This window comes from Campylobacteraceae bacterium (genome assembly GCA_013215945.1).
Taxonomy (GTDB): domain Bacteria; phylum Campylobacterota; class Campylobacteria; order Campylobacterales; family Arcobacteraceae; genus NORP36.
Genome location: JABSOM010000007.1, coordinates 1 through 57,671 on the forward strand (window position 1 = coordinate 1; position 57,671 = coordinate 57,671).

The 57,671-nt window shown below is 29.4% G+C and carries 60 protein-coding genes (1 of these 60 running past the window's edge); 48 read left to right on the plus strand and 12 right to left on the minus strand.

Features of this window, described 5'->3' with window-relative positions; all coding sequences use genetic code 11:
* From HRT41_08345 to HRT41_08445, 21 genes are all read left to right on the plus strand, one after another.
* The coding region (locus HRT41_08345; protein ID NQY24033.1) for a flavin reductase family protein at nucleotides 1-696 on the plus strand (696 nt) is incomplete at its 5' end.
* A 22-nt stretch (nucleotides 697-718) separates the two neighbouring features.
* Nucleotides 719-1,825 carry a histidinol-phosphate transaminase gene (locus HRT41_08350; protein NQY24034.1) on the plus strand — a complete coding sequence of 369 codons (1,107 nt, stop codon included), beginning with the start codon at nucleotides 719-721 and terminating at the stop codon, nucleotides 1,823-1,825.
* A 50-nt stretch (nucleotides 1,826-1,875) separates the two neighbouring features.
* Nucleotides 1,876-2,673, plus strand: a complete 798-nt coding sequence (locus HRT41_08355) for a phenylalanine 4-monooxygenase (GenBank protein ID NQY24035.1) — start codon at nucleotides 1,876-1,878, stop codon at nucleotides 2,671-2,673.
* A gap of 9 nt (nucleotides 2,674-2,682) precedes the next feature.
* Entirely contained in the window at nucleotides 2,683-3,024 is a 342-nt protein-coding gene (locus tag HRT41_08360) for a 4a-hydroxytetrahydrobiopterin dehydratase (protein ID NQY24036.1), read from the plus strand.
* 291 nt (nucleotides 3,025-3,315) lie between these two features.
* Complete coding sequence (locus tag HRT41_08365) at nucleotides 3,316-4,647, plus strand: sodium-dependent transporter (GenBank protein ID NQY24037.1); 1,332 nt, start codon at nucleotides 3,316-3,318, stop codon at nucleotides 4,645-4,647.
* 147 nt (nucleotides 4,648-4,794) lie between these two features.
* Nucleotides 4,795-6,054: a PepSY domain-containing protein gene (locus tag HRT41_08370; GenBank protein NQY24038.1), complete on the plus strand. Its 1,260-nt coding sequence runs from the start codon at nucleotides 4,795-4,797 to the stop codon at nucleotides 6,052-6,054.
* 418 nt (nucleotides 6,055-6,472) lie between these two features.
* Complete coding sequence (locus HRT41_08375; protein NQY24039.1) at nucleotides 6,473-6,676, plus strand: heavy-metal-associated domain-containing protein; 204 nt, start codon at nucleotides 6,473-6,475, stop codon at nucleotides 6,674-6,676.
* A gap of 1 nt (nucleotide 6,677) precedes the next feature.
* Nucleotides 6,678-7,040 (plus strand): winged helix-turn-helix transcriptional regulator, encoded by a 363-nt coding sequence (locus tag HRT41_08380; protein ID NQY24040.1) that lies wholly within the window; start codon nucleotides 6,678-6,680, stop codon nucleotides 7,038-7,040.
* 2 nt (nucleotides 7,041-7,042) lie between these two features.
* Nucleotides 7,043-9,211, plus strand: a complete 2,169-nt coding sequence (locus HRT41_08385) for a heavy metal translocating P-type ATPase (GenBank protein NQY24041.1) — start codon at nucleotides 7,043-7,045, stop codon at nucleotides 9,209-9,211.
* A gap of 109 nt (nucleotides 9,212-9,320) precedes the next feature.
* Nucleotides 9,321-9,785, plus strand: a complete 465-nt coding sequence (locus HRT41_08390) for a hypothetical protein (protein ID NQY24042.1) — start codon at nucleotides 9,321-9,323, stop codon at nucleotides 9,783-9,785.
* The gene (locus tag HRT41_08395) at nucleotides 9,763-10,437 is read left to right on the plus strand and encodes a response regulator transcription factor (protein NQY24043.1); all 675 of its coding nucleotides are present in this window, start codon (nucleotides 9,763-9,765) and stop codon (nucleotides 10,435-10,437) included. The genes HRT41_08390 and HRT41_08395 overlap by 23 nt, the downstream gene beginning before the upstream one ends.
* A complete protein-coding gene (locus HRT41_08400) occupies nucleotides 10,434-11,702 on the plus strand; it encodes a HAMP domain-containing histidine kinase (GenBank protein NQY24044.1) in 1,269 nt (422 codons plus the stop codon). The genes HRT41_08395 and HRT41_08400 overlap by 4 nt, the downstream gene beginning before the upstream one ends.
* A gap of 9 nt (nucleotides 11,703-11,711) precedes the next feature.
* Nucleotides 11,712-12,857 carry an aminoacetone oxidase family FAD-binding enzyme gene (locus HRT41_08405; protein ID NQY24045.1) on the plus strand — a complete coding sequence of 382 codons (1,146 nt, stop codon included), beginning with the start codon at nucleotides 11,712-11,714 and terminating at the stop codon, nucleotides 12,855-12,857.
* Between the two features lie 56 nt (nucleotides 12,858-12,913).
* Complete coding sequence (locus HRT41_08410; GenBank protein NQY24046.1) at nucleotides 12,914-13,726, plus strand: YmdB family metallophosphoesterase; 813 nt, start codon at nucleotides 12,914-12,916, stop codon at nucleotides 13,724-13,726.
* Complete coding sequence (locus tag HRT41_08415; protein NQY24047.1) at nucleotides 13,692-14,354, plus strand: 3-methyladenine DNA glycosylase; 663 nt, start codon at nucleotides 13,692-13,694, stop codon at nucleotides 14,352-14,354. The genes HRT41_08410 and HRT41_08415 overlap by 35 nt, the downstream gene beginning before the upstream one ends.
* Nucleotides 14,355-14,366: 12 nt before the next feature.
* On the plus strand, nucleotides 14,367-15,158 hold the full coding sequence (locus HRT41_08420) for a hypothetical protein (protein ID NQY24048.1): 792 nt from the start codon (nucleotides 14,367-14,369) through the stop codon (nucleotides 15,156-15,158).
* Nucleotides 15,155-15,403, plus strand: a complete 249-nt coding sequence (locus tag HRT41_08425; GenBank protein NQY24049.1) for a hypothetical protein — start codon at nucleotides 15,155-15,157, stop codon at nucleotides 15,401-15,403. Before HRT41_08420 ends, HRT41_08425 begins: the two co-directional genes overlap by 4 nt.
* A 36-nt stretch (nucleotides 15,404-15,439) precedes the next feature.
* On the plus strand, nucleotides 15,440-16,150 hold the full coding sequence (gene ubiE, locus HRT41_08430; GenBank protein ID NQY24050.1) for a bifunctional demethylmenaquinone methyltransferase/2-methoxy-6-polyprenyl-1,4-benzoquinol methylase UbiE: 711 nt from the start codon (nucleotides 15,440-15,442) through the stop codon (nucleotides 16,148-16,150).
* A gap of 184 nt (nucleotides 16,151-16,334) precedes the next feature.
* Nucleotides 16,335-17,519 carry an exodeoxyribonuclease VII large subunit gene (locus tag HRT41_08435; protein ID NQY24051.1) on the plus strand — a complete coding sequence of 395 codons (1,185 nt, stop codon included), beginning with the start codon at nucleotides 16,335-16,337 and terminating at the stop codon, nucleotides 17,517-17,519.
* A 51-nt stretch (nucleotides 17,520-17,570) separates the two neighbouring features.
* Nucleotides 17,571-18,047, plus strand: a complete 477-nt coding sequence (locus HRT41_08440; protein NQY24052.1) for a chemotaxis protein CheW — start codon at nucleotides 17,571-17,573, stop codon at nucleotides 18,045-18,047.
* Between the two features lie 62 nt (nucleotides 18,048-18,109).
* On the plus strand, nucleotides 18,110-19,477 hold the full coding sequence (locus HRT41_08445; GenBank protein ID NQY24053.1) for a response regulator: 1,368 nt from the start codon (nucleotides 18,110-18,112) through the stop codon (nucleotides 19,475-19,477).
* A gap of 32 nt (nucleotides 19,478-19,509) precedes the next feature.
* Here HRT41_08445 and HRT41_08450 read toward each other — a convergent pair whose 3' ends face one another.
* Nucleotides 19,510-20,028, minus strand: coding sequence for a peptidylprolyl isomerase (locus tag HRT41_08450; GenBank protein ID NQY24054.1), 519 nt, complete (start codon nucleotides 20,026-20,028; stop codon nucleotides 19,510-19,512).
* A gap of 301 nt (nucleotides 20,029-20,329) precedes the next feature.
* Between HRT41_08450 and HRT41_08455 the strand changes: the two genes are divergently transcribed.
* The 8 genes from HRT41_08455 to HRT41_08490 all read left to right on the plus strand — a co-directional run bounded on the left by HRT41_08455 (nucleotide 20,330) and on the right by HRT41_08490 (nucleotide 26,686).
* Nucleotides 20,330-20,713, plus strand: a complete 384-nt coding sequence (locus HRT41_08455) for an aspartate 1-decarboxylase (GenBank protein ID NQY24055.1) — start codon at nucleotides 20,330-20,332, stop codon at nucleotides 20,711-20,713.
* Nucleotides 20,706-21,023, plus strand: coding sequence for a YbaB/EbfC family nucleoid-associated protein (locus tag HRT41_08460; GenBank protein NQY24056.1), 318 nt, complete (start codon nucleotides 20,706-20,708; stop codon nucleotides 21,021-21,023). Before HRT41_08455 ends, HRT41_08460 begins: the two co-directional genes overlap by 8 nt.
* Nucleotides 21,024-21,026: 3 nt before the next feature.
* Nucleotides 21,027-21,905, plus strand: a complete 879-nt coding sequence (locus HRT41_08465) for a polyprenyl synthetase family protein (GenBank protein ID NQY24057.1) — start codon at nucleotides 21,027-21,029, stop codon at nucleotides 21,903-21,905.
* A 109-nt stretch (nucleotides 21,906-22,014) separates the two neighbouring features.
* Nucleotides 22,015-22,272, plus strand: coding sequence for a co-chaperone GroES (gene groES / locus HRT41_08470; GenBank protein NQY24058.1), 258 nt, complete (start codon nucleotides 22,015-22,017; stop codon nucleotides 22,270-22,272).
* A gap of 1 nt (nucleotide 22,273) precedes the next feature.
* Complete coding sequence (gene groL, locus HRT41_08475) at nucleotides 22,274-23,911, plus strand: chaperonin GroEL (GenBank protein NQY24059.1); 1,638 nt, start codon at nucleotides 22,274-22,276, stop codon at nucleotides 23,909-23,911.
* A gap of 358 nt (nucleotides 23,912-24,269) precedes the next feature.
* On the plus strand, nucleotides 24,270-24,746 hold the full coding sequence (locus HRT41_08480; GenBank protein NQY24060.1) for a hypothetical protein: 477 nt from the start codon (nucleotides 24,270-24,272) through the stop codon (nucleotides 24,744-24,746).
* Nucleotides 24,746-26,095: a HAMP domain-containing histidine kinase gene (locus HRT41_08485; GenBank protein NQY24061.1), complete on the plus strand. Its 1,350-nt coding sequence runs from the start codon at nucleotides 24,746-24,748 to the stop codon at nucleotides 26,093-26,095. Before HRT41_08480 ends, HRT41_08485 begins: the two co-directional genes overlap by 1 nt.
* A 351-nt stretch (nucleotides 26,096-26,446) precedes the next feature.
* Nucleotides 26,447-26,686: a hypothetical protein gene (locus tag HRT41_08490; GenBank protein ID NQY24062.1), complete on the plus strand. Its 240-nt coding sequence runs from the start codon at nucleotides 26,447-26,449 to the stop codon at nucleotides 26,684-26,686.
* Nucleotides 26,687-26,698: 12 nt separating this feature from the next.
* Here HRT41_08490 and HRT41_08495 read toward each other — a convergent pair whose 3' ends face one another.
* Nucleotides 26,699-27,007, minus strand: coding sequence for a hypothetical protein (locus HRT41_08495; protein ID NQY24063.1), 309 nt, complete (start codon nucleotides 27,005-27,007; stop codon nucleotides 26,699-26,701).
* Nucleotides 27,008-27,150: 143 nt separating this feature from the next.
* Between HRT41_08495 and HRT41_08500 the strand changes: the two genes are divergently transcribed.
* Nucleotides 27,151-27,999: an aminotransferase class IV gene (locus HRT41_08500; GenBank protein NQY24064.1), complete on the plus strand. Its 849-nt coding sequence runs from the start codon at nucleotides 27,151-27,153 to the stop codon at nucleotides 27,997-27,999.
* Between the two features lie 36 nt (nucleotides 28,000-28,035).
* On the opposite strand, the gene HRT41_08505 is transcribed toward HRT41_08500, so the two are convergent.
* Both HRT41_08505 and HRT41_08510 read right to left on the minus strand, forming a co-directional pair.
* A complete protein-coding gene (locus tag HRT41_08505) occupies nucleotides 28,036-29,376 on the minus strand; it encodes a dicarboxylate/amino acid:cation symporter (GenBank protein ID NQY24065.1) in 1,341 nt (446 codons plus the stop codon).
* A 186-nt stretch (nucleotides 29,377-29,562) separates the two neighbouring features.
* A complete protein-coding gene (locus tag HRT41_08510) occupies nucleotides 29,563-30,132 on the minus strand; it encodes a YkgJ family cysteine cluster protein (GenBank protein ID NQY24066.1) in 570 nt (189 codons plus the stop codon).
* Between the two features lie 136 nt (nucleotides 30,133-30,268).
* Here HRT41_08510 and glmS point away from each other — a divergent pair, with 136 nt between their 5' ends.
* The 16 genes from glmS to HRT41_08590 all read left to right on the plus strand — a co-directional run bounded on the left by glmS (nucleotide 30,269) and on the right by HRT41_08590 (nucleotide 48,916).
* Nucleotides 30,269-32,065, plus strand: coding sequence for a glutamine--fructose-6-phosphate transaminase (isomerizing) (gene glmS, locus HRT41_08515; protein NQY24067.1), 1,797 nt, complete (start codon nucleotides 30,269-30,271; stop codon nucleotides 32,063-32,065).
* 113 nt (nucleotides 32,066-32,178) lie between these two features.
* Nucleotides 32,179-33,390: a methionine adenosyltransferase gene (locus HRT41_08520; GenBank protein NQY24068.1), complete on the plus strand. Its 1,212-nt coding sequence runs from the start codon at nucleotides 32,179-32,181 to the stop codon at nucleotides 33,388-33,390.
* An 18-nt stretch (nucleotides 33,391-33,408) separates the two neighbouring features.
* Nucleotides 33,409-34,272, plus strand: a complete 864-nt coding sequence (locus HRT41_08525) for an acetyl-CoA carboxylase carboxyltransferase subunit beta (GenBank protein ID NQY24069.1) — start codon at nucleotides 33,409-33,411, stop codon at nucleotides 34,270-34,272.
* A complete protein-coding gene (locus tag HRT41_08530) occupies nucleotides 34,272-34,883 on the plus strand; it encodes a thiamine phosphate synthase (GenBank protein ID NQY24070.1) in 612 nt (203 codons plus the stop codon). The genes HRT41_08525 and HRT41_08530 overlap by 1 nt, the downstream gene beginning before the upstream one ends.
* A complete protein-coding gene (locus HRT41_08535) occupies nucleotides 34,876-35,337 on the plus strand; it encodes a 23S rRNA (pseudouridine(1915)-N(3))-methyltransferase RlmH (protein NQY24071.1) in 462 nt (153 codons plus the stop codon). The genes HRT41_08530 and HRT41_08535 overlap by 8 nt, the downstream gene beginning before the upstream one ends.
* A 49-nt stretch (nucleotides 35,338-35,386) precedes the next feature.
* The gene (gene dksA, locus HRT41_08540; protein NQY24072.1) at nucleotides 35,387-35,746 is read left to right on the plus strand and encodes an RNA polymerase-binding protein DksA; all 360 of its coding nucleotides are present in this window, start codon (nucleotides 35,387-35,389) and stop codon (nucleotides 35,744-35,746) included.
* A gap of 11 nt (nucleotides 35,747-35,757) precedes the next feature.
* Nucleotides 35,758-36,771: a hypothetical protein gene (locus HRT41_08545; protein ID NQY24073.1), complete on the plus strand. Its 1,014-nt coding sequence runs from the start codon at nucleotides 35,758-35,760 to the stop codon at nucleotides 36,769-36,771.
* Nucleotides 36,772-37,716 (plus strand): tRNA-dihydrouridine synthase, encoded by a 945-nt coding sequence (locus tag HRT41_08550; GenBank protein NQY24074.1) that lies wholly within the window; start codon nucleotides 36,772-36,774, stop codon nucleotides 37,714-37,716. It begins immediately after the preceding gene.
* An 8-nt stretch (nucleotides 37,717-37,724) separates the two neighbouring features.
* Nucleotides 37,725-38,534 carry a 50S ribosomal protein L11 methyltransferase gene (locus HRT41_08555; GenBank protein ID NQY24075.1) on the plus strand — a complete coding sequence of 270 codons (810 nt, stop codon included), beginning with the start codon at nucleotides 37,725-37,727 and terminating at the stop codon, nucleotides 38,532-38,534.
* The gene (gene hflB / locus HRT41_08560; GenBank protein ID NQY24076.1) at nucleotides 38,535-40,607 is read left to right on the plus strand and encodes an ATP-dependent zinc metalloprotease FtsH; all 2,073 of its coding nucleotides are present in this window, start codon (nucleotides 38,535-38,537) and stop codon (nucleotides 40,605-40,607) included.
* A gap of 9 nt (nucleotides 40,608-40,616) precedes the next feature.
* Nucleotides 40,617-41,201: a hypothetical protein gene (locus HRT41_08565; GenBank protein NQY24077.1), complete on the plus strand. Its 585-nt coding sequence runs from the start codon at nucleotides 40,617-40,619 to the stop codon at nucleotides 41,199-41,201.
* 235 nt (nucleotides 41,202-41,436) lie between these two features.
* Nucleotides 41,437-42,990, plus strand: a complete 1,554-nt coding sequence (locus tag HRT41_08570) for a 2-isopropylmalate synthase (protein NQY24078.1) — start codon at nucleotides 41,437-41,439, stop codon at nucleotides 42,988-42,990.
* A 219-nt stretch (nucleotides 42,991-43,209) separates the two neighbouring features.
* Nucleotides 43,210-45,192 (plus strand): DUF1538 family protein, encoded by a 1,983-nt coding sequence (locus HRT41_08575; GenBank protein NQY24079.1) that lies wholly within the window; start codon nucleotides 43,210-43,212, stop codon nucleotides 45,190-45,192.
* Nucleotides 45,179-45,505, plus strand: coding sequence for a thioredoxin family protein (locus HRT41_08580; GenBank protein NQY24080.1), 327 nt, complete (start codon nucleotides 45,179-45,181; stop codon nucleotides 45,503-45,505). Before HRT41_08575 ends, HRT41_08580 begins: the two co-directional genes overlap by 14 nt.
* 28 nt (nucleotides 45,506-45,533) lie before the next feature.
* Entirely contained in the window at nucleotides 45,534-45,953 is a 420-nt protein-coding gene (locus HRT41_08585) for a heme-binding domain-containing protein (protein ID NQY24081.1), read from the plus strand.
* A complete protein-coding gene (locus HRT41_08590) occupies nucleotides 45,953-48,916 on the plus strand; it encodes a DNA mismatch repair protein (GenBank protein ID NQY24082.1) in 2,964 nt (987 codons plus the stop codon). Before HRT41_08585 ends, HRT41_08590 begins: the two co-directional genes overlap by 1 nt.
* Before the next feature lie 50 nt (nucleotides 48,917-48,966).
* Here the strand turns inward: HRT41_08590 and hisA are convergent, their stop codons facing one another.
* The 3 genes from hisA to hisH are packed head-to-tail and all read right to left on the minus strand — an operon-like array spanning nucleotide 48,967 to nucleotide 51,167.
* The gene (gene hisA / locus HRT41_08595; GenBank protein NQY24083.1) at nucleotides 48,967-49,677 is read right to left on the minus strand and encodes a 1-(5-phosphoribosyl)-5-[(5-phosphoribosylamino)methylideneamino]imidazole-4-carboxamide isomerase; all 711 of its coding nucleotides are present in this window, start codon (nucleotides 49,675-49,677) and stop codon (nucleotides 48,967-48,969) included.
* 25 nt (nucleotides 49,678-49,702) lie between these two features.
* Nucleotides 49,703-50,557 carry a TIGR01777 family protein gene (locus tag HRT41_08600; protein ID NQY24084.1) on the minus strand — a complete coding sequence of 285 codons (855 nt, stop codon included), beginning with the start codon at nucleotides 50,555-50,557 and terminating at the stop codon, nucleotides 49,703-49,705.
* Between the two features lie 4 nt (nucleotides 50,558-50,561).
* Nucleotides 50,562-51,167, minus strand: a complete 606-nt coding sequence (gene hisH / locus HRT41_08605) for an imidazole glycerol phosphate synthase subunit HisH (protein NQY24085.1) — start codon at nucleotides 51,165-51,167, stop codon at nucleotides 50,562-50,564.
* 147 nt (nucleotides 51,168-51,314) lie between these two features.
* Here hisH and HRT41_08610 point away from each other — a divergent pair, with 147 nt between their 5' ends.
* Nucleotides 51,315-52,553, plus strand: a complete 1,239-nt coding sequence (locus HRT41_08610) for an outer membrane protein transport protein (GenBank protein ID NQY24086.1) — start codon at nucleotides 51,315-51,317, stop codon at nucleotides 52,551-52,553.
* Here HRT41_08610 and HRT41_08615 read toward each other — a convergent pair.
* Together HRT41_08615 and HRT41_08620 are read right to left on the minus strand one after the other, a co-directional pair.
* Nucleotides 52,550-53,125 carry a ComF family protein gene (locus HRT41_08615; protein ID NQY24087.1) on the minus strand — a complete coding sequence of 192 codons (576 nt, stop codon included), beginning with the start codon at nucleotides 53,123-53,125 and terminating at the stop codon, nucleotides 52,550-52,552. The two genes, HRT41_08610 and HRT41_08615, sit on opposite strands and share 4 nt — an antisense overlap.
* Nucleotides 53,126-53,149: 24 nt before the next feature.
* The gene (locus HRT41_08620) at nucleotides 53,150-53,731 is read right to left on the minus strand and encodes an NAD(P)H-dependent oxidoreductase (protein NQY24088.1); all 582 of its coding nucleotides are present in this window, start codon (nucleotides 53,729-53,731) and stop codon (nucleotides 53,150-53,152) included.
* A gap of 156 nt (nucleotides 53,732-53,887) precedes the next feature.
* Here HRT41_08620 and HRT41_08625 point away from each other — a divergent pair, with 156 nt between their 5' ends.
* Entirely contained in the window at nucleotides 53,888-54,232 is a 345-nt protein-coding gene (locus HRT41_08625) for a helix-turn-helix transcriptional regulator (protein NQY24089.1), read from the plus strand.
* A 192-nt stretch (nucleotides 54,233-54,424) separates the two neighbouring features.
* Here the strand turns inward: HRT41_08625 and lepA are convergent, their stop codons facing one another.
* From lepA to HRT41_08640, 3 genes are all read right to left on the minus strand, one after another.
* Nucleotides 54,425-56,212, minus strand: a complete 1,788-nt coding sequence (lepA, locus tag HRT41_08630; protein NQY24090.1) for an elongation factor 4 — start codon at nucleotides 56,210-56,212, stop codon at nucleotides 54,425-54,427.
* Nucleotides 56,213-56,358: 146 nt separating this feature from the next.
* Nucleotides 56,359-57,387, minus strand: coding sequence for an OmpA family protein (locus HRT41_08635; GenBank protein ID NQY24091.1), 1,029 nt, complete (start codon nucleotides 57,385-57,387; stop codon nucleotides 56,359-56,361).
* Nucleotides 57,388-57,566: 179 nt separating this feature from the next.
* Nucleotides 57,567-57,671: the end of a ribose-phosphate pyrophosphokinase gene (locus HRT41_08640; GenBank protein NQY24092.1), read on the minus strand. The gene runs 825 nt beyond the window's last position; the window shows 105 of its 930 coding nt (coding positions 826-930); its start codon lies off the right edge, out of view; the stop codon is at nucleotides 57,567-57,569.

The following is a 57,671-nucleotide window of genomic DNA, read 5'->3' on the forward strand; positions in this document are numbered from 1 at the left end:
GTCATTTCTGCCAATCCTCCTATGTTAATCTTTTCTCCTGTAAACAGAGGAAAAGATGCTTCTAAAAAAGATACTTTGCTTAATATAGAAGAAACAAAAGAAGTTGTAATTAATATAGTTAATTATGAGATGGTGCAACAAATGTCTTTAAGCAGTGCGGATTACCCAAGGGGCGTAAATGAGTTTGAAAAAGCAGGTTTTACTATGCTTGAATCAGAAAAAATAAAACCCTTTAGAGTAAAAGAAGCACCTGTTCAGTTTGAATGTATAGTAAAAGATATTATTCATATTGCTCCTAATGGAGGGGCTGGTAATCTTATTATTTGTGAAATAGTAAAAATGCACTTTAATAAAAATATATTAACGCCTAAAAACAGAATTGACCCTTATAAAATAGATTTAGTAGCACGTGCTGGGGGTAATTTTTACTCACGTGCACAAACAGGATACTTTGAAATAGCAAAACCCTTTGCAGCTTTAGGTATTGGTTTTGAGAATCTTCCAAAAGAAATATTAAACAGTGAAATTTTAAGTGGAAATGATTTAGGAAAACTAGCAAGTGTAGAAGTTTTACCAAAAGAAGAAGAAATAAAAGACTTTAAAAATAATATTAAAAGTGATATAAATAGCCATGAATTAGCAAAAGCCTATTTAGAAAAAGATGAAATAATGAAAGCTTGGCTGGTTTTATTATAAAAATTTAAACAAAGGAAAAACAGTGAATTTTAATAGTGTATTAGATAATTGTAAAACATATGAAGCTGGTAAACCCATTGAATTATTAGTAAGAGAATATGGAATAAATGCAAAAGATGTTATTAAATTAGCAAGCAATGAAAATCCTTATGGAACCTCTCCAAAGGTTGTTAAAAAACTACAAGAATTAAGTTCTAGTGTATTTATGTATCCTGATGATTCGATGTATGAGTTAAAAGAAGCCTTAGCTTCTAAGTATGAAGTAGAAAAAGATAATATTATCATAGGTTCAGGAAGTGATCAGTTATTAAACTTTTGCGTAAAAGCAAAATGTAATGAAAACTCAAAAATGTTAATGAGTAAAACAACTTTTGCTTTGTATGAAATATATGGAAAACAAGTAGGGTGTAAAATTCTTAAAACAAAAGACGATGAGCATAATTTGGCACAATTTTTAGAGGTGTATAAAAAAGAAGGGGCAGATATTATCTTTTTATGTTTACCTAATAATCCTTTAGGTGAGTGTTTGGATAAAAAAGATGTGTATAATTTTTTAAATGAAATAGATTCCAATACTTTGGTAATTGTTGATGGTGCTTATCAAGAATATGCATCTTATAAGGACAAGAATAAAAAAATTAATCCTCATGATTTAATATCTACCTATTCTAACTGTATTTATTTAGGAACATTTTCTAAAGCTTATTCTTTGGGTGGATTAAGAGTTGGTTATGGAATTGCAAGTAAAGAAATTATATCTTATTTACATAAATTAAGACCGCCTTTTAATATTACAAATTTATCTTTAGCAGGAGCAATTGAAGCTTTAAAAGATGAAGAATTTGTAAGTGCTTGTATTGTTAAAAACTTTGAAGAAATGAAACGATATGAAGATTATGCGAAAGAGAAAGGTTTTTCTTTTATTGAGTCTTATACTAATTTTATTACCTTAAAATTTGATGCTTTATATGTGGCTTCAAAAGTAGCAGATGCTTTATTGAAAAAAGGAATAATTATTAGAGACTTATCTCCTTATTCTTTAAATGCAATAAGAATAACAATAGGAAGAAAAGAACAAAATACAAGAGTATTTGAAGTCTTAGATGAGATTTTACCATCGTGTAAATAAATACTAGGTCTTTTTTGGCTAAAAAGACCCTACAATATTAAAGGAATGTTATGAAAGGGAATAGTAAATATACATCCAAATTAATGGATGAAAATGGTTATATAGAGTGGAGTAAAGAAGAAAATGAAACCTGGTCTTTATTAATAAAAAGACAAATGAAATGTATTAAGGGTAAAGCATGTGATGAATTCATTGAAGGCTTAGATAAGTTAAATTTGCCTATGGATAAAATACCTCAGTTAAAAGATGTAAGCGCTGTGATGTATGAAAATACGGGTTGGCTTTGTGAAGCAGTACCTGCACTTATTAGTTTTGATAAATTTTTTGATCTTTTGGCAAATAAGAAGTTTCCAGTGGCTACTTTTATTCGTACAAAAGAAGATTTCGATTATTTAACAGAACCCGATATCTTTCATGAAATTTTTGGACACTGTGGCATGCTTACAAATAAAGCATTTGCAGATTATACCCATAAATTTGGAGTTTTAGGACTTGCTGCATCAAAAGAAGACCGAGTTTATTTAGCAAGATTGTATTGGTTTACTATTGAGTTTGGTTTGATGAAAAAAAACGATGAAATAAAGATATATGGTGGAGGAATTTTATCAAGTCCTAAAGAAACCTTACATATTTATAATAAAGAATCTAAGATTTACGATCTAAACGTTTTAGATGTTTTTAGAACGCCGTATAGAATTGATATTATTCAACCTGTTTATCATGCTATAAATAGTATTGATGATTTGTTTGATATTTCAAATATGGATTTAATGTCTTTGGTAGAAAAAGCAAAAAAACTTGGTTTGTATAAAGCCACTTTTGCTCCCAAAAATAAAATAGCTAGTTAAAGGAAAAAAATGTCTGAATTAAGTATACAAAAATGTGAGGCTTGTAATGCCGACGCACCTAAAGTAAGTGATGAAGAATTGAAAAGTTTAATGAAAATGATTCCTGCTTGGACTCCTATTGTTGTTGATAATGTTATGCAATTACAACGAGTATATAGCTTTAAAAACTTTAAAGAAGCACTTGCTTTTACAAATAAAGTAGGGGTATTAGCTGAAAAAGAGTTCCATCATCCTGGTATTTTAACAGAATGGGGAAAAGTAACGGTTACTTATTGGACTCATGCTATAAAAGGCTTGCATAAAAATGATTTTATATGTGCCGCTAAAACAGAAGACTTACTAACACAATAAATATTATAACAAAACGCTTTATTTAAGTATAAGAGCGTTTTAGCTTAAAACATGGTTTTTTTCTTAGAAATAAGAGAATAAAATAATGCCAAAAAATAACTCAATATTATATTATTAAGTTATTAATACTAATTTATATATTAAAATAAATAATATATATTATATTATATTTTATTAGTAGATATTGTTATATAAGTATATATTATAATTTAAATAATTTATTCTTTGAATGTCATTAAAATGTCATTTAAAGAATTTATAATTAAATAATTAAAATTAAGGAGTGAAGAATTGAATAAGTTTACTAGAATTGGATTTATTCTTGCAGCTGCTGGCTCAGCTGTAGGATTAGGAAATATATGGAAATTCCCTTATGTGACAGGTGAATTTGGAGGAGGAGCATTTGTTATTGTTTATTTATTAGCAATTGTTTTTATTGGTTTGGGTGTATTTATTGCTGAATCACTAATGGGACAACATACAGAAGCTGACGTTTCTACAGCGTTTGTCAAAATGTCGAAATCAAACAATCCAAATTGGAAGTATGCTGGTTTTATGATACTTGCTGGTATGTTGATTCTGTCTTTTTATTCTGTTGTTTTGGGATGGATATTAAATTATGTGGTAACATCTTTTTCTTCTTTGCCTACTGAATCAGGTGCTGCGGGGGCTACTTTTGGTGCTTTAACAAAAGATGTTGGAACTCAAATTTTTTATCATACATTAATTGCAGGAACAGTTATTTTTATTGTATTAAGAGGAATTAAAGAGGGAATAGAAAAAGTAAATTTAATTTTGATGCCCTTATTAGCGGTAATTTTATTTGGATTATTACTTTATGCTATTTCTTTGGACTCTTTTTCAAAAGCAGTTTCTTTTATGTTTGTTGCAGATTGGAGCAAGATTGATGAACATGCACTCTTAGCAGCTCTTGGCCAAGCATTTTTTACTTTATCTTTAGCAACGGGTACTATGTTAACCTATTCTGCATCACTTCCTAAAGATGCAAACTTTGTAAAAACATCATTTACCGTTGCTTTTATTGATACTATGGTTGCTATTGTTTCAGGGCTTATAATTTTTACATTTTTGTTTGAAGCAGGAGCTCCTAGTGCTGCTGGTCCTGGTTTAGTATTTATTTCTTTACCTGTTATTTTCTCTGGTTGGGGAATGTTAGGACAAGTTATTGCGATTTCATTTTTTATTGCTTTGGTTTTTGCAGGAATTACCTCTGCTGTTTCTATGATAGAACCTGCACTACTATTCTTTACAGAACGCTTTAATATGACACGAAAAAAAGCTACTATTTTATGTGGAAGTATTTTTTATTCTCTTGGAATTATTGCTTTATTATCTATGTCAGATGCTTGGGGAGAAAGCTTGACTTTCTTTGGAAAGAATGCTTTTGATTGGATGGATTTCATTTCTTCTTCTATCTTGATGCCTTTAGGTGCAATTGTAACGTGTATCTTTATTGGTTTCTTTGTGGATAAAAATATCTTAGAAGAAAAGTTTGTTAAACATACTTCTATAGTAGTATTTAAGATTTGGTATACTTTAGTTAAATATATTATACCACTTGCAGTACTGTTTTTATTCGCTAATAAACTGGGAATAATTTAAGTTTAAAACAGAATAGTTTGACTAAAAAAGGAGCGCTTACGGTGCTCCTTTTTTTATGCCTAATTTTTATTTCTTAAGTATTTTTATTCCTAATTAACAATAAATTAACAGGCCTTTACTATCATTCTTCAAAAATATGGAGAAAAAATGCAAAGTAAAAATAATTATACAAAACACTTACATAAATGGATGTGGAAGTGGCACTTTATAGCAGGTATTATATTAATGCCTGTTATTTTATTTTTAATAATAACAGGTACACTTTATTTATTTAAAAAAATATACGAAGATTATAGTTTTGCTAGTATGCAAAAAGTACAGCCCTCAGCTATTGTTTTATCGTATGAAAAACAACGCGAAATAGTTGAAAAACATACAGGGATAAAAGTCTCTTTTTTAATAGTTTCAAAAGATAAAAATAAAGCGACTGCTTTTGAAATAGGAAAATGGAGCAAAAAAACGACTGTATATATTAATCAATATACAGGTGAAATCCAAGGAAGTATAAAAATAAAAGATACTTTGATGCATAAAATTAAAAAATTGCATGGAAATCTTCTTCTTGGTTATTATGGAGAAAAAGCAGTTGAACTCACTGCTTCTTGGATGGTGATTTTAATATTAACGGGTTTATATATATGGTGGCCACAAAAAGGCTGGAAATTAAAAGGTTTGTTTTTAATACGAAGAGATGCTGGTAAAAGAATTTTTTATAGGGACCTTCATGCAGTAAGTGCTTTTTGGATGAGTATTTTTATGCTTTTAACACTTGCGGGTGGGCTTCCTTGGACCAGCGTTTGGGGAGAAGGTTTTAAAACAGTACAAAAACTAACAAATTCTGGTTATCCCAAAGATTATTCTGGTAAAAAACTTTATTCACTGAAAGAAAATACACAAAAAATAAGTTTGGATGAGATGGTTATAACAGCTAATAAATTAGACTTAAAAGGAAGTGTATCTTTAAGTATTCCTCCTAATAAAAAAAGCGTGTATACGATTAAAAATAAAGCGCAAGATTTATATGAGCAAAAAGTATTTCATTATGATCAATACTCACAAAAACTTATCAAATCTTTTACCTGGAATGATGTAGGTTCTATGATGCAGAGCAGACAATGGTTAATGCGTTTTCATCAAGGTTTATTCGGACTTTGGAACTGGATTTTAATGTTAGTTGTTTCTTTATTATTCTTTTTATCTGGTATTGCTGGAATTGTTTCGTATTATTTACGAAAAACAAAAAATGACTTTTCTATTCCTGCTGTGCCTATACAATTTAAAGTAGGCAAGGGAATTATCGTAATTCTTCTATTCTTATGTGTATTTTTTCCATTATTTGGTGCGAGTGTTTTGTTAATTGTAATTTTTGAGTTTATAAAAAAATATTTATTTGAAAGAAAAAAGTAAATCATTTTAAATGATTTATTTTATATTCTATTTTATAAATCAATAAAAAATCTGTTTTTCTCTAAATATACTATGTCATCTTTTATCACAAGTACAAACAATAATAAGATGACAAATACAAATAATAAAAATGAAAAAAAAGAGATGATGATGTCTTTCATTATCTGACCTTTTGGTAAAAAATCCTTAGCTCTATTAAATAAGACGAAATATTTGCAAAAAACGGACATATAAATAAGATATCTTTTATAATTTGATATCCATAGAATTAAGGCTCTCAAAATTTATAAGTGAATAATAATCAATGATATATTTAAATTAAAAATATTAAAATAATTTCAAAATTTGAAAAACTTGACAAAAGAATAAACATATGTTAATATCTTCATATGTAAAAAATACCATATGAAGGAATATTATGAAAAAAACATTTAAAGCGGAGAACATTTCTTGTCAGAATTGTGCAAATTTAATTAAAGGTTCATTGCAAGATGATTTTGGAGAAATTAGTGTTAATTTGGAGACTAATCCTAAAGAAGTGAGTCTTGACATTGAAGCTTCAAAAGAAGAAGAATTTAAAAGTGAAATGGCCGATATTGGTTTTAAGATTATAGAAAACTAAGATGGGTGAAGATACAAAACTTCTTCGCTCTTGTTGTGAAGATGAATCTTATTTAGAAGAAATTCAAAACTCTTTACCAAAAGAAGAAGAACTTCCTTCTATTACCTGTGTGTTTAAAGCATTAAGTGATCCTGTAAGAGTAAAAATACTCTATGCTTTGCTTAATTATGAGATCTGTGTAGGTGAAATGGTAAGAGTGCTTGATTTACCTCAGTCACATGTCTCACATCAACTTAAGATTTTAAGAGAAAAAAACATTGTCACTTTTAGAAAACATAAAAAAATGTCTTTTTATAGCATATGCAATAACGACATCAAAAGTTTATTAGAGACTGTTTTAAAAAGTAGCGCTGACAAAGGATAAAAATGAAGAATGAAAACATTAAATTAAATATATCGGGTATGACTTGTGTTAATTGCAGTAATGGAATTAAAAAAGTAACTTCTAAAATGAAAGGTCTTATTAGCTCAGAAGTCAGTTTTGCGAATAATTCTGGCGAATTTGTAGTTGATACTGAATTTTTAGATAAATCCAAACTCATACAAAAGATAAAATCTCTTGGTTATGATGTAGTTGAAAATTTACATGCGCTGGAAGAGAATAAAGAAAAAGCCTATGTAAACTTACGAAATATGTTTATTTTCTCTTTTATTTTAACAGCCGCTATGTTTTATTTAATGTTTAGACCTTTAGGAGATAATACTCAAACAATCGTTTTTGTTTTAGCTACTTTTGTGCAGTTTATTGCAGGTGGGCGTTTTTATGTACTTTCTTATCAGGCATTAAGTCATAAGAACTATGATATGAATGTACTTGTGGCATTGGGAACTTCTGCTGCGTATTTTTATTCTGCTTTTGTGGTTTTATTTTCAGAGCTGATTCCAGAAAATATGCGTTTTGTTTATTTTGATGGGGCCAGTGTTATTATAACTTTTGTATTATTGGGACGTTTATTAGAAGAGCGTTCACGTGCACGTGCCAGTGATTTTTTAAAAAACCTTATGGATTTAAGTCCTGTAAATGCTAACTTAATACAAGAAGATGGAAGTATTAAAGAAATAGCTGCAAAAGACTTACAAATAAAAGACAGGGTTTTAATTAAACAAGGCGAAAAAATATCTACAGATGCTCTTATTATTGAAGGAAATGCGCAAATTGATGCTTCTATGATTACAGGGGAGTCTTTAGCTGTATATAAAGAAGAAGGCGATGAAATTATTGCAGGAACTATTAATATACAAGGGACATTAAAAGTAGAGGTTTTAAAACGCTCCACAGATACCCAACTTTCAAAAATTATTGAATTATTAGCCAAAGCACAAAGCAAACAAATGCCTATTGCTAGGTTTGCTGATAAAGTAGCTAATGTATTTGTGCCTATTGTTATTCTAATAGCTCTTGCCACTTTTATTTTGTGGTACTTTTTTGTAGGCGATACTTTGAGTGCAATACTTGCTAGTATTTCTGTACTTATTATTTCTTGTCCTTGTGCTCTTGGTCTTGCTACTCCAATTGCAATAGTAAGCTCTGTTGCAAAAGGGGCTAAAGAAGGAATCTTAATTAAAAACCCTGAGGTCTTAGAAATAATAAAAGACATACATTATGCGGTATTTGATAAAACAGGTACGTTAACCAAAGGTGAGATAAGTATAAAAGAGATTCTAATTGATAAGGGTCATATAGAAGATATTGCAAGTATTGAGCTTTTAAGTGAGCATCCTATTTCTAAAGCCATTGTTAAATATGCAAAAAACAATAATGTAGAAATGAATAAAGTTGTTGAAAACTTAAAAACAATTGCTGGTATGGGAATGGGTGCTAATATAGAAGGAAAAGAAATCTTTATTGGAAATATGCCTTTAATGAAAAAACATGATGTAATGATTCCCAAAGAGAAAGAAGACTTTTATAATGAAACCTTGACAAAAGGAAATGGAGTTATTCTTTTAAGTGTTGATAAAATATGTATAGGGGTTATAAGCTTAGAAGATAAATTAAAAGAGGGTGCAATAGAGTTAATAACTACTTTAAAGAAAAGAAATATTAAACCCGTACTATTAACAGGGGATAATGAAATAACGGCTAAAAGTGTAGCAGGTATTTTAGGAATAGAAGAAGTATATGCACAAGTATTACCCAATGAAAAATATGAAATCATTAAAAAACTGCAAAAGAAATCAAAAGTGATGTTTATAGGAGATGGATTAAATGACTCTATTTCTATTAAACAAGCTGATATTGGAGTAACTTTAAATTCTGGTTCTGATATTACTAAAGATGCAGGTGATATAATTTTAATGAACAATGATATAAAAATGGTAGAAAAAAGCATTGATTTGTCTTTTAAAACCATGAGAATTATAAAACAAAATCTTTTTTGGGCCTTTTTTTACAATGCTTTAGGTATTCCTTTAGCCGCTGGTGTTTTATATCCGTTTTTTGGAATTTTATTAAGTCCTATGTATGCAGGTATGGCTATGAGTTTTTCTTCTGTAATAGTTGTTTTAAATTCTTTACGATTAAAACTTTCATAAAAAAGTCTTGTTAAGACATGGTTAAGATAAAGTTCATATAGTATTAAAAGAAGCATGTAATAATTTTAAATCAAAAACATCTTAGGGTGTTTTAATTTAAGGACAAAATATGAAAAAAAGAATTATTACAGGAATGCTTATTTCTGCTGTTTTAGCTTCAGGTGTATTTGCAGGATCAATGCATAAAAAAGATGACAATCATAAGGGAAATTTTAAAAAATACCATATGATGAAACAAGGGAAAAAGATGCCCTTCTTTTCAAGCCTAAAAAAAGTATATTTAAGTGAACAACAAAAAACTGAGATTAAAAAGATTATGGGTGAACATAAACGAACATCATTTACCAGTGATGCTTTTACATCTACTTCTTTTGATAAAAGTAAGTATATCTCTCTTGTAAAAAACAAAAAAGAAAAGATGTTAGAATCAAAAGCCAATTTAATTGAAAAAGTATATGCAGTATTAAATACAAAACAAAAAGAAGAACTAAAAAAACGATTGGATGATAAAAAAGAAAGAATGTTATCACGACATAACAAAAGGTTTAATAATGACAAAGATATTAATGGTTGAAGACGATAGTGAGTTAGCAGAAATGTTAACTCAATATCTTTTAAAATTTAATATAGAAGTAACAAATTTTGAAGATCCTTTTTTAGGACTTAGTGCTTTAAAAATAAATAAATATGATTTGGTGATTTTGGATTTGACTCTTCCCGGAATGGATGGTTTGGATGTATGTAAAGCTATTTTAGAAAATCATGATATTCCTATTATTATTTCAAGTGCGAGAAGTGATATCAGTGATAAAGTTTCTGCTTTACAATTAGGGGCTGATGATTATTTGCCTAAACCTTATGATCCAAGAGAGTTAGAAATACGAATTAAAACCATTCTTAGGCGTTTTAATAAAAGTATTAAAATAAAAGAAGAGAAAAAAATCTTTGTTCTAGATGAAGAGAAAAAAACAATCAAAAAAAACAATCTTGTACTTAAATTAACAGCTGCTGAATATGAAGTACTGTCTTTGTTTTTGAAACGAGTGGATTTTATTATCTCAAGAGAAGACATATTTGAACATTCAAATTTATTAAATTCTGATTATGACAATGTTGGCTCATTATCTGTTATAATAAACAGAATAAGACATAAAATTGAAGAGAATACTAAAGATCCAAAATATCTTCATACAATCCGAGGAATGGGGTATAAATTCACACAATGAACAGACAATCAATATTTTTTACAATAACAATATCCTTTATTATTTCACTAATACTTGTTACGAGCTCTTTTGTAGTTCTTTTAATTAATGATTATAAAAATGAAAACCGCGAATTAAAGAAACGATATTTTCCAATAGCTCAAATGGTGTTAACAAGCCAAATGAAAAATAATAAACGTTATGCATCTTCATTTTCTAATAAAAAACATGCGAATTTTAAAGAAAACATAGAAGCAATGAATTTAGAGATTATTTCTAAACCAGGTGCTCAAAATGCAATCACGTATAATCCAATGACAAAAGTTTTGGTAAAAAAGAGTATTAAACATGGAGTAGTTCGTGTTATTTCCTTGAATAATTCTTTATACTTATATATAAAAGATAGAAAAAGAACTTTTTTATTAAAAGACAATAATGATGTTTTTGAGAATACAAGAATTTATTTAATCTTGGTTTTTGCTGTTATTTTTATTACCTTGATTGTTTCTTTTATCACAACCTTACGAAAACTCTATCCTTTAAAAATATTAAAAGATAAAGTAAAAATGCTGGGAGATGAACATTTTGATTTTAAATGTTGTGATACTAATAAACTCGATGAGGTATCTGTTTTAGCCAAAGAATTTAAAAATGCGGCCGATAAATTAAAACAAATAAAAGAGGCAAGAAATATTTTCATTAGAAATATTATGCATGAATTAAAAACACCTATTACAAAAGGAAAGTTTTTAAGTGAACTTGATAATAGTGAAAAAAATGATGAAAAATTGAAGAATGTTTTTAATCGTTTAGAATCCCTTATTAATGAATTTTCTTCTATTGAGGAACTTATTTCTTCTACCAGTAATATTGAAAAAAATGACTATTTTTTAGCCGATGTTATTGACAATGCTTCTGATATGCTTTTATTGGATGACGATGTAATTATTAATAAATACTCTAATAAAAAACTCAATATAAACTTCAAACTTTTCTCAGTTGCTGTTAAAAATTTATTGGACAATGCGATTAAATATTCAAATTCTTCAACGGTACGCATTGAGAGTAATGACGAAAATGAGATTTTATTTATTAATGATGGAAAAAAACTTTTGCACCCTTTAGAAGATTATTTTGAACCTTTTTTCATGAATGAAGATAAAAGTAAAGAAGGTTTTGGCTTGGGTTTATATATTGTAAATGCGATTTTAAAAGCCAATGAATATGAATTAAAATATATTTATGAAAATGAAGAAAATATATTTATTATAAAAGCTAAATCCTAAGGACACGATATATACGACATTGCAATTATTGGAGCAGGTGCTAGTGGTTTGATGCTAGGCTCATTATTAAAGAAAAATCAAAAAATATGTATTATAGATTCTAATGCCAAAATTGGCGCAAAAATTAGAGTAAGTGGTGGAGCTAAGTGTAATATCACGAATGAAGTAGTAACAAGTGATAATTATTTGGGTGAAAAAAACTTTGTTCAAAATATTCTTAATGCGTATTCTTCTGGAAAAATGTTAGATTTTTGTAAAAAGAATGCTTTAGAAACAATTTTTAATGAAAAAATTGTAAAAGGTACATACTTTTGTAGAAGCTCAAAAGATGTAAATGATATGTTTTCTAAACTAAATTCTCATGTAATATGGCATTTAAATACAACAGTTACTGAACTTTTATACAAAGATCATTATGAAATTAAAACATCAGCCAAAAGTATTTATGCCAAAAAAGTCATTATTGCCAGTGGGGGAATATCTTTTAAATCTTTAGGGGCCAGTTCTATTGCGTATGATATAGCTAAATCATACCAACATGAAGTCTCGCGATTAGATCCCGCGCTTGCTGGATTTACTGTACAAAAAGACCAGTTTTGGTTTAAAGAATTATCCGGCGTGTCTTTATATTGCCAAGCAAAAGTAGGACACAAAACCTTTAATGGAAATATTCTTTTTGCTCACAAAGGAATTACCGGGCCTATTATTTTAAATTCTTCTTTGTATTGGAATAAAGGGCTTATGTCTTTGGACTTTTTGCCCAATCAGGATTTAAAATCTTTTTTTAAATCCAATAAAAAGATTTCTTCGGCTCTTCCTTTGGTCAAACGTTTTGTTTTGGCTTTTTTAGCTTCAATTGATTTAGAAGATAAAGCTATTTCCTCTTTAAACAAAGAAGAAAAAGAAAAATTGTATAAACTAAAAAATTATGAATTCGCACCTGCTGGAAATTTTGGTTATACGAAAGCAGAAGTAACTAAAGGTGGGATTTTAACGTCACAAGTAGATGATAAAACCATGGAGAGTAAAATACAAAAAGATTTGTATTTTATTGGAGAGTGTTTAGATGTAACAGGGGAGCTTGGCGGTTTTAATTTTCAGTTTGCTTGGTCAAGTGCATACGTATGCGCTAAAGCTTTAAACTCTAATATATAAGAGCCTTGATATAATGGCAAAAAATAATTCATAATTATGAATACTTAGGACAGACATTGAGAGTTGCATTTATTGGAGATATAGTAGGGCGTCCAGGCCGAAGAATTATTGAAGCAAATTTGAAAAAAATAATTGAAGAACATAATATTGATTTTGTAATTGCAAATGGTGAAAATGCCTCTCATGGTTTTGGATTAACGGTTAAAAATGCCAATGAACTTTTTAAAGTGGGAATTGATTTAATTACGGGTGGAAATCATTCTTTTGATAAAAAACAAGATATGTTTGCTCTTTTAGAAAGTTACAATGTATTAAGACCTGATAATTATCCCGCTGGTTTAGTTGGAAGTGGAATTAAAATTTTTGAAGTGAAGGGTGAAAAATTGGCTGTTATTAATTTAATGGGACAATTTTCTATGCCTACATGCGAAAATCCATTTAACTGGGCTACAAGATTAGTTGAAGATTTAGAAAATCAAGGGGTTAAAAATATTTTTATTGATTTTCATGCTGAAGCTACGAGTGAAAAACGTGTAATGATGATGATGTTTGAAGGCAGAGTTTCTGGCATTTGTGGAACACATACCCACGTAAGTACGGATGATTTACAAATTGTACGTGGTACTACGTATTTAAGTGATATTGGTTTAACGGGATGCAGAGACAATGTTATTGGTATGGATAAAAAAGTTCCTATTCAAAAAGCAACTACAGGATTAGGTGGGCATTTTCAAGTTCCTACTTCTTGTAAACCTATTTTACAAATGTTAGTAATGGATTATGAAAATGGAAAAAGCATTGATGCGTTTAAAATTAAATACTTAGGCAATAAAAATGAAACAATCATCACTAAAGCCATGCTTGAATAAAATAGAAAACTCTTATGAGCTTTTTTTATTTTTAAAAAAACAAAATCTTTTAGAAGGTGCCTCTTTATATTGGTGGCCTTCTAAAAATGATTTTGAAGTGTTAATCGGTGCTATTTTAACCCAAAATACTAAATGGGAAAACGCAGAAAAATCTCTTAAAAACCTCTCAAGCTTGCATTATGATAATTTGGAAAGCCTCGCTAATGCAGACCTAGAAACACTTATTATTGCTATTACTCCCAGTGGTTTTAAAAATCAAAAATCCATACGTATAAAAAAATTGTGTTTAAATATTATTGAAACTTTTGGAAGCTTTGAAAACTTCCAAAAACAAGCCACTAGGTCTTGGTTATTAGAACAAAAAGGAATAGGACCTGAAACAGCTGATGCAGTAATGTGTTATTGTTTGCACAGAGATGAAATGGTAGTAGATGCTTATGCCAATAGATTATTGAAAAAATTTGATTATGATTTTGATTGTTATGAGGATTTGAAATATTGGTTAGAATATGGAATTAATGAAAATTTTGATAAAATATCCAAAATTTACCCCTATGAAATTGATTTAAATACGGTGTATTGTAGATTTCATGGAAAAATTGTTGAGTATATGAAAAAAAATAAGTAAAAAGGTATTTCTTTGATAATAATTCCTCAAACTAAAGGTGGCGTTGGAAAATCTACAGTAGCTATGCAAATAGTAGCTCCTTATTTATATAAAAAACATGGCAAAAAAATTACCTATATAGAAATCGATGATGAAAACAATGATTCTAATTCTTTTACAAGAACGAATATTGTAAATAAAAGAATGCTGGGAACGAACCGCATTACAGAACTTGATGAACTTATTTTAATGGATGATAATCATCACGTAATAGTAGATGTTGGTGGAAATAAAACATCTTCTTTGGTACTTGAAGAAATAAAAAAAGTAGGTTCTTTTGGTAATATTAAGTGGATTATTCCTTTAGGGGATGGAGAACTTGATGGTAAAAATGCCATAGCTACTATGAAAAAGATTAGAAAAATTGAAGACAATTCAGAAGACAACATTATTTTTGCTTTAAACAGAGCAATCTCGATGGAAGCTGATTATATAGAAGAACAATTTATAAACTTTTTTGGACATAAATATTTAGATTCAAAATCTGTTATTTGTGATTATGTAAAAAACCCTAATTATTTTGCAGTAAAAAATGATAAAGTAATTACCATGAGCAGATATTTAGGTTCAACTGTTTGGGAAATGGCATATAATAACACTGATTTTGCAAAAAAAGCGGTGGAAGCAAAAGAGTTAGGTGATATAGATATGGCTAGAAAGTATTTGTTTTTTAGACGTATTCAAACAGAATCAAAAGATTACGTATTAAATGTACTTAATCCAATTTTTTGTGAACTAGACAGATGGGTTGATATTAAAAAATGAGTGAAATGAGTTTTAAGCAGGCAAAAGAAATTGTCGAGCATTTAGAATTATCAGAAATTTCATTAAAAAAGACATTAACCTATGTCCATAAATCTACAAACAATCTAAATCTTTCTCTTGTTAAACAACAAGAATTATTAGATGCTGTGCCAAAAGCGCAAAAAAAAGTAAATACGTTAAAACTAGTACTTGTTTTAAATGTGGGCTTTATTTTGGGACTAATAGCTGGAAAATTCTTATTCTAAAAAATTAAAAAATTAATATATATTCAAGGAAGACAAATGGGTAAACAAGAAAAAATCGTATCAATGTTTGATGATATTGCAAAAACTTATGACATAACCAATCGTGTATTAAGTATGGGAATTGATAAAACATGGCGACATAAAGCTTGTAATTTAGCATATTCTTTTTACGATAAAGAAAATATTCCAAAAATTATTGATGTAGCTTGTGGTACAGGGGATATGATTGTTGAATGGAAAAAAACAGCAGCGAAAAATGGAATTTCTTTAAATGATATTGTAGGAATTGATCCAAGTGTTGGAATGATGGATGTTGCAAAAGAAAAACTTCCTGAAGTTGAGTTTATTGAAGCAGGTGCTGCTTCTATGCCTTTAGATGCAAAGAGTGCAGATATTATCTCCATTTCTTATGGAATTAGAAATGTAGTAGAACGAAAAGAAGCGTTTAGAGAGTTTGCAAGAGTACTTAAAAAAGATGGTTTAGTGGTTATTCTAGAATTTACAAAAAATGAAAAAAGAAATCCTCTTGATTATTTGACAGATTTTTATATGAATAAAATTCTTCCCATTTTAGGAGGACTTATTTCTAAGAATAAAGAAGCTTATACCTATCTTCCAAATTCAATTGATGAATTTTTAACACAAGATAATTTATCAAGAGAGTTAAAAGAAGCAGGTTTAGAGCCTATTTATGTAAAAGGGTTTTCCATGAATATATCTACCCTCTTCATCGCAAGAAAGGTGTAATCTTACAGCTATTTTTAGCAAATTTCTGCGTTGAAAAAACATTTTTGTTCTCTCACGCACTTTGTGTGCGCTCCTTCTCAAAAATATTTTTTCGCCTTGAACTTTACTAAAACTATCTATAATATTACACCTTCTTTTTAAATAATAAATACAAAACAAATAACAAGCACCCAGAAGGAAATTTATGAACGCTCTTACGGTCTCTACTTTAAACAATCAAATCAAAGCTTTGTTGGAAACTACTTTTATGGGAGCTTATGTTGAAGGTGAGATTTCTAATTTAACCTACCATGCTTCTGGGCATATCTATTTCTCAATTAAAGATGAAACTTCATCTATTTCTTGTGTGATGTTTAAAGGAAATGCAAGAAGCTTAAAATTTCAACTTGAAGTGGGAATGAAAATTTTGATTTCTGGAAGTATTACTGTTTATACTCCAAGAGGTTCGTATCAATTAATGTGTAATAAAATTGAGCCAGCAGGACAGGGTGCTTTATCGTTAGCTTACGAGCAGTTAAAAAACAAACTTAAAGACAAAGGGTATTTTGAAGAAACAAGGAAAAAACCTTTAGTTAAATATCCTAAAAAAATAGCTTTGGTTACCTCTGGTACTGGTGCTGCTATTGAAGATATGAAAAAAGTTGCTTTGCATCGCTGGCCTTTAGTAGAACTTATTTTAATAGCTACTTTGGTTCAAGGAGATAAAGCGGCGCAGGATATCGTGCATTCTTTAAATATTGCAGATAAATTAAACTGTGATTTAATTATTGTAGGTAGGGGTGGAGGGAGTTTAGAAGACTTATGGGCTTTTAATGAAGAAATTGTAGCAGAAGCTATATATACTTCCAAAACACCTATAATCTCAGCTGTTGGACATGAGATTGATTATTTAATCAGTGATTTTGTAGCAGATGTAAGAGCTGCTACTCCTTCAAACGCTATTGAAATTGCTTTGCCTGATATTAACGAACACAGAATGTATCTTGATGGTTTAAACAATGAACTTAATACAAAATATGAGCATATACTTAGTAAAAAAGAAGAACAAATTAAAAGTTATAAACACCTGTATGAACAGAACTCAATAGAAAATAAGTTTAATTTTGTACAAAATGAAATAAATTTAATGAAAGAAAACCTCTCCCGCCAGTTTAATCAAATTCTTTCTCATAAAGAATTAATACTGAATAATACCTTAAGTAATTTTGAATTAAATCATCCAAATAAAAAAATTAAAAAAGGTTTTGCACAAGTAATAAAAGATGAAAAGATAAGCTCATTGGAATTATTAAAAACAGATGATGAGTTTTATTTACAGACTTCAACGGTACAAGCATTGTGTAAAATTATAAATATGAAGAACATTTAAGATAATAAAGGATAAAATAATTATAATTGAATTTAATTATAGGATTTTAATATGGAAAAAGAAGAACATGTAAACTGGGAAAATACAAGCGAGTATATGACATTTGTTTTAGGATCTATGAAGTATGCTATTGAGTTGCCAAAGATTAGAGAAATTCTTACTTATCCAGAAAATATAACTGTTTTACCAAATACCACAGGATGGGTTAAAGGCTTAATTAATTTACGAGGTGAAGTTGTACCAATTTTAGATTTAAGAATTAAATTTTCCACAGGTGAGGTTGAATACAACGAAAATACAGCTGTAATTGCAGTAATTACTGAGAACAAAAGAATGATAGGCATTGTTGTTGATAAGGTTGATGATGTACAAAGAATAGATACTAGTACCCTCGCACCTGTTTCTAAAATGGGTTCAGCAATACCAGCTAATTATTTAAAAGGTTTTGTACGTATTAATAATAGTGAAATGTTAGTTATTATGGATATTGAAGCTGTTGTTCATAAAGAAGAATTGCAAAAATCTTAGATTAAAATTCTTGTTTTAATCTGCTAGAATTTACAAAATAAAATATCATCTGGAAATAACGAATGGAAAGTAATGTACTTAAAAATTTAACTGTTTTATATGTAGAGGATGATGCATCAATAAGAAATGAGCTTAGTCTTTTGTTAGCTAAATTTTTTAAAAATATTTCTACTGCAAATGATGGTGCTTTGGGTTTAGAAAAATTTATTAATAATCAACACTCTATTGATATAATAATTACTGATATTAATATGCCTAATTTAAACGGCATAGATATGGTGAAAAAAATCAGAAAAATAAACTCTAGTATCCCTGTGTTATTTACTACTGCGTATTCAGATAAAGAATTTTTAAGTGAAGCCATAAAATTAAGAGTGAATGATTATATTATTAAACCTATTGATGTAAGAAAATTGTTGGGCGTTTTAAATACACTTGGAAAAGTAATTCACAATGAAATTTTGGTAAAAAAACAAAACAAAGAACTGATAAATTATAAGAATGCAATTGATTTAAACAGTATTGTAATTAAAACAGATACTTCGCTAAATATTACTTATGTGAATGATTTATTTTGTCGTACAACGTCTTTTACTCAAACGGAGTTAATAGGACAAAACTTTTCGTCTTTAAAACACAGCGATGTTTCTTCTTCTATCTTTAAAGAAATATACAGCAATATGCTGGAAAATAAAACGTGGAATGGCTGTATAAAATATATTACAAAAGAAAATAATACGCCTTATATTGCAGAAACATTTATTATGAGTACACTTAGCGATGAAGGCGTTATAACAGGAGCCATTTGTATTCAAAATGATATCACAGATGATTTAAGTAAAAAGAGAAATACTCAAATAGCTTTGATGAAAGATAAGGGTGATATCTTTATTAAATCTAAAGAAGTGAGCGCAGAATCCAATATTTTGGTAAATGATTTAACGCTACAAATTAACAAACTAGAAGAAAATCTTCGCACTGTAAAACTTGAAAAAGATAAATTCATGTATGGTTTTGCTAAAGCAAAAAATGATTTAAAGATTACTAAAAAAGAATTAATGAATTTTAAAAATAATCCTGAACTTTTAGAAACTCAATCTACTTCTACACTAAAAACGAATAAAGAAAATGCAGATTTTAGAATTGAAGTTAAAAAAATGGCAGAAAAACTTGATGAATTGGAAAACAATAAAAAAAGAGCATTAAATCAACAAAAAATTAATTATGAAGTTGAAATTGATGATTTAACAACAGAACTAGAAGACTATAAAATAAAAATTGATAGTTTGGGGAATATTGAAATTATCAATCAAAAAATACAATACTGGAAACAAAAAGCAAAAACAGAATCCCGACGTGCAGAAGAAATAGAGCGAAAAGTTGTTCAAACAGGAGATGAATCTTTTTTAAAGAAAATATTTTCTAAGTAAGCGTTTTAAAGCGAAACTTTCGTTTCGCTTGTTTAATCTCTAATAGTGATTTTGATTATTTTTTGTGTTTCTAGAGGTATACTTCTATTTGTAGGAACATGCTCTAATTTTCTTACATTTTCCATTCCTTTAATTACATACCCGAAAATAGTATGTTTACCATTTAACCAATAAGTAGGAACAGTGGTAATAAAAAATTGAGAACCATTCGTATTTGGCCCAGAGTTTGCCATTGCTAAGATTCCTGCTTTATCAAAAACTGCATTAGGTGCAAATTCATCTTTAAAAGCTTTATTCCAAATAGATTTTCCACCACGTCCCGTTCCTGTTGGATCTCCACCTTGAATCATGAACTGTTTGATGATTCTGTGAAAAACAATACCATTATAATAACCATTTTTAGAGTGAGTAATGAAATTCTCAACAGCTAAAGGAGCAAGATCAGCTCTTAGTTCAATCTCAATGTTTCCTTGAGTAGTTTCCATAACTGCCACTGGATTTGTAGCAAAAAGTAACATAGCTGTAGATATTAGTAACAAAATTTTTTTCATAATTTACCTTTATATTTTTAGCTAAGAGTATATAATTAATATTTTTAATACATGATTAAATACATATTATAAAAAGAAACAATTTTTCTTTAGTAGTTTTAGCTTAGTATAGTGCTAATACGAATTCATTTTTGAAAAACAAAAAAGATGATAAAAAGTAAGAGGTGAAATATTTGGCGTAATATTTTATGAAATATTTCTTTTTTATGGATACAAAACAAAATCTTACTTCGTTTTATCTAAGCAAAATATAGATAAAATACAAAAATAATAAGAAAACGAGAGAAGAAGGAAGACTGCAATGACATTTGAGATGCTTTATAGTAAAATTCACAGAGCAACAGTTAGTGATGCAAATTTGAATTATATAGGCTCTATTACAATTGATGAAGATTTGATGAAAGCTTCAAAATTAAGAGTAGGGCAAAAAGTTGAAATTGTTAATGTTAATAATGGAGAGCGATTTGCTACTTACGTTATTAAAGGAAAAGCAGGTTCAAAAGATATGTGTTTAAACGGAGCTGCTGCTAGAAAAGTTGAAATAGGTGATAAAATTATTGTTATTGCTTATGCCTCTTATAGCCAAGAAGAATTGGAAAACTACAAACCTACAGTGGTAATTGTTGATGAGAACAATGATATAGAATTAATTACAAATGAACTAATAGGATCAAATGATGTTTGAAGGAATAGACTTAAGTAAAATCAATCTTAATGAGATGATGGGCCAAATGAACGAAATGGCTGAAAAAGCAAAAGATGCGAATAGCAAACAAATATTCACAGCAAAAGCAGGGGCTGGAATGATTAGTATTTCTATTAACGGAAATTCAGAAGTAATTGATTTGCAAATTGAGGATTCTTTATTAGAAGATAAAGACTCTTTAAATATTTTGTTGATTTCTGCAATGAATGATGTGATTAAACAAGCACAAAACAATCAAAAAAATATGGCTATGAGTATGATGGGTAATTTAGGAAGTATGGGAAAATAAAGAGTGAAAGAATTATTAAATACTTTTGAAACTTATTTAGAAAACAATCTTCCTCTTTCTAAAAGTTTTCATCCTCATTTTGAAACTGCTTTGGGTGAAATGTTATTAGCAGGTGGTAAACGTTTTCGACCAATGTTGCTTTTATGTGTTGCACATTCTAAGAACTCTTTATTAGTAAAGAGCTCTTTAAATGTGGCACTTGGGCTTGAAATGTTGCATACCTATTCTTTAATCCATGATGATTTACCTGTAATGGACAATGCAGATTTAAGAAGAGGTTTTAAAACCTTACACAAAAAATATGATGACGTTACCGCTGTTTTAGTGGGAGATGCTTTAAATACAGAAGCTTTTAAATTAATAGCAGATGCACCTTTGAGTGCGGATGTTAGAATTGATTTGGTAGCTGTTTTAGCTAATGATGGTGGAATTAATGGAATGATTATTGGACAAGCCATTGATTGTTATTTTGAAAATAAAGTATTAAGTTTAGAACAGTTAGAGTTCTTGCATCAACACAAAACTGCAAAACTTATTGCTTCATCTTTAAAAATGGGTGCAATTATTGCTAACTATTCTAAAGAGTTACAAGATACTTTATATAATTTTGGTTTGGATATTGGATTATTATTTCAAATTCAAGATGATATTATTGATGAAACCCAAAGCAGTGAAGAAGCTGGTAAAACAACACAAAATGATGCTTGTAAAAATTCTTTTGTAAATTTATTGGGTTTAGAGGGCTCTGTAAAGGCAGCAAATACTTTAGCAAAAAAATGTGAAGATACGCTTCTTTCATTAAATCCAAGTTTACAAAATGCGCTTAAAAGTTTATTAGAAGTTTATTTATACAGACATAATAAATTTACTAAAAACTCTTAGTCACTTATACTCAAACTACTTGACAAAAAACCAAAAATTATATACAATTTAGCACTCAAAAAAATAGAGTGCTAATTATTAAATTACCCAAACTCATAGGAGATATATAATGAATTTTAGACCCTTAGGAAAAAGAGTTCTTGTTTTAAGAACAGAGGCTGAAAGTACAACTGCAAGTGGAATTATTTTAGTAGATTCTGCTAAAGAAAAACCACAAACTGCTGTTGTTAAAGCTATTGGAAAAGAAGTTGAAGATTTAAAAATTGATGATACAATTATTTTTGAACAATTTAGAGGTACTGAATTTACACTTGATGGTGTTGATTATTTAGTATTAGATATTGAAAATATTATGGGAGTGATGTAAAATGGCAAAAGAAGTATTATTTAGTGATGAAGCACGAAACAAATTATTTGCAGGTGTTGAGAAATTAGCAGATGCTGTAAAAGTTACTATGGGTCCACGTGGAAGAAATGTATTATTACAAAAATCTTTTGGAGCTCCTACTATTACTAAAGATGGTGTTTCTGTTGCACGTGAAATTGAACTTGCAGATACACTTGAAAACATGGGTGCACAACTTGTAAAAGAAGTTGCATCAAAAACTGCTGATGAAGCAGGTGATGGTACTACAACTGCTACTATCTTAGCGTACAGTGTATTCAAAGAGGGATTAAGAAATGTAACTGCTGGAGCAAATCCTATTTCTTTAAAAAGAGGAATGGACAAAGCTACTGAAGAAATTTTACGTAATTTAAAAGCTGCTTCTAGAAAAGTTGCTAATAAAAAAGAAATTGAGCAAGTTGCTACTATTTCTGCCAATTCAGATACTGCTATTGGTGCTATGATTGCTGATGCTATGGATAAAGTTGGAAATGACGGTGTTATTACTGTTGAAGAAGCTAAGGGTATTTCAGATGAATTAGATGTTGTTGAAGGTATGCAATTTGATAGAGGATTTTTATCTCCTTATTTTGTAACAAATACTGAAAAAATGACAGTTGAGATGGAAAATCCATTTATTTTGTTATGCGATAAAAAAATCTCTAACTTAAAAGAAATGTTACCATTATTAGAAGCAGTTAATCAAAGTGGGCGACCATTATTAATTATTTCTGAAGATGTAGAAGGGGAAGCACTTTCAACATTGGTTGTAAATAGATTAAGAGGTTCATTAAATATTGCTGCTGTTAAAGCTCCTGGTTTTGGAGATAGAAGAAAAGCAATGTTAGAAGATATTGCAATTTTAACTTCTGCTACAGTAATTTCAGAAGAACTTGGAATGAAATTAGAAACTGCACCTATTGATACGCTGGGAACAGCTGCAAGAATCGTAATTGATAAAGACAATACTACTATTGTTGATGGAGCTGGGGAATCAAAAAAAGTTAAATCAAGAATTTCTCAAATCAGAGCTGAAATTGAAAATACTACTTCTGATTATGATAAAGAAAAACTGCAAGAACGATTAGCAAAACTTTCAGGTGGGGTTGCTGTTATTAAAGTTGGAGCTGCTAGTGAAACTGAAATGAAAGAGAAAAAAGACAGAGTTGATGATGCATTAAGTGCAACAAGAGCTGCTGTTGAAGAAGGTATTGTAATTGGTGGTGGGGCTGCATTAATCAGAGCTGCTGCAAAAGTTACTTTAAAACTTGAAGGTGATGAGCAAATTGGTGCAGATATTGTATTAAGAGCTATTTCTGCACCTTTAAAACAAATTGCTTTAAATGCTGGTTTTGATGCGGGTGTTGTTGCTAATGAAGTAGCAAAACACAAAGATGAAAACTTTGGATTTAATGCAGCTACTGGTGAATATGTAGATATGTTCAAAGCTGGAATTGTTGATCCTGCTAAAGTTGAGAGAGTAGCTATGCAAAATGCTGTTTCTGTTGCATCTTTATTATTAACAACAGAAGCAACGGTTACTGATATTAAAGAAGATAAAGCAATGCCTGCTATGCCTGATATGGGTGGAATGGGCGGAATGGGTGGAATGGGAATGTAAGTAGGGGTTAAAAAAACGTGAACTGCTTCACGTTTTTACCCTACGCAAGCAAAGCTGATGTACGAAGTACCAGCGTGCTCGCAGAGAAGTAATAATAAAGAGAAAACTTGTTTGTCATATAATCCCTAATAAGGATTTATTTTGGCTCTTTATAACTTCTCACAAACCTAAGAACCCAAAGGAAAGGTAGAACACCTTTCCTTTTTTTATGCAAAATATAATGTACTTTCAAGTAAAACAAAACAAAAAAATACTTTCTTCCCTCATACCCCTAAAACCTCCAATACAAAACTACTAAAAACAAAAAAGCACTAATTCATCATTCTATTGTTATAATAAAACAACAAAGGAAAAAATAATGCTTAAAAAATTACTTGTTTTTTTATTATTAACAACCGCACTTTTTGCTGCAAAAGATTTATCCCTAAAAAAAGTGAAATTTTTTGGTGAACTTAAAGAACAAAGTTCTTTAAGGGTAAGTATAAAAGATATTGAAAAACTGGGTTATCATGATTTTGTTATGGAAGATCCTCATTTATTAAAAGGTGCAAAATTTGGGGGAGTCTTTTTAAAAGATTTTGCGGCTTATTATGGAAAAGCATCTCTTAGTTCTATCGTTTTTACAGCTATTGATGGATACGAAATAACTATATCAAAAGAAGAGTGGCAAAATGATATTATTCTTTTAGCTACGAAATACAATGATGAGTACACTTCTTATAAAACGAAGGGTCCCTTACGAATTGTTTATCCAAAATACAATTCAAATTCAAAAAAATACAGTAAAAATCTTATTAATTGGATTTGGATGATTAAGACTATTGAGTTTAAATAATGCCAAAGCATATTTCTAAAATAGTTTATGTATTTGCATTTGTAATGTTTACAAGTATTTACTTTTTTTATGCTTTTAAAGTTTACTTGCCCAAACAATCTATGAATACTGCTAATTATTTTATTACGAACGAATCGAGTCGACATATATTAAAGGTTTCTATTTTAAGTGAAAGAGCTTTAAGTGCTTATATAGAAGCACTGGAGTTTAGAAACGAGGATTTATTATACGATAGCATTGATTTAATGACTGCAGCTGGAGGTTTTTTAATAACCCCCTCTTTTAAAGGAATAAAAGAAGCAAAAAAAGTCATTTCATTGATTGATATGAATATTGTATTAATGGAAGAAAATAGCTATGATATTTCATCTAGACAACTAAAGATTTTAAAAGAAAATGTGAAAAATGTCAGTAGAATTTCTCAAACCATAGAGATAAAGAAATACAATAATTTATTAAAAGGCGTTATTGATAGAGAAAGTAGAATATATGTTTTTTTAATTGGCATTGTTTATTTGGTTTTAAGTGTTATTTTACTGATTTTTTTATTATTGTTTGTATTATCTAGGAATAAGCGTCTAGAAGATGAAAATTTAAAACAACAAAAGATTTTATTAACACAATCTAAGATGTTGGCCCTTACAGAAATGTTAGGAAATATTGCCCACCAATGGAGACAGCCTTTATCTGTTATCACCTCTGCTGTAAGTGGTATGAAGTTTGAGCTTGAAGTGCAAGAAGATATATCAAGAGAATCAATTCTTCGCTGTAGTGATGCTGTTATGAAACAAGCTTCTTATCTTTCTAAAACTATTGATGATTTTAAAGAGTTTATTGCAGAAGATAACAATGACAAAATTGTACAAGTTAGTGATGTTTTTTTAAAACTAGAGAGTTTGGTAGATGAAATGTTTAAAACGAACTCTATAACACTTGTAAAAGATGTAGAAGAAAACGTATCTTTAAAACTTAATGATAATATCCTTATTCAAGCTTTTATAAATATTTGTTATAACTCTAAAGATGCATTTGTATTAAATGAAGTTAACAAAGAGGAGCGTTATTTCTTTATTTCCTGTAAAAAAGATAAGAATAAGGTGACAATTTCTTTAAAAGATACAGCAGGAGGAATAAAAGAAGAAATTATTGACAAAATTTTTGAACCTTATTTCACTACTAAACATAAAGCCAGAGGAATTGGAGTTGGTTTATATAAAACCAATGAAATTATTACAAAAAATCTTCTTGGAAGTATTGAAGCCAAAAATGCATACTCACATTTAAAGAACAAAGAATATATGGGTGGGGAGTTTATTATAACCTTACCCGCTTTTTTTAAAAGGGCCTAGTTTGGGGAAAAGAAAAAGGGAAGAACTTCTGTTCTTCCCTATCTTTTAAGTACTTAAATAAAACTTTTTATTTAAGTTATCGCAACTTCTGCGAATGTAATTTTAATTAGTTATTTAACAATACTAAAAATGAAAAACCTTCTTCATTGACACCTCCATACTGTTTAGGTATAGACAGTATGCGCCTTTTATATTTAAAATAAACTTAAATATAAAAAAGATTTTAATATTTTTTATATTAGACCTATACAAAGAATAATATATAAATTATTTTTATACGAATTGTTTTAAAAGTAAAGATTAAGAGACTCTTTTGTATATTCCTTTTATATTTAATTTTAAAGGCATACTATGTTTGTTCCTGTATTTATAAAAGCTGTTCTGGCTATTGTTTTGATTTTGGCTCTAGGGCTTTTTTTTGTTATAAGTGAAAACGTTTTAATTATTCCTATTGTAATGATTTTGTCTTATCTTAGTACTAAGAATATACTGTGTCCTAAATGCAAAAAATCATTGTTTAAAACAAAAGAAAATAAGTTAAATGTTTTTATAAAAAAAACCTGTGATAAATGTGGAGAAAATCTTATTTAAACAAATAATAAGCTATTTTGCATTTTTACAAATAAGGACTTTTTCATTAAAAAATGTATAGAATTTATTTTTATTTTTTAATAAACTGTCTTTATTTATGGTTTCTTGGACTTTATTAAGTGCACAGGCGCAAATATTTTCATTTTTATTGTTTGTATTAATACATTGTTTCATTAGTTTATATTCATCTAATAAAGCATATCTATTGTTGTTTAACGAACCATCAAGATACATAGCTCCTACAGCCCCAAGCATTAAAATAAAAATAGAAGAAAGAATTACTTTTTTATCTTTTGGTGAAGATGTTTTTTTATCAGGCATTTTATTCCTTTTTAATAAGTTTTAAGAGTCTATCATTAATAATATTATAATTTTATTAGTAATTAAAATTATAATGATTGCAAAAAAACTGTTTTTTTGTTAGTATATTTGTATTAGAAGTTAGATTAAAAACAGGAGACAAAATGATTGTATTTATTGATGGAGAATATGTAAAAGAAGAAGATGCAAAAGTATCTGTAAATGACAGAGCTTATGTTTTCGCTGATGGTGCTTATGAGGGCTTTCGTGTTTATAATGAAAAAATATTTAAATATGAAGAACATAAAATACGTTTTCAGCGAAGTTTAGATGAATTACGAATTGATCATGTTATAAACAATGAAATACAAGATATTTACGAAGAATTAAAAAAAGTAAATAATTATGAAAATGTAGAATGTTTTTATTATATGCATATTACAAGAGGGCAAAGTCCTAGAGCACATGCTTTTCCTAGTAAAAAAACCAAAGTAGGTATTTATGCTTTTTTAATGCCCAAAGCATTAAATATAAGAAACTATGATGAAGGAATATCTGTATGTACTGTTCCTGATAACAGATGGGCAAGATGTGATATCAAATGTATTTCCTTGATTGCAAATTGTCTTGCAAGCCAAATTGCTGTTGAAAATGATTGTGCAGAGGCTCTCTTTGTACACGATGGTGTAATTACAGAAGGAACAAAAACAAATGTATGTTTTGTTAAAAACAATGAAGTGTATACTCATGCCAAAACAAATAGGATTTTAGCTGGGGTTACACGAAATACCCTTCTTGAATTATGTGTGAAAAATGGAATTACTGTTCATGAGTTTCCTTTAACGCTTGATAAATTAAAAGATATGGATGAAGCATTTTTAACAGGTACTACAGAAGAATTAACACCTATTATTACAATAGATGGTAAAAAAGTAGGTTCTGGAAAAGTGGGTAGTTTAACTAAAAAATTACAAAAGATATTTAAAGAAGAAGTTAACAGATATTCTTATTAAAATAAAGAAGCTAAAGCTTCTTTATTCTTTTGGATGTTAATTTGACGTTTGAGTTTTAGAAATTATATCTTGCATTTCTTTTTCTACATCTTTTGAAATCTCTAAATCTTTATCGCTAATTAATCCAGCATCAGGGTCATTAAATACACTTTCATCAAATTTCCCTTCACTTTTAGCAACAATCACAGAAACAACAGCATCCCCAGATACATTAACAGCTGTTCTCATCATGTCCATTAATCTATCTACTCCTAAAATCAGACCAATTCCTTCAACGGGAAGACCCACTTGAGCAAATACCATGGATAACATAATCAAACCAACACCAGGAACTCCTGCCGTTCCAATGGAAGCTAAAACAGACATTAAAATGACTGTTAAATAACCAGCTATTCCTAATTCCACCCCATAAACATTAGCAATAAATACAGTAGCAACTCCTTGCATAATGGCTGTTCCATCCATATTAATAGTAGCTCCAAAAGGAACAGTGAAAGAACCAACAGAGTTATTTACTCCTAGTTTTTTAGTAACAACTTCAAGTGTTACTGGAATGGTGGCATTTGAACTTGAGGTAGAAAAAGCAAATATTTGTGCAGCTCTTAGTTTTTTCATTAAAATTGAAATACTTAAACCCCTTGTGAATACTTTAAATACAATCATTAATGTAATGAATAAATGAATAGCTAAAGCAGACATAAGTACTAAAACATATCCTGCTAAATCAACTAATAATGACAATCCCAAATTAGATATTGCTTTTGCTATTAACGCAAAAACAGCATAGGGTGCGATACTCATAATAATGTTTACCATGTTCATCATTACTTCATTTAACAATTCAACACCTTCAACAATTTTTTTCGCTTTATGTCCCATCATTAAAACTGAGATACCAAAAATAATTGCAAAAAAGATAATTTGTAACATTTTGCCAAAAGCAAGAGCATTTACTGCATTACTCGGAATAATATCTATTAGTACTTGACTTAAAGCAGGTGCTTCTTTGGCTGTAAATGTAGCTGTACTAACAAGATTTGCACCTTCTCCAGGAGCAACAATTGCTGCAATTGTAATAGCCATAGCAATTGCTATTGCTGTGGTTAACATATACAAAGAAAAAGCTTTCCCTCCTACTTTTCCAAGAGTAGCAACATTTCCAATACCACAGACACCTGATATAAGTGAGAATAGAACCAAGGGAACTACTAACATTTTTAAAGCAGTAACAAACATCTTTCCAGCAATATGAAAAGCACCATTTACGACATATTCATTTACAAATGAACCACTTTGATTTAAACCACTAGTATTGATAATTAAACCAACAATAATACCAAGTAACATTCCAACAAGTACTTTCGCGGTTAAACTCATTTTATTTTTTTCTCTTGACACAATTTATCCTTTAGAGCAATTTAGATGTTAGTTTATTGCAAGAAAGATTATATAATATTAAGTTATAACTTATAAAGTTATTTATTAAACTTAACAAAAGTAATGGAGTTCAAAGTGTTAGAAGGGGGAATCTTAGAATATTTTAGCCATAGATATAATAAGGTTTTACAATAAGAGTAAAGATTCTAAATGCATTTGTAAGTATTCATCACTGCTAGGGTGTTTGTATTTATAAAAGTTCATTCCTCTAATAATCAAAGCAATTTCAAAATCTTCTTTATTAAACTTTTCTAAATAAAAATGCGATTTCATAAATTTGTCTTGATAATTCTCAAAGAGTTCATTATGAAAAGATGGATTTATTTTCCCATCATTAATTATGTTTGAACCACTTTCTAATGCCGGACAGTTTGTATCAATATAGATATCATTTGATGGGCTAGGACTTAAGGGATAGTTTTTGCAAACGTTTGGGCGTTTATCATAAATAGTGCAGATGTTATTTTTAATATAAACACAGTGTTCTGTGACTCTTGAAATAATTAAATTAGCTTTTAAATATCCCATCTCACTAAATGAAAATAAAATGACAAAGTGTTTATATACTTTTTCAAATTCATCTATTGTTAGTTCTGAGAAATTAGAACCATATAAACCAGAACAGCATTTCGCACCACAGCCATCACAAGAAGAAAAAGAAAAAGATTTATTTTCTATACTTACAAAATTTTTCATAAAGCATAGTATAATAAAGTATTTTTAAGTCTAATTAAAATGTATTTTAAGCTTTTAAGTTTTACTCAAAAAACAAGCGCTTCTTTAGCATATTTTATATATAATTGCGGATTAAAAAAAATGAGGTTTGTATAATATGTGTGGAATTGTTGGATATATTGGAAATAAAAATACACAAGATTTATTATTAGATGGTTTGCGTGAGCTTGAGTACAGAGGTTATGATTCTACTGGTATTGCATTATTAAATAAAAATGAAATAAAAGTATATAAAGCCTTAGGGAAATTAAAAAACCTTGAAGCAAAAGTTCAAAATGATAAAGATTTTCCAATAGGAATTGGACATACAAGATGGGCAACACATGGAAAACCAACAGAATTAAATGCCCACCCACATATGGCAAAATACTCTTGTGTGGTTCACAATGGTATTATTGAAAACTACAAAGAAATAAAAGAAAATTTAATTAAAGAAGGGCATAAGTTTGTATCTCAAACAGATACTGAAGTAATTGTTCATTTATTTGAATACTTTTATAATAAAAATCCTGATTCCAAAGCTGCTTTTCTAAATACAATAAAAGAGCTTCGTGGGGCTTATTCTATACTTATCATTTCAAAATTAGATCCCGATAAGATTTTCTTTTTTAAGCATGGCACACCTTTAATAGTAGCAAACGGAAACGAAGAAGGGGAAGTGCTTTTTTCTTCAACTGATGCTCCTTTGATTGGTTTATGTAAAGATGTTGTTTATTTAGAAGATGGTATGGGTGGTATTGCTTCGTCTGAAGGCATAGAGTTTTTTTCTGAGGATATTGTTTGGGCCAGTCTTCCAACATCAAAACAATATGCGCAAAAAGACGGTTACCGATTTTTTATGGAAAAAGAAATATACGAACAAAGTAATGTTGTAAGTGATGCACTTTTAGGAAGACTGGGAGAGAATGAAATACATTTTGATGAATTTGACTCAAGTATTATTGAAAATATTGATGAAATTAAAATTTGCGCCTGTGGTACCTCTTACCATGCAGGGTTAACTGCTTCGTATTTATTTGAGCGTTTAACAAAAATCAGGTGTTCAGTAGAAATTGCTTCTGAATTTAGATATAAAGAGCCTTTATTAAGTAAACGTACTTTATTTTTAGTGGTTTCTCAAAGTGGAGAAACGGCTGATACCCTTGAAGCTTTAAAAATGGCAAAAAAAGCTGGTTTAAAAACATTGGTTGTTTGTAATGTGGATAATTCATCTATGACACGCGTTGCTGATACTACTGTATTAACACGAGCTGGAATTGAAAAAGGAGTAGCTTCAACCAAAGCTTTCTCAACACAAACTGCTGTTTTATGGATGATGGCTTTGTATTTTGCAAAATATAAAAATACTATAAGTAGTGAAAAATTAGAAAAAGAATTGCATGCTTTAAGAGAAGTACCACAGGCTTTGATTATTAGTGATGAAATGCATGAAAAAACCAAACGTTTATCTAAGAGATATTTACATGGACATGGTTTTTTCTTTATAGGAAGAGATGTATTTTTTCCTTTAGCACTAGAAGGCGCATTAAAATTAAAAGAAATTTCGTATTTACATGCTGAGGGTTATCCTTCTGGTGAAATGAAACATGGACCTATTGCTTTAGCTGATCCTGAATTATTCACCATAGCATTAATGCCAGAAAATCTTTTATATGAAAAAATTAAATCCAATGTGGAAGAGTTAAGTGCAAGAGACAGTACTATTTGTACTATTTCCCCTCTTGATTTTGATTTAAGCGATGATTTTATTAAAACAAAAAAAACAAATCATTATATGCTTGAGTTTTTTGAAATGTTAGTGGCTTTGCAGTTATTATCAATGGAAATCTCAGTAAGACTTGGAAATGACGTAGATATGCCAAGAAATTTGGCGAAATCAGTTACTGTAGAATAACTATTCTACAAATTGTTTAAAATCGTGCTGGAGTATTTCTTATTTTTTCTCCAGCTCTAATGTAATTAAAAATAATGGAAAACAAACATGGAAAACCATAAAGGAAAACAAAAATGGAAAACAAAAGTCAATATTTATTTACAAGTGAAGTAGTAGCACCTGGACATCCTGATAAATGTGCAGATATTATTGCTGATAGTATTGTTGATAGATTAATAATAGAAGATTCAACTTCAAGAGTTGCTTCAGAAGTATTTGTTGCTGGAAAGCATATTATTATTGGTGGAGAAGTTAAATCTAAGGCAAAATTATCAAACGATGATTATGTTGCTTTGGTTAAAAAAACGCTTGCTAAAATAGGATATGATGGAAAAAGTGCTTTTACAAAAGAGCAGTGTTTACATCCAGATGACATACAAGTACAAGTATTATTAAATCAACAAAGCCCTGATATTAACCAAGGAGTAGATCAAGACTCTGGTGAAATTGGAGCAGGAGATCAAGGAATTATGTTTGGTTTCGCATCAGTTGAAACAGCTGATTATATGCCAGCTGCAATCACTTATGCTCGAATGTTAAGCGATAAAGTATATAATTATGCGCTGGCTCATAATCATAAACTGGGTGTTGATATTAAAACACAAGTTACGCTAGATTATGGAAACAAAGAAAACTTTGAAAATTGTAAACCTCAAAAAATTCATACTATTGTAGTTTCTGCACCTTCTGTTGAAGCTATGGATATAGTAGAAGTGAGAGCTTTAATTCAAGGGTTAATTGATGATACAGGATTACCAACAGATTTATATGATCCTAAAAATACAATTATTCATATCAATCCTACAGGAAGATATGTAAATCATTCCTCTTTACATGATTCTGGATTAACAGGAAGAAAACTTATTGTTGATTCTTTTGGGGGTTATGCACCAATTGGTGGAGGAGCTCAAAGTTCTAAAGATTATACAAAAGTTGATAGGTCTGGTTTATATGCGGCACGTTGGATTGCTAAACATATAGTTGCAGCAGGACTTGCATTAAAATGTAATGTTCAGCTATCATATGCAATTGGAGTAGCACGGCCTACTTCTGTATCTGTAGATACTTTCGGAACATATTCAAGTGTTAATGATGATGTATTATCTTCTTTTGTACTGGATACTTTTGCTTTAACTCCTAAATGGATTACTGATAAATTTAATTTAGATAAACCAAGTGCAGAAACATTTCTTTATGCTGATGTTGCAGCACGTGGTCAAGTTGGTCAAAGTGATTATCCTTGGGAAAAACTAGATGAATTAGAAAAATTTGAAGCTATAAAATAAATACTATAAGGATATACAATGGATTTAAAAAACTTATTTAATAAAATTACTTTTGATTTAAGTAAAAAAGAACAACCAACAAAAAAAGATGCACCCTCTCACTGGATTAAATGTCCAGAATGTAACTCTTTGATGTTTTTTAAAGAAGTAGAAGCTCAAAACAATATTTGCCCCAAATGTAATTTTCATATGAGAATTGGCGCAAAAAGAAGAATTGAGATTTTATGTGATGAAGATACTTTTGTTGAATATGACAGTTCTTTAAAACCTGTAGATCCTTTGAATTTTGTAGATAAAAAATCCTATAAAAAAAGAGTAGATGATGCTATTGCTAAAACAGGCAGAAGTTCTTCTGTAATTGCAGGGGAAGCTAAAATAAATGGTTTACCCGTACAACTGGCTATTTTTGATTTTTCTTTTATGGGTGGTTCTTTAGGAAGTGTTGAAGGCGAAAAAATTGTACGAGCAGCTAATAGGGCAATGGAAAAGAATCAAGGTTTAATTATTGTTTCTGCTTCTGGGGGTGCTAGAATGCAAGAAAGTACTTTTGCTTTAATGCAAATGGCCAAAACATCTGCAGCGCTTAAAAAACTTGATGCTTGTAAATTACCTTTTATTTCTGTATTAACTGATCCAACTTTTGGGGGAGTTTCTGCTTCATTTGCTTTTTTAGGTGATATCATTATGGCTGAACCAGGTGCTTTAATTGGTTTTGCAGGTGCAAGAGTTATTAAACAAACTATTGGTGAAGACTTACCAGATGGATTTCAGCGAGCTGAGTTTTTACTTAAAAAAGGTTCTATTGATATGGTTGTTAATAGAGCAGATATGAAAAAAACAATTTCTGATTTATTAAAAATGTTTTATTCAAAAGCGAGCTAATGCTTAAGTCAACACTGGAAGAAGTTTTGGGATTTAATCCTAAAACTTCATCCAATGAATTATATGCTTTATGTGACTATTCAACCCTTCAAAGAAAAAATCTCACGGTAGAAGACTTTATTTCTCTAGTTAAATCAATGAATGTTAAAATAATACAATACAGAGATAAAATTTCATCTAATGATGTTCAAATTAAACATCTGAAGCAAATAAAAGAAAAACTTAATGTTCTTCTTCTTATTAATGATAAAGTCGAATTAGTACCTTTTTGTGATGGAATACATCTGGGACAAGAAGATTTAGAAAAGATTCATGAAAATAAAGCTTATGCAATAAAAATTCTAAGAAAAAAGATTAAAAACAAGTTTTTAGGATTAAGTACTCACAATGAATACGAAATATTACAAGCAAATACTTTGGATATTGATATGATAGGTTTAGGTGCTTATAGAAATACTAGTACTAAAGATATCACTAATATTTTAGGAGATAAAATATCGTATTTATGTCAAATATCTAAGCACCCCGTTTGTATTATTGGAGGAGTTAAAGTAGATGATAAGATAGAATATGCAAATTTTAATGTAGTAGGAAGTGATTTATATGAGTAAGATAATTATCTACCAAATTGCCAAAAATACTAAAGATGATTTTGAACCTATTATCAAAGAGTTTATTAAAATGAGCTCTAAATATTCAAAAGTACAAATTGTAAATCTCTTTAATAAAAACATTGGAAAAGCACAAACAATTTCAGAATTAGAAGCAAAAAAATCTTACTCTGCAGTTTTTGAACCCTTTTTAGAAAGTGGATATAATATAGCATTGGATGTAAAAGGTGAACGCATTGACAGTTTTAAGTTTGCAGATACAATCAGTAAATACTCCACAATTAACTTTTTTATAGGTGGCGCTTATGGATTTGAAGATAAATTTCTTAAGTCTTGTGATAAAAAAATATCGCTCTCAGAATTGACTATGGCACATAAAGTGGCCAATTTAGTGCTTTTAGAACAAGTTTTTAGAAGTTTATGCATAATTAATAATCATCCCTATCATAAGTAATTTAGTTTAATTTGTGTATAATATGCAAATTTTAAAATCGGGGTATAATTTGGCTAATAAAAAACATATCGAAGAGTTGAGAATTACTCTGTTAGAAAGACAAGATTTAATTAGAAGAAATATAGACGAGAGTAGAGAAAGTATTAATGGTTTAAAAAACTCAGAATGTAATGATGAGTTTGATTATGCTGAAGTGTCAAGTGATTCATTTAAAGAAGGTATTATTGCTAATGCTCAAATAAAAGAGTTGCATGAAATTGAATCAGCAATTAAAAGAATTGCAAAAGGTACTTATGGTGTTTGTGACATGTGTGATGAAGTTATTGCACTTGGTCGTTTACGTGCAAAACCTTTTGCAAAATTTTGTACACCTTGTAGAGAAATTTATGAGGAAGAAAAACAAAAATAAAGGATTAAATTATGGGACTAAAGAAGTATATAATTTCTTCAATATTGTTAATTGTTATTATAGGCGGCTATGTATTTAGTTTAGATGCTAATGAATATACAATTAAAATACTTGACTATGAATTGACTTTATTAATTGCCGTTTGGGCTATAGTACCTACTAGCATTTTGTTAGTATTTACTATTTTACATATTTTATTTTATGGTTTTAGAAACTTTTTAGAAACAAGAGCCATTGAAAAAGATGAAGAGAATATAATCAATTTAATAAAAGATTTTCTTTTAGAGAATAAATCAAAACAAAAATTTAAAACAAAAGTCTTTAGTGATTTGTCAAGTGTTTTAATGCAAATGAATTTGTCCTCTGTAAAAGATTTTAAGTCTGAGAATGAAGAATTAAATACAATTGTTTCTGTAATTAATAAAATTAATGAAGGTGAATATATTTCAATAAAAAACATGAAATTTAACCCTCATGGAAATGTTCATAAAAAAAACATATTAAATAAAATCAATGCAGATATTGATTTTGCGCTGGAAGTTGTAAAAAAAACAAATACGTATTCAAAAGAAGAAATAAAATGTGCTTTTACTAGAATCTTAGAAGAAAAATCTATGACAACTATTAAAAAAATAACACCTGCAATGGATTTAGATAAAGACATGGTTTTAGCATTATTTCAAAAAGACAAAGAAGAAGCAGACTTTTCTATAGGTTTAGAAGAAATTAAAAGATATGCGAAAAAATCTAATTTTACAAAAAATGATTATATTGATTTGGTAAAACTGTATAAAGATACTTTTACTCCAGATGAAATTATCAAAATGAGTGAAGAATTATCTAATGATGAAGATTTGGCGCTGGATGCTTACCTTTATATCTTATTAGAATTTGAAATGTTAGATGAAGTACGTGAGTTGTTAAATGCCTGTGCAGACGATGAATATACTGCTTTTAAAGCTTTAATTGATTTAAAAGACAATGGTAAACACTATAGTCTAGATACTATTAATTATAAAAATTAAATGAAGAAACTAGACTTTTCAAAACCTTTAGTGGTCTTAGCACCACTAGCAGGTTATACAGACTTACCTTTTAGACGGGTTGTAAAAAAATTTGGTGTTGACTTAACAATATCAGAAATGATCTCTTCTAATGCTTTGGTTTACAAATCCGAGCGAACACTAAAAATGATAGAAAAATCTCCCAGTGAAGATCCTTATTTTGTACAAATTGCAGGTAATAATGCTGATTTAGTACGTGAAGCAGTTGAAATTCTTAATGATGTAGAAGGTATTGATGGTATTGATTTAAACTGTGGCTGTCCAGCTCCTAAAGTATTTAATCACGGTTCTGGTTCAAACCTTTTAGGAGATTTGAAAAAACTGGAAGAAATATTGATGACGGTAAAAAAATACAGCAATAAACAATACACTTCTGCAAAAGTTAGAATTGGTGTGGATGAAAAAATTCCTATTGATATTGGTAAAGCGGTGGAAGCCTGTGGTGCAGATTTTGTTTCTGTTCATGGACGAACTCGAGCAGGAAAATACAAAGCGCCTGTAGATTATGATGCAATTAAAGCTATGGTTGATAATATTTCTATTCCTGTTATTGCTAATGGAGATATAAAAGATTATGCAAAAGCAAAAGAAGTACTTGCCTACACTGGTGCTGCTGGGGTTATGATTGGACGTGGAGCTATTGGTAAACCATGGATTTTTCATCAACTAAAAAATGATCAAGAAGATATATCTGATGAGTTAAAACGGGAAATTATTTTAGAACATTTTGATTCGGTAATTGATTATCACGGTTTACATGGTGCTATTATGTTTAGAAAATTATTGCATTCTTATTCTAAAGGTTACAATGGGGCTGCTGAATTTAGAGATATGATTAATAAAATCAGTGATAAAGATATTATGAGAGATATTATTTCGACATTTTTCTCTACAGAAAAATTTTAAGGTTAAAAATGAAAGAATTTTATTATGAGTTAAAAATCGAAGCAGATACTTCTTTAGATTTGTTTATTGATTTAGTAGACGCATTACTTCCAAATGCTATAGAAGAGGGTGATAACTTTTTTATAATAAGAAGTGAAGATGAACTAAGTACTATTGAATATGGCGTAAAAGAATTTGCAAAAGCTATGAATTTAGACTGTAGTACATTATGTGAAAAAAAGAAAAATGAGGATTGGATAAAAAAATACCAAGAATCCGTAAAAGCGATAGAAGTATCTAAATTTTACATACGTCCTTCTTGGGTAGAGAAAAAAGAGGATTTAATTAATATTATTATTGATCCTGCTTTATCTTTTGGCTCAGGGCACCATGAAACAACCAATGCGTGTTTAGAAGCAATTTCTAAATATGTTAAAAAAGATAACGAAGTTCTTGATGTGGGTTGTGGTTCTGGAATTCTTAGTATTGCAGCAGCTAAACTTGAAGCAAAGGTTGATATTTGTGATACAGATGAAAATTGTATTAAAGACAGTGAAGTTAACTTTTCATTAAACAAAACAAAGTACAATAAGGCCTGGGTTGGAAGCTCAACTTTTTCTTCGAAAAAATATGACGTAGTTATAGCTAATATAGTTGCTGATGTTTTAATTATGATTTCAAAAGATTTAAAAAATTGTTTAAAATCAAAGGGAACTCTTGTATTATCGGGTATACTTGATAAACATTTAACAAGAGTGCTTAAAAAATTCGAAGACTTAGAAATAGAAGAAACTATTCATAAAAATGAATGGTGTACCGTTGTTCTCAAAGGAGTTTAATTGAACAATAATAATAATCAAGACAATAACAATAAAAACAATAAAAATGGAAACTTTTTTAATAATAATCCTTTATTAATTTTCGTAATTTTCTCAATCGTTACTATAATGGCATTTAAAACTATGTTTCCAGAAAACCAAAATGGAATGAATAACACAGGAATTCAAGCCTTTGGTTCTACTAACAATAATAAAAATAAAACTATTGCGTATTCAGAACTTAAAAAATTAATGGCAAGTTCTCAAATTGACTATGTTGGAATTGGAAAAGTATATATTAAAGCAATTTCAAAAGGTTCTAATGGACAAATTACAACCTATACTGCAAGAAGAGTAATTCCTGATGAAACATTGATTAAAGCCTTAGAAGATAAAGGCATTAACTATGGTGGCATTAATGAAGAAAATCTTTTAGCTGATATTTTATTTGGTTGGATTTTACCAATATTTATCTTTTTTGCAATTTGGATGTTCTTGGCTAAACGAATGTCTAAATCTATGGGTGGAGGAGGCGGTGGTCTTCTTGGAATTGGTTCTTCTAAAAAAATGATTGATTCTGAAAAACCAAATGTAAAATTTGATGACATGGCTGGAAATAAAGAAGCAAAAGAAGAAGTTGCTGAAATAGTTGAGTTCTTAAGAAATCCAGACAGATACGTTAAATTAGGAGCACAAATTCCTAAAGGTATACTACTTGTGGGACCTCCAGGTACTGGTAAAACTTTATTAGCAAAAGCAGTTGCAGGGGAAGCAGAAGTACAGTTTTTATCTGTAACTGGTTCTTCTTTTATTGAAATGTTTGTAGGGGTTGGAGCTTCAAGAGTAAGAGATTTATTTGAACAAGCTAAAAAAGTAGCTCCCGCTATTATTTTTATTGATGAAATTGATGCTATTGGTAAATCAAGATCTTCAGGTGGACCAATGGGTGGAAATGATGAAAGAGAACAAACCTTAAATCAGCTTTTAGCCGAAATGGATGGTTTCTCTTCCGCTGGTGCTCCTGTTATCGTATTAGCTGCAACAAATAGACCGGAAGTTCTAGATGCTGCACTATTGAGACCAGGTAGATTTGATCGACAAGTTTTGGTTGATAAACCAGATTTAGAAGGTCGTATTGAAATTTTAAAAGTACATATTAAAGATGTTAAATTAGCAAAAGATGTTGATTTAAGAGAAGTTGCTGTTATGACTGCTGGTTTAGCAGGTGCAGATTTAGCAAATATTATTAATGAAGCAGCTCTTTTAGCAGGACGTGCTAATAAAGATCAAGTTGAAAATGAAGATTTTAAAGAATCAGTTGAAAGACAAATCGCTGGTTTAGAGAAAAAATCTAAGCGAATTTCTCCTAAAGAAAGACGTATAGTTGCTTATCATGAATCAGGACATGCGCTTTTAGCTGAAATTACAAAAGGTGCTAAAAAAGTAAATAAAGTATCTATTGTTCCAAGAGGACTTGCTGCTTTAGGATATACATTAAATACACCAGAAGAAAACAAGTACTTAATGCAAAAACATGAGTTAATAGCAGAAGTAGATGTTTTATTAGGTGGACGTGCTGCTGAAGAAGTATTTATTGGAGAAATTTCAACTGGGGCTGGAAATGATTTAGAGAGAGCAACAGATATTATTAAATCTATGGCTTGTGTTTATGGAATGAGTGATATTGCTGGATTAATGGTATTAGAGAAACGTTCAAATTCTTTTATAGGTGGACAATCGCATAAAGATTATTCAGACAATATGGCAATGGAGCTTGACAACTATATTAAAGATACATTGAATGAGCGATATAAATCTGTATTAAACACTTTAAACGATCATAAAGAAGCTATTGAACAAATGACAGCTGAACTTTTAGAAACTGAAGTAATATCAGGTTTAAGAGTAAGAGAAGTTATTAAAGAAAATGGTGGAGTTGTTTTTGAAGCAGAAGATTTGCACAGTGAGTCATTAAAAAAAGATGATGAAACTAAGACAAGTGAAAACAATGTAAAAAAAGATGAAAAAAAAGAAGATAGTACTGAAACATCAGATGCTAAAAATAAAACAGAAGAAGAAAATAAAAAAGACTAAAGGTTAAAAATGTTAGAAAACTTTATATTAAAAGAAGGCTATAAAAAGATACTCTATACTTTTCTTATATCTGTGTTCTTTGATATTTTCATATCGAGTTTTTTGGCAAATTTAGGCTATGTTTTATGCCTCGTTTTACTTTTTATTTTTAGAAACCAAAATAAGTATTTTGGTCCTAAAAAGAATACTTTAGCTATATGCGATGGTACAATTTCTGCAATTGATATAAAAGGTAAAAAAAGTATTTTACACATTGATGTAAGTATATTTAATAAACACATCTTACGAGCTCCCCAAGATGGGAAGATTTCACTTATTTCAAAAAAACATGGTTTAAATTTGAATACTGATTCCTATATCTCAAAAAAGTTAAATAATAGCATTACTTTTATGTTTAATGATTTAAAAATCACCCTAATAGAGGGCTGTTTAAATATGCATACATCTTTAAGCAAAAAAGATGAAGAGTTCTCTCAAAACCAAAAAATTGGTGTTTTTACTTCGGGTAAGATTATCATTGAAATGAATTCTTTACTTAACAAGAAAATCACTTTGGGACAAAAATTAGTAGCAGGTGAAAGTATTTTAATATAAAGCCTAATAAAGCTTGACAAATAAAATAAAATTGCTTATAATTATTCCACACAAATACAGGAGAGTAAAATGAAAATATTCGATTTTTTTAATAATCAATTCATAAAAAGTGTAAACACTCTCAATCTCTCAACAATTACCCTCTAAAACACAAATAAATATTCAAAAAATAATGACATCGTTTTCTTTTTATTTTAAAAAGATATAATAATACCATAGTATAAAAGGTTAGAACATGGATAAAAATAGGATTATAGTATTTGATACTACATTAAGAGATGGCGAACAAAGCCCTGGCTGTTCAATGAATACAGATGAAAAAATTAAAATTGCTTTTCAATTAGAAAAATTGGGAGTTGATGTTATTGAGGCTGGTTTTGCAGCCGCAAGTCCTGGAGATTTTGATGCAGTTTCTCAAATTGCTCAAAGTATTAAGAATTCATCTATTTGTTCATTATCAAGAGCAATTGACAATGATATTAAACAATCTGGTTTAGCTGTTCAAGCTGCAAAACTTAAAAGAATACATACTTTTATCGCAACTTCACCTATTCATATGAAATACAAATTAAAAATGAATGAAGCTGAAGTAATTAAACGAGCAGTACATGCAGTGCAGTACGCAAAAACTTTTGTTGATGATGTTGAATTTTCACTAGAAGATGCGGGTAGATCTGATATGAGTTTTATGAAAGAAGTAATGGATGCAGTGATTGAAGCAGGAGCTAGCACTATTAATCTTCCTGATACTGTTGGTTACAGATTACCAAATGAATTAGGTGCAATGGTTAAAGAATTAGTAGCTTATGCTAACTCCAGAGCAATTATATCTGTACACAATCACAATGACTTAGGACTTGCTACTGCGAATACTTTGGAATGTGTGTTAAATGGTGCAAGACAAATTGAAGTGACTCTTAATGGTTTAGGAGAGAGAGCTGGAAATTCTGCTTTAGAAGAAGCAGTTATGGCTATTAAAACAAGACAAGATATTTTTAAAGGTTTATATACTGGTATTAATACAGTTGAAATCTATCCAAGTTCACGTTTAATTGCAACTATAACAGGTGTTGAACCACAGCAAAATAAAGCAATTGTTGGGAAAAATGCATTTTCACACGAAAGTGGAATTCATCAAGATGGTATGTTGAAAAACAAAGAAACGTATGAAATTATGAGACCTGAAGATGTAGGTGTATTTAAAGAATCAACGTTAATTTTAGGAAAACACTCTGGCCGTGCTGCATTTAGAGATAAAATTAACAACTTAGGTTTTGATACGGTTACTGATGCTGAATTAAATGCTGCATTTGATCGATTTAAAATATTAGCAGATAAGAAAAAAGAAATTACAGATGATGATATTAGAATGTTAATTACGGATGAATCTTTAAACCAAGATCAAACCTATGAATTAATAGATTTGCAGATTTCTGACTGTACCAACGGTTTTCCAATGGCAGCGATATCGATTAAACATAATGGAGACATTTTAAAAGATGCAAATATTGGATCTGGAACAATGGATGCAATTTTTAAAACCATTGATAGGTTAACAGGTTTTTCTGGAAAACTAGAAGACTATAAAGTAACTTCAGTAAGTGAAGGGAAAGATGCTTTAGCCAAAGTAATTACGCGAGTATCTTTTGATGAAAAATCACCATCAATTGTAGGACATGGTTTAAGTATTGATACTATGTTAGCAACTGCAAAAGCATATTTAGGAGCAGTAAACTCTTATGTATCACAAAAAGAAAGACTAAAACCAAAAAACACTCACCAAATTTAAGAAAAGAAGGTAATTATATACCTTCTTTTTAAATAATATTTATACTACTTCCTTATATATAAATAACTTTTTTGACTAATTCAGTAATATATATGTAATAAAACTGTATTATTAACGCTGATTAATAATAATAGTTCTTCTTAACTTTTCTAAATAAGCTTGTTTTTAGGCCACTGTTACTAGCGAATTATTAAATAATAACAAGGAGATATAAAAACTATGATGCAATTTAACTTTTTTTTAAAGCTGTTAAAAGAATCATTTAGAGATTTGATTCCAATAGTAATGGTGATTTTATTTTTTCAATTAGTAATTATTCAAAGTGTACCAGAAAATTGGGTTTCAACTGCCATTGGTTTAGTAATCGTTGGAATTGGCTTAGCAATCTTTTTACAAGGTCTTGAAATAGGTATATTTCCCGTAGGTGAGGGATTAGCAAGAGATTTTGCAAAATCTGGATGGACAACATGGATACTTATTTTTGGGTTTTTAATTGGTTTTGGTACTACTATTGCTGAACCTGCTTTATCTGTAATTGCTGATAAAGCTGCTTCTATTTCTGCTGGAAGAATTGATGCAACTGTACTTAGACTAGTTGTTGCAGCTTCTGTTGGTTTTGCGATAATGTTGGGAGTGTTTAGGATTATTAGAGGCCATCCCATTCATTATTATATTATCTTTGGTTATGTATTAGTAGTAAGTGTTACTTTTTTTGCTCCAAAAGAGATTATTGGATTGGCTTATGATTTAGGTGGAGTTACCACCTCGACTGTTACCGTACCTCTTGTTGCAGCTCTAGGAATTGGGCTTGCATCTTCTATAAAAGGAAGAAATCCAGTGATTGATGGTTTTGGGTTAATTGCATTTGCTTCTTTAACACCAATGATATTTGTTCAAATATATGGAATTGCAGTATACAATTTAGTTGATGCTAAAGAAGTGATACAAGTAGCAGTGCAAGCAAGTGTTAGCTCACCTACTGATATTACTTTAACTTCCTTAGTTGAAGGCCTAATTGCAGTTGCTAGAGATGTATTACCCATTTTAGCCATTATTATGTTTTTTCAATATGGAGTAATTAAAAAAAGAATTCCTAATTTAAATACTGTTTTAATTGGTTTTGCTTTAGTAATATTGGGGCTGTACGCATTTATTTTAGGGCTTGAACTGGGATTATTTTCTCTTGGTGAGACAATGGCTTATCAATTAACCCAGGGTTCTTCTGTTTTAATTATTTATGCTTTTGCTTTTGCTATTGGTTTTTCAACCACAATGGCGGAACCTGCATTAATGGCAATTGCTAAAAAAGCAAAAGAAATATCTGATGGTAAAATTAATGATTTTGCGCTTCGTTTATTTGTTGCTTTAGGGGTTGCTATTGGTATTGCTTTAGGTTCTTTTAGAATTGTTAATGGTGGAGAAATTCATTATTACATAATAGTGGGATATTTATGTGTAATTATTCTTACTTTTATTGCTCCTAAGTATATTATTCCAATAGCTTATGATTCAGGAGGAGTAACAACATCAACAATTACTGTTCCTTTAGTAGCAGCCCTTGGTATTGGATTAGCTTCAAACATCGAAGGACGTAGTCCTTTAATTGATGGTTTTGGATTGATTGCTTTTGCTTCATTATTTCCAATGATTACGGTTATGGTTTACGGTATATTAAGTGAGAAACTGGGTGTTAAATCAGATACTGAAATTGAAGCTGCAAATATTTTAAGAGATACTTTGGTTGATGCTGAGAATATGGATTTAGCAACAATTAATATTGACGGCAGTGACAGACGGCATTCAATGCCAATGGATTTTTCAGTGGTGGTTATAATAGTTCCTAGTGAGAAAAAAGTGGATGCTATTCAAGCAGCAAGTAAAGCAGGAGCTCCTGGAGTTACTGTTTTACGAGCAGATGGAATGGGACTTGGTCAAATGAATAACTTCTATAGAACGTCTTTTGATGCCAATGATGCTTTATTATTGTTTATTTTACCTCAAGGTATGGTAAACAGTGTTATTAAATCTATTATTCACTCGCTTCATATTACAACAACAGGAAAAGGGGTGGCTTTTGCATTTCCAGTAAGTCATATGAAGGGTATTTCCTTATCGCGTCATGAAATCTTTGAAAACAGAAAAGATCATAAAGTAGCAAACGTTGATACAAAAGAGTATGAGGAAGAACATGCATCAAGTTAATTCTTTAACAGAAATGAAAGATATTATTTCTACAGGAAAACCTGTATTAATATATTTTACAGGTGAGAACTGTAGTATTTGCCATGCTTTAAAACCAAAAATTATTGAGAGTTTTACAAAAGAATTACCTAATATTAAACTATGTGAAGTAAAAACAGATGTGCATAAAGAACTTACAAGCCATTTTACGGTATTTTCTTTACCAACAATCTTAGTTTATTTTGATTCTAAAGAATTTAAAAGAATTGGGAGAAATATTTCTGTGGCTGTATTTATTCAAGATGTAAAAAGAGTATACGACTTGTACATCTAAAATTTTATAGACTAAAATAAGAGTAATAATGAAGAAAATAGTTTTTGTCTTTTTATTGGTAATAATTGCGATACAGTTTATTCCAAGGTATCAAAATAATCCTGGGTATATTTTAAACAAAGAGATATCTGCGCCTTCTAATATAATGATGATGTTAAGAACATCATGTTATGATTGTCATTCTTATGAAACAAAGTGGCCAACATACAGTAAAATTGCTCCTCTATCATGGTTTATTACACAAAATGTTAATGAAGGTAGAAGGGCTCTTAATTTTTCTCTTTGGAAAGATTATACAAAAGAAGAGAAACAAAAAAAACTAAAAAGAATATATCAAAAAGTATATTCTTCTATGCCTTTGGCTTCTTATTTATTATTTCATGAAGAAGCAAAATTAAATAAAAAACAACGTGAGATAATTAGAACGTATACAGGAGTAAGAAGATAATGTTAAAAGAAGAAGTTCAAGAATTATTAGATGATAAAAAAACCCTTTTAACCCTTACTTATTTTAAACTACAAAAATTGCTTGAAGAAAAATATGGAAATAATACGGTTGTTTTAATTGAAATAGGGACTTTTTTCGAAGTATATGAAATTAATAATGATGAACAAAAAATTGGAAAAGCAAAAGAAATTGCAGAGCTTTTAAATATTCAACTAACACGTAAGAATAAAACTATTTTAGAAAATTCAGCTGAAAACCCAATAATGGCTGGTGTTCCTGCTATTGCTTTTGATAAACATTTAGCAAGAATAATAGCAGAACAAAAATACACAGTAGTAATTATCAAACAAAGAGGAACACCCCCTAATGTTTCAAGATACTTAGATACAGTTGTAAGTCCTGGTACTAACTTTGATTTTGTGATTGATCAAGATGAGAATAATATAACTTCTTTATGTATTGATTGTAATAAAGATATTTTTTCTCTTGGTTATGCTGCTATTGATGTAACAACGGGTAAGTGTTATTACAATGAAGTCCATGGAACAAGTGAAGATAAATATTATGCTTTGGATGAATGTTTTAATTATATGAACATGCATAAAACGAATGAAATTATTTTAAATTTTACAGACAAAAGTATTAATCAAAAAGAAATTATTGATTATTTAGAACTTGGATTAAAAACTTTTCATATTAATGCCTTTAGACCAAAGATTGTATATCAAAATGAATTGTTTAAAAATGTTTTTAATATAGAATCTTTATTAACGTCAATTGAACACCTTGATATGGAACGAGTCCCTTTAAGTACAGAAGCTTTAGCGTCTTTAATTGATTTTGTTATTTCACATGATGATAAAATTATTCAAAAACTCTCTTTACCAATAAAATTAGACGTCTCAAGGTATATATATTTAGGAAACAATGCTTTGGAGCAATTAAATATAATTGAGAGTACTAATAACCCCTCTCTTATAAAATTAATTAACAATACTTCTACTGCTATGGGAAAACGCTTGTTAAAAGAAAGGCTTTCTCATCCTGTAAAAGATGAAAAAGAATTATTAAGACGTTTTGCTTTGTCTAAAGAATTGTATGATTATCATGGTCCAATTGAAGGTGAGCTTGCTAATATTTATGATATTGAACGTTTGACAAGAAGAATTAAATTATGTAGACTTCATCCTTTTGAATTAAATTATTTATATGACTCTTTAGTAAGTATAAAAGAAATTGTTAAATTTATGGAAAATTACAAATTTTTTAGCTCCCCTTGTACCTCTGCTGAATTGGCTATTTTTATTGATTCTATTGATTCAACCTTTGATTTAAGTATATCTGGAAAATATATGTTAAAAGATGTTGAACATAATATGGTTTGTGAAGGTATTAATTCTAATATTGATGCATTAATGAAAGAAAATGCACTTCTAAAAGAAAAACTTGAGCTTATTAAAACACATATTCTTTCTTTTGTAAAAAACAAAGACAGTTCCTATGTAAGTATTAATCGTTTGGATAAAGAAGGTTTTTATTTAGGTCTTACTAAAAGTAGATTTAATTTAATCAAAAACGATTTATTAAATTCTCACTTAATTATTGATGATGAATTACTTTTATTTAAAGACTTTAAAATTAAGATTCAAACCAATTCAGTAAAAATATCAAATGCTTTTACTGATGATATCTCAGATAAATATGTGCATAATTTAAGAAAAGTTATTGAATTAAATAAACTTGTATTTAAAGAAAAAGTACTTGAATTTGAGAAAAAATTTGCCACTTTATTAGAAGAGTTGGTTTTATTTATTGCAGAAATTGATTTAACCGTATCAAATATCAAAACGTCTAAAAAATACAATTATGTTTGTCCTATTATTGTAAAAACACAGGATAAAGAAAACTTTATTGAAGTGATTGAATTAAGACATCCTATTATTGAAGCCAATGAAGAGCAGGGTGTTTATGTACCCAATGATATTATTTTAGGAGAACTAGGACTTGCTAGTGAAGAGTATAAAAACAATGTGATTATTAAAAACTCTAATCCTATTAATATTTTTGATAATAAAATGCATGGTATTTTATTATATGGTATTAATTCTTCTGGAAAATCTTCATTAATGAAATCTTTAGGTATTGCTATTGTTTTAGCACAAGCTGGTTTTTTTGTACCGGCTAAATCCATGCGTTTCTCTATTTTTGATTCTATTTTTACACGAATTTCAGGGGCTGATAATATTGCAAAAGGTTTGTCTTCTTTTGCAGTTGAGATGTTAGAGCTTAAAAATATATTTAACAGAGCAACAAAACGCTCAATAGTTTTAGGAGATGAAATCTCTCACAGTACAGAAACAATGAGTGGCGTAAGTATAGTAGCAAGTTCAATTTTAAAACTTGCAAAACTTGAAGCTTTGTTTTTATTTGCTACTCATTTACATCAATTACCAGAGATAAAAGAATTAAAAAAACTAAAAAACCTTATTTGTCTGCATTTGTCTGTTTTGTATGAAGACAAAGAAGACAAACTTATTTTTAATAGAAAACTTCAATATGGAAGTGGCTCTTCAATGTATGGTTTAGAATATGCTAAGTCTTTACATATGGACAGAGAATTTTTAAGTGTTGCTAATGATATACGTAAACGCTTATGCGATGATTATTCTTCTATTGAGCGATTAACGAAAAGAAAAACATCGAAATACAATAAAGACTTAATTGTAAGTACTTGTGTGATTTGTGCAAGACCTGTTGATGATGTACATCATATAAAAGAGCAAGCAAGAGCAAATAAAGAAGGATTTATTGGTCATATGAATGCCAATCATAAATATAATTTAATTCCTTTATGTAAAGAACATCATTTAATGGTTCATGATGGAAGAATAAATATTAATGGTTTTGTAGCAACATCAAAAGGTTTAGAATTACATTATACAAACGCGGAAGAGAATAAATAGTTAGCTATGAAAATATTATGAAGAAAAAAACTTTTCTTCATAATAAGAGATTATTTTAGTATTTTAAAAGCTTCTTCTAAATCTAAACTGCCTTCATAAAAAGCTTTTCCTACAATTACACCTGCTATATCACCATTATCTTGACAAGCTATGATATCGTTGATATCTTTTACTCCCCCAGAAGCAATAGTTGGAACTTTTGAAGTAAGTGCTATTTCTTGTGTGAACTCAACATTTACTCCACATAACATACCATCTTTTGCTATGTCTGTACATATAATAGCTTCAACACCTGCATTTGCAAATTCTTGTGCTAAATCAGTTGCTTTCATAGTAGATACTTCTGCCCATCCCTCAACTGCAACCATACCATTCATAGCATCGATTCCTACAGCAATAGGGTATTTAGCAGCCATTTCTTTCACAAAAGCAGGATTAGTAAGCGCAATTGATCCTAAAATCAATCTGTCCACTCCTAAATCTAAATACATTTTTATAGTAGCTTCATCTCTAATTCCACCACCCAGCTCAATTTTTAAATTACAATTTTCTCTGATTTTTTTGATTTGTTCTAAGTTGGCAGGTTCCCCTTTAAAAGCACCATTTAAATCAACAATATGCAACCACTTAGAACCAAGTTCTTCAAAACGTTTAGCAACTTGCCATGGTTCATCTGAATATATTTTTGCACTGTCCATTAGACCTTTTGTTAGTCTAACTGCTTTTCCATCTTTTAAATCTATTGCTGGTAAAATATCCATACTTTTTATACTCTCCTAATACGTTTTAATTTTTTAAACACAGGTTTTTAATAGCATCTTCAATACAAGAAAATTGAAAAGTAAAACCTGCTTCTTCTAAGCGTTTGGGATAAATACTTTGTCCATCACTTAATACTTTGGCACCTTCAGAAAAAATAGCTTCTAGAATAAATTCTGGAACCGTAAAAAGAAGTGGTTTTTTTAACTCTTTTGCTAATACTTTTGAGAAATTATCATTGGTAGTAGGAATACTTGCACATAAATTGTAAGCATGATGCAAAGAAGCATTCTCAATAGCAAAATAAAAGGCATTTTTTAAATCTTCTATATGAACAAAAGACAAAGCTTGATTTCCCGAAGCTATTTTAGCTCCTAAACCTAAACGAAAAACTGAAAGCATTTTTTTAAACATGCCTCCTTTTTTCCCAAGTACTATTCCAAATCTAAAATTAACTACTCTGCATTTTGCTTTTAGTGCTGTTGATTCCCACTCTTGACAAAGTTTTGATAAAAAATCATTTGAATAAGAAGCATTGTCTTCATTGTAATGTTTTTTATTATCATAAATACCAAGTGCCGAAGCAGATATTAATAACTCTATGTTTTTTTTAGATTGATTAATTGCTTTTGTTAACAGAAGTGTTGTATCAATACGACTTTTATATATTTCTTCTTTGTATTCACTGCTCCAACGCTTTAGAATACTTGCGCCTGCTAAGTTAAATACAATATCACTCTTATCAATTTTTTCTTGTAAAACAGTGGTATTTTTGAAATCATCTTTGTGTATTTGAATTATAGTAAAACCGCTCGTAGAAAAGAACGTATTTAATTCTTTTCCGATAAAACCACTCGCTCCTGTAATTGCTATTGTTTTCATTTGTTTATATCTTAAGAAAATTTTTCAATATTTTCAATCCATTGTCATGAGACTTTTCTGGATGGGGCTGAAAGCCATAAATATTGTTTTTATTCACAGCAGAAGCAAACTCATAACCATAAGTGGTTGATCCGATTACATTTTCTTCTTTTGTATGTACATGGAAAGAGTGAACAAAATATAAATAAGGATCTTCTAAACCATCAAATAAAACAGATTTAGTATTGGTGATTTTGTTCCAACCCATATGCGGAACTTTAAAATCTTCTTTCATTTTACTTTTATCAAATTTAAGAATTTTTCCATCAATTAGACCCAAACCTTCATGTGATCCAAATTCTTCTGAACTTTCAAATAATAATTGCATTCCTAAACAAATACCTATCATAGGTTTTCCTAATTTTGAGAAATCTAAAATAGCGTCTTTCATACCTGTTTGTTTTAAATGAAGCATTGCATCACCAAAAGCACCAACACCTGGAAGAATAATTCTATCAAAGTTTTTTAAGTCATCTGGATTTTTTACTATGCTGGCTTTTGTATCTAATAATGAACATGCATTGTATACACTTGCTAGGTTTCCCATATTATAATCTATAATTCCAATCAATATCTCACCTTTACTTTAAAAACCCCATTATACAAGAATTTATAGTATTTTTGATTAAACTTAATTAATATAATAGATGCAAAAATTTAATGAATACTAAGAATATTACTATAGTATAAGAACCAAAAATATTATTAAGGCTACGATATGAGATTACATAAATTATTTGCATTGAGTTTGGCAGCAGCTACTTCAATATATGCAGCGGGATACAAAATCCCTGAACAATCATTAAAAGGTACAGCACTTGCAGCTGCTTATGTTGCAAATGCACATGGAGCAGATGCTTCTTATTATAATCCAGCAAATATGGCTTTTTTTTCAAAAGGAAATCAATTGGATTTTGGGCTTTCTTATATTCAAGCATCAGCTATTGATTTTGACAGTTCAGAAACTGTTGCAGCTTTAGGTGGAGTACCTGCTCAAAGTAAATCTGAGAGTGAGTCTGTTTTTATTCCTACTTTGCATTATATTATTCCATCAAGTTTTGAAAATACAACCTTTGGTATTTCAATGGTTGCTCCTGCTGGATTATCAAAAAGATGGAATACTACTTTTGCTAAAAAATCAGCAGAAGAATTTACGCTGAAAATTGTTGAATTAAATCCTACCGTAGCTTATAAAATCAATGATAAGTTTGCAATTGGTGGTGGATTAAGACTTATTTATAGCGAAGGAGTTGTAAAAAGTTCTTTTGTAGCAGGAGCAACAGATATTACAAGAGACCTAGAAGCTGATGCGGTTGATTTTGGATATAACTTAGCTCTAACATATAGACCTACAAAAGAAACTACATTAGCTGCTACTTATCGATCTTATGTTGATATTACTGTAAAAGGGGAAGGTAAATTAACTTATACACCATCGGCTTCAACTTATTCAGGTGGAGCATCTGTAACGTTTCCTTTGCCTGCTGCTTTAAATTTAGCTGTTTCTCATGATTTTGGCGATTTAACGGCAGAATTAGTGTATGAAAGAACGTATTGGTCTACTTATAATGAGTTAGATTTTAATTATGATAATACGCTTACTCCAAGTGCTTTTCATACTGCATTTGATGCACCAAGAGAGAAAAACTGGAAAGATACTAATACTTATAGATTAGGACTTACTTACCAAGCAAATAAAGATTTAACTCTAATGGGTGGTTTTGCAATTGATGAAACACCAGTACCAGATGAAACAATTGGTTTTGAACTTCCAGATGCGGATGCTAAAATTTATTCAATGGGGTTTGAGTATAAATTAAATGAAAACTCAAGTATTGGTGCTGCTTATTTACTATCAATTAAAGATGACAGAGTTGCCAAAATTGATGGACAAAATGGAACGATTACTAATTCAAAAGTGTCATTATTAACGATAGGTTATTCTTATTCTTTCTAGTTTCTATGTTTAGCATCCGTTAAACATAAAGCAAAAAGTACCTCATTGTTTAAGGAACAAATGTTAAAAGCTTCTTTTAATGTTGTTCCTGAGGTCAACACATCATCTACTAAAATAATCTTTTTGTTACGAATATTTTTAAGTATAAAATTTCGAGGATTCTTTTTTCTAAAAGAAAGTTTTTTTCCTGCATAAACAACTTTATTTTGCGCTTTTAAAACATTATAGGTGCTTATAATATTTTTAGAGTTTAAGTGTTTTGTCAATATTGCAGTATGTGAAAACTCATGCCTTGTATGGTCATCAATTGGAATAGCAAGTGTTTCTGTATTAAACAAGAATTCTTTTGCAAATAAAGCAAAAGAATTTAAAGCCAAAATATTTAATATGCGATCCCCACAAAAATGATATTTAGCAGATAATAAATCTTGTATTTCCTCATAATTATAAAAAGAATAAATAAAAAAGTTTTTCCTTATTTCTCTTTTGTATAATCTTGGCTGTAAAAAATCATACTGGCACCTTTTGCAAATAATCAAATAAGACCAAACTTCACAAATAATACATTTCATATTAAATAATATCATAAATTATATTTAGATAAAATTGTTTTTAAGAACCTTTAAAAAATCACTTTTTATTTTTGCCATATCTAATTTTCCATTATATACATCGTACATTGCATAGGACTCTAGTGCAGTAGCCCCACAATATTTAAAGGTTTTATGCGTAGCTACATTTACTTCATCTAAACTCAAACCTTCGAAAAACCCATTTTTATTTGAAAATGAATTTAAGGGGGCATTATACGTAAGACTTAACATATATTTTTTTTCTTTCATTAATCCACTTGTGCCATATTCATTATTCTTATTACCTTCCCCACCATCATACGTAACCGTGCCGTAACCAGCTGAAAAGATATCATCAATGTATTTTTTAGTAAGCCATGGTGTTCCCATCCAAAAAGTAGGAAATTGAAAAAAGATACAATCGGCCCAAGAAAACTTATCTAACTCTTCTTGAATATTATACTCATTTTGAATTACTGTATGTTGTATTGTATAACCTGCCTCTTTTAAAAAATCATCTGCATGATTAACTAAAAACTGCGATAATCCCCCATTTGCTATACCTTCATATTTTTGGTGTCCATTAATAATTAAAACGTTTTTCATTCTTATCCTTTAGTTTTTGTTCTCTTAGTATAAGCCTAAGTAGCTTAATATATCCTTGGGATACTTTTGCATCCCAAGGATACATAAAATAACCAAGGATAAAAAAGTATCCCAAATTAAGTTTTATATGTTATACTTCAAATAAAAAGGCCTTAAATGTATATTGTTGACGGAAAAGAATATGTTTGTACTGTGCCTGTAACTTTATCGATTTTTAATGATAAATGGAAATTGGATGTTATTTGGTATTTGTTAGAAGGTGAAAAAAGATATACAGAACTTTTTGACGTAATAAATAAAATCACCAAAAAAACGCTAACAGCAAAATTACGAGAATTAGAAGAAAAAGGTTTAATAAACAGAGTAGCTTATGCAGAAGTACCACCCAAAGTAATCTACTCGTTAACACCCTTAGGAAAAGAACTAAAGCCTTTATTAGAAGAAATGTATAAGTGGGGCATGAAATATGTCGAAGCAAGAGGAGAGATAGTAGAGGACTAGATATAAATGGAATGGATTTGTATTTTAAAAAAGATAGAATTGTTAGATTAGTTTAAAACGAAGTTTTGAAAATAGAGTGATTAGTTTTTGTTTAAGTTCAAGGCGGAAATGAAATTTTGAGTAGGATCCTAGTATTCTAGGTGAGTACTCAAAATTTTATTTACAACGCGGAAATTGAATAAAAAATAAGCGCTATAGTTTTAAAACAGCCATAAATGCTTCTTGTGGAACGTTAACTTTTCCTATTGATTTCATTCTTTTCTTCCCAGCTTTTTGTTTATCTAAAAGTTTTCTTTTTCTAGAAATATCTCCACCATAACATTTAGCCGTAACATTTTTACCTGTTGATTTTACTGTTTCTCTTGCAATAATATTAGAACCAATACTTGCTTGAATCGCCACTTCAAAAAGTTGTCTAGGAATTAGTTCTTTTAAAGCTTTAATAAATTCTCTACCTTTTGACAAAGCTTTATTTTCTGGAACAATAATAGACAATGCATCTACAATATCTCCCGCAACTTTGATATCAAGTTTTTGTAAAACACCAGGTCTAAAACCTATTGGTTCATAATCAAAAGAAGCATATCCTTTTGTAGTAGATTTTAATCTGTCATAAAAATCCATTACAATTTCATTCATTGGAATATCATATTCCAGCAAAACTCTTGTCCCTATGTAATCCATTTTAATTTGAATTCCTCTTTTATCATTAAGAAGTTTAATTACATTTCCTAAAAATTCATCAGGTACTAATACTGTAGCTTTTACATAAGGCTCAAAAATAGTATCTATATAATTTGGATCGGGTAATTCAGAAGGATTTTGAATATTAATCTTAGACCCATCTTTTTTTAGTACTTCATAAATAACAGTAGGTGCAGTTGCTATTAATTCAAGGTTAAATTCTCGCTCCAGTCTTTCTTTAATTACTTCCATATGAAGCATTCCTAAAAAACCAGCTCTAAAACCACTTCCAAGAGCAACTGAACTTTCTGGTTCATAAGAAATTGAGCTATCATTTAATTTTAATTTATCTAATGCATCTCTTAAATCTTCAAATTTATCTGTATCAATTGGGTAAAGTCCTGCAAATACAAAAGGTTTAGCAGGTTCAAAACCATCAATAACTTCTGCTGTTGGGTTTTTAGCATCTGTCATTGTATCTCCAACAGCAATGATATCTACTGTTTTAATACCAAGAACTACAATACCAATTTCACCTGTCGAAAGCTCATTTGTACTTTCTCTTTTTAATGGATGTGGATACATAAGTGATAATACTTGTTGGTCATGTTCCGTATTCATCATTCTTATAACTTGACCTTTTTTAATACTTCCTTCATATACACGAACTAAAGCTAAAGCACCTAAATAATTATCAAACCAAGAATCATAAATTAACGCTTTAGTAGAAGCATTTTCATCTCCACTTGGAGCTGGAATTCTATCAACTATTGAGTCAATTAAATCTTTAACTCCTTCTCCTGTTTTAGCTGAAATTAAATTACTATAGGTACAATCAACTCCAATAGCTTCTTCTACTTCTTCTAATACTCGATCTGGATCAGCAGAAGGTAAATCAATTTTGTTTACCACAGGTAATAATTCTAAATCATTTTCCATTGCAATATATACATTTGCAATGGTTTGTGCTTCTACCCCTTGGGTTGCATCAACAATTAATAAAGCGCCATCAGAAGAAGCAAGTGAGCGTGATACTTCATAAGAAAAATCAACATGACCTGGAGTGTCAATAAGATTTAAAACATATTCTTGTCCATCTTTTGTATATTTAAGTCTAACACTTTGTGCTTTAATTGTAATTCCACGTTCTTTTTCAATATCCATAGTATCCATTACTTGTGCTGACATGTCTCTATCAGCAACGGAACCACATTCTTGAATAATTCTATCTGCGAGTGTTGATTTTCCATGATCAATATGAGCAATAATTGAAAAGTTTCTTATATGTTTTTGCAAGATTTTTCCTAAGTACTAGTTTCTAAGCGTTAATCTTAGTTAATTTATAAAAATTATATATAGTTTTCGCGATTATAGCTAAAGTATTGTAAGAGTGATGTTAAGAGAATATAGTAGTACGTAATCTTGGGTTTAACCCAAAATTACTATTTTGAAAGAATTGCTTCAACTCTTCTGTTTGCTAATCGTCCTTCTTTTGTTTGATTACTAGCAACAGGTTTGCTTTCTCCAAAACCTTTAGACATTAATTTTGATGCATTTACACCTAAATTTACCAATTTGTCATGAACTGCTTTTGCTCTTTTATCAGATAAGATTAGATTATATGCTTCACTTCCTCTTGAATCTGTATGTGCAGCAATAACAGCACTTTTTTTAGATGCATTTAAATATAAAGCAAAGTTTTTCAGAACTTCAGAATAATCTTTATTCATTACATCAGAATCAGTATTGAAATTTACTTTTAAATTCATTACTTTTGCACAACCATCAATGCTTACTCTTGTATTTAATGGGGTGTTTAAACATTCATCGTGGCGGTTAAATACACCATCGTTGTCATCGTCTTTATATACATCTTTCATTTTTTGAACCATTGGTTCTTCTTTCATTATTGGCTCTTCTTTTTTCATCATTACTGGCATTTTGTTAGCTTTTTGCCCAAAACCATAAGAAAGACCAACAGTATATAATAGATTGTTATCCCCATGATCTGCTTCAATTAAATGTCTAAGATCCATTTTTAAAGAGGTTCTATCTGTAAATTTATATTTATACCCAAGACCATAGTTTGCAAATAAACCATCTTCATTACGTGAACTATTAGAAAAAGATTCTACTCCAATCCCCACTAAAGCATAAAATGAAGAAGTATCGTTAATAGGATAATCTTTAATTACATTTGTAAATACTCTTAAGACAGAGGTATCTTCTGTTGAGTTTTTAATATCTACATCTTGGATGCTTTTTAAAATTCCAAATTCGATTTGGTCAAAAATTGTACTGTCTAGTTTTGTACCTATACTTAAACCAATGTTTGCATAGTTTCTTTCCAGTTCTAAATTACCTTCTGTAAGAGCTCCACCTAATAATAAACTTACTTCATGTGGATAGTCTGAGTTTGCTGATAATAAGATTCCTGCTGATAATAGGGTACTTAATAATATCTTTTTCATTTCAAGCCTTTGTTAAATTTTTATTATTATATTATAACAAAAGTAAATAATATATTAAATTATTATGACAAATATGTAGAAAATTAGCTACTATTATGACTAAAAGTACTCAGATGCCTAAGAAGAAGGCATCTAATTTACAAAAACAAATTTAAAATCTTTTGTTCTTGTAAAATATTTTATAAAAAGATAGAGTTTACTGATTGGTTATTGTGAATTCTATATATAGCTTCACCCATGATATCAGCTGCGCTTAAAACAGTGATTTTTTCATGATTTTGTTT

Bases quoted from the DNA above. Each gene is read 5' to 3' on its own strand.
- HRT41_08355 (NQY24035.1), top strand. From the start codon at position 1,876: ATGAAAGGGAATAGTAAATATACATCCAAATTAATGGATGAAAATGGT.
- HRT41_08360 (NQY24036.1), top strand. From the start codon at position 2,683: ATGTCTGAATTAAGTATACAAAAATGTGAGGCTTGTAATGCCGACGCA.
- HRT41_08370 (NQY24038.1), top strand. From the start codon at position 4,795: ATGCAAAGTAAAAATAATTATACAAAACACTTACATAAATGGATGTGG.
- HRT41_08375 (NQY24039.1), top strand. From the start codon at position 6,473: ATGAAAAAAACATTTAAAGCGGAGAACATTTCTTGTCAGAATTGTGCA.
- HRT41_08380 (NQY24040.1), top strand. From the start codon at position 6,678: ATGGGTGAAGATACAAAACTTCTTCGCTCTTGTTGTGAAGATGAATCT.
- HRT41_08385 (NQY24041.1), top strand. From the start codon at position 7,043: ATGAAGAATGAAAACATTAAATTAAATATATCGGGTATGACTTGTGTT.
- HRT41_08390 (NQY24042.1), top strand. From the start codon at position 9,321: ATGAAAAAAAGAATTATTACAGGAATGCTTATTTCTGCTGTTTTAGCT.
- HRT41_08395 (NQY24043.1), top strand. From the start codon at position 9,763: ATGACAAAGATATTAATGGTTGAAGACGATAGTGAGTTAGCAGAAATG.
- HRT41_08400 (NQY24044.1), top strand. From the start codon at position 10,434: ATGAACAGACAATCAATATTTTTTACAATAACAATATCCTTTATTATT.
- HRT41_08415 (NQY24047.1), top strand. From the start codon at position 13,692: ATGAAACAATCATCACTAAAGCCATGCTTGAATAAAATAGAAAACTCT.
- HRT41_08425 (NQY24049.1), top strand. From the start codon at position 15,155: ATGAGTGAAATGAGTTTTAAGCAGGCAAAAGAAATTGTCGAGCATTTA.
- ubiE (NQY24050.1), top strand. From the start codon at position 15,440: ATGGGTAAACAAGAAAAAATCGTATCAATGTTTGATGATATTGCAAAA.
- HRT41_08435 (NQY24051.1), top strand. From the start codon at position 16,335: ATGAACGCTCTTACGGTCTCTACTTTAAACAATCAAATCAAAGCTTTG.
- HRT41_08440 (NQY24052.1), top strand. From the start codon at position 17,571: ATGGAAAAAGAAGAACATGTAAACTGGGAAAATACAAGCGAGTATATG.
- HRT41_08445 (NQY24053.1), top strand. From the start codon at position 18,110: ATGGAAAGTAATGTACTTAAAAATTTAACTGTTTTATATGTAGAGGAT.
- HRT41_08450 (NQY24054.1), bottom strand. From the start codon at position 20,028: ATGAAAAAAATTTTGTTACTAATATCTACAGCTATGTTACTTTTTGCT.
- HRT41_08455 (NQY24055.1), top strand. From the start codon at position 20,330: ATGACATTTGAGATGCTTTATAGTAAAATTCACAGAGCAACAGTTAGT.
- HRT41_08460 (NQY24056.1), top strand. From the start codon at position 20,706: ATGTTTGAAGGAATAGACTTAAGTAAAATCAATCTTAATGAGATGATG.
- groES (NQY24058.1), top strand. From the start codon at position 22,015: ATGAATTTTAGACCCTTAGGAAAAAGAGTTCTTGTTTTAAGAACAGAG.
- groL (NQY24059.1), top strand. From the start codon at position 22,274: ATGGCAAAAGAAGTATTATTTAGTGATGAAGCACGAAACAAATTATTT.
- HRT41_08480 (NQY24060.1), top strand. From the start codon at position 24,270: ATGCTTAAAAAATTACTTGTTTTTTTATTATTAACAACCGCACTTTTT.
- HRT41_08485 (NQY24061.1), top strand. From the start codon at position 24,746: ATGCCAAAGCATATTTCTAAAATAGTTTATGTATTTGCATTTGTAATG.
- HRT41_08490 (NQY24062.1), top strand. From the start codon at position 26,447: ATGTTTGTTCCTGTATTTATAAAAGCTGTTCTGGCTATTGTTTTGATT.
- HRT41_08495 (NQY24063.1), bottom strand. From the start codon at position 27,007: ATGCCTGATAAAAAAACATCTTCACCAAAAGATAAAAAAGTAATTCTT.
- HRT41_08500 (NQY24064.1), top strand. From the start codon at position 27,151: ATGATTGTATTTATTGATGGAGAATATGTAAAAGAAGAAGATGCAAAA.
- HRT41_08505 (NQY24065.1), bottom strand. From the start codon at position 29,376: ATGAGTTTAACCGCGAAAGTACTTGTTGGAATGTTACTTGGTATTATT.
- HRT41_08510 (NQY24066.1), bottom strand. From the start codon at position 30,132: ATGAAAAATTTTGTAAGTATAGAAAATAAATCTTTTTCTTTTTCTTCT.
- glmS (NQY24067.1), top strand. From the start codon at position 30,269: ATGTGTGGAATTGTTGGATATATTGGAAATAAAAATACACAAGATTTA.
- HRT41_08520 (NQY24068.1), top strand. From the start codon at position 32,179: ATGGAAAACAAAAGTCAATATTTATTTACAAGTGAAGTAGTAGCACCT.
- HRT41_08525 (NQY24069.1), top strand. From the start codon at position 33,409: ATGGATTTAAAAAACTTATTTAATAAAATTACTTTTGATTTAAGTAAA.
- HRT41_08530 (NQY24070.1), top strand. From the start codon at position 34,272: ATGCTTAAGTCAACACTGGAAGAAGTTTTGGGATTTAATCCTAAAACT.
- HRT41_08535 (NQY24071.1), top strand. From the start codon at position 34,876: ATGAGTAAGATAATTATCTACCAAATTGCCAAAAATACTAAAGATGAT.
- HRT41_08545 (NQY24073.1), top strand. From the start codon at position 35,758: ATGGGACTAAAGAAGTATATAATTTCTTCAATATTGTTAATTGTTATT.
- HRT41_08550 (NQY24074.1), top strand. From the start codon at position 36,772: ATGAAGAAACTAGACTTTTCAAAACCTTTAGTGGTCTTAGCACCACTA.
- HRT41_08555 (NQY24075.1), top strand. From the start codon at position 37,725: ATGAAAGAATTTTATTATGAGTTAAAAATCGAAGCAGATACTTCTTTA.
- HRT41_08565 (NQY24077.1), top strand. From the start codon at position 40,617: ATGTTAGAAAACTTTATATTAAAAGAAGGCTATAAAAAGATACTCTAT.
- HRT41_08570 (NQY24078.1), top strand. From the start codon at position 41,437: ATGGATAAAAATAGGATTATAGTATTTGATACTACATTAAGAGATGGC.
- HRT41_08575 (NQY24079.1), top strand. From the start codon at position 43,210: ATGATGCAATTTAACTTTTTTTTAAAGCTGTTAAAAGAATCATTTAGA.
- HRT41_08580 (NQY24080.1), top strand. From the start codon at position 45,179: ATGCATCAAGTTAATTCTTTAACAGAAATGAAAGATATTATTTCTACA.
- HRT41_08585 (NQY24081.1), top strand. From the start codon at position 45,534: ATGAAGAAAATAGTTTTTGTCTTTTTATTGGTAATAATTGCGATACAG.
- HRT41_08590 (NQY24082.1), top strand. From the start codon at position 45,953: ATGTTAAAAGAAGAAGTTCAAGAATTATTAGATGATAAAAAAACCCTT.
- hisA (NQY24083.1), bottom strand. From the start codon at position 49,677: ATGGATATTTTACCAGCAATAGATTTAAAAGATGGAAAAGCAGTTAGA.
- HRT41_08600 (NQY24084.1), bottom strand. From the start codon at position 50,557: ATGAAAACAATAGCAATTACAGGAGCGAGTGGTTTTATCGGAAAAGAA.
- HRT41_08610 (NQY24086.1), top strand. From the start codon at position 51,315: ATGAGATTACATAAATTATTTGCATTGAGTTTGGCAGCAGCTACTTCA.
- HRT41_08615 (NQY24087.1), bottom strand. From the start codon at position 53,125: ATGAAATGTATTATTTGTGAAGTTTGGTCTTATTTGATTATTTGCAAA.
- HRT41_08620 (NQY24088.1), bottom strand. From the start codon at position 53,731: ATGAAAAACGTTTTAATTATTAATGGACACCAAAAATATGAAGGTATA.
- HRT41_08625 (NQY24089.1), top strand. From the start codon at position 53,888: ATGTATATTGTTGACGGAAAAGAATATGTTTGTACTGTGCCTGTAACT.
- HRT41_08635 (NQY24091.1), bottom strand. From the start codon at position 57,387: ATGAAAAAGATATTATTAAGTACCCTATTATCAGCAGGAATCTTATTA.